This window comes from Dysgonomonas sp. ZJ709 (assembly GCF_011039195.1).
Lineage (GTDB): Bacteria > Bacteroidota > Bacteroidia > Bacteroidales > Dysgonomonadaceae > Dysgonomonas.
The window spans coordinates 115343-173013 of sequence record NZ_JAAKEM010000001.1 but is presented as its reverse complement, the minus strand read 5'-3'; the positions used below and the strand labels follow the sequence as shown (position 1 = coordinate 173013).

General features: G+C 38.0%; 47 protein-coding genes (1 of these 47 cut by a window edge). 12 read left to right on the top strand and 35 right to left on the bottom strand.

The annotated features are described in order from the left end of the window. Positions 1-143 precede the first annotated feature (143 nt). Both G7Y56_RS00740 and G7Y56_RS00735 read left to right on the top strand, forming a co-directional pair. Positions 144-2432, top strand: coding sequence for a TonB-dependent receptor (locus tag G7Y56_RS00740; RefSeq protein WP_165040269.1), 2289 nt, complete (start codon positions 144-146; stop codon positions 2430-2432). A gap of 192 nt (positions 2433-2624) precedes the next feature. Continuing rightward, a complete protein-coding gene (locus G7Y56_RS00735; protein WP_165020411.1) occupies positions 2625-3260 on the top strand; it encodes a LysE family translocator in 636 nt (211 codons plus the stop codon). Positions 3261-3270: 10 nt separating this feature from the next. Here G7Y56_RS00735 and G7Y56_RS00730 read toward each other — a convergent pair whose 3' ends face one another. The 21 genes from G7Y56_RS00730 to rimP form a co-directional block, all read right to left on the bottom strand. Next, positions 3271-4674 (bottom strand): DUF6056 family protein, encoded by a 1404-nt coding sequence (locus G7Y56_RS00730; protein ID WP_165040267.1) that lies wholly within the window; start codon positions 4672-4674, stop codon positions 3271-3273. Positions 4675-4771: 97 nt separating this feature from the next. After that, positions 4772-6175, bottom strand: a complete 1404-nt coding sequence (asnS, locus tag G7Y56_RS00725) for an asparagine--tRNA ligase (RefSeq protein WP_165040265.1) — start codon at positions 6173-6175, stop codon at positions 4772-4774. 20 nt (positions 6176-6195) lie between these two features. After that, entirely contained in the window at positions 6196-7656 is a 1461-nt protein-coding gene (locus G7Y56_RS00720; protein WP_165040263.1) for a pseudouridine synthase, read from the bottom strand. A 53-nt stretch (positions 7657-7709) separates the two neighbouring features. Beyond that, positions 7710-9053 (bottom strand): adenylosuccinate lyase, encoded by a 1344-nt coding sequence (gene purB / locus G7Y56_RS00715; protein WP_165040261.1) that lies wholly within the window; start codon positions 9051-9053, stop codon positions 7710-7712. A 177-nt stretch (positions 9054-9230) separates the two neighbouring features. After that, the gene (locus tag G7Y56_RS00710) at positions 9231-10331 is read right to left on the bottom strand and encodes a DegT/DnrJ/EryC1/StrS aminotransferase family protein (RefSeq protein ID WP_221412533.1); all 1101 of its coding nucleotides are present in this window, start codon (positions 10329-10331) and stop codon (positions 9231-9233) included. 13 nt (positions 10332-10344) lie between these two features. Continuing rightward, a complete protein-coding gene (recN, locus tag G7Y56_RS00705; RefSeq protein ID WP_165040257.1) occupies positions 10345-12006 on the bottom strand; it encodes a DNA repair protein RecN in 1662 nt (553 codons plus the stop codon). A gap of 15 nt (positions 12007-12021) precedes the next feature. Then, positions 12022-13164: a metallophosphoesterase gene (locus G7Y56_RS00700; RefSeq protein WP_165040255.1), complete on the bottom strand. Its 1143-nt coding sequence runs from the start codon at positions 13162-13164 to the stop codon at positions 12022-12024. Then, positions 13161-14303 (bottom strand): metallophosphoesterase, encoded by a 1143-nt coding sequence (locus G7Y56_RS00695; protein WP_165040252.1) that lies wholly within the window; start codon positions 14301-14303, stop codon positions 13161-13163. Before G7Y56_RS00695 ends, G7Y56_RS00700 begins: the two co-directional genes overlap by 4 nt. Positions 14304-14459: 156 nt before the next feature. After that, positions 14460-15614 (bottom strand): glycoside hydrolase family 99-like domain-containing protein, encoded by a 1155-nt coding sequence (locus tag G7Y56_RS00690; protein WP_255498597.1) that lies wholly within the window; start codon positions 15612-15614, stop codon positions 14460-14462. A gap of 258 nt (positions 15615-15872) precedes the next feature. Continuing rightward, entirely contained in the window at positions 15873-16559 is a 687-nt protein-coding gene (locus G7Y56_RS00685; RefSeq protein ID WP_165040250.1) for a zinc metallopeptidase, read from the bottom strand. A 145-nt stretch (positions 16560-16704) separates the two neighbouring features. Then, complete coding sequence (locus tag G7Y56_RS00680; RefSeq protein ID WP_165040248.1) at positions 16705-17970, bottom strand: adenylosuccinate synthase; 1266 nt, start codon at positions 17968-17970, stop codon at positions 16705-16707. Then, positions 17967-18476, bottom strand: a complete 510-nt coding sequence (locus G7Y56_RS00675) for a Fur family transcriptional regulator (RefSeq protein WP_165020400.1) — start codon at positions 18474-18476, stop codon at positions 17967-17969. Before G7Y56_RS00675 ends, G7Y56_RS00680 begins: the two co-directional genes overlap by 4 nt. A 207-nt stretch (positions 18477-18683) precedes the next feature. After that, on the bottom strand, positions 18684-19379 hold the full coding sequence (locus G7Y56_RS00670; protein ID WP_165040246.1) for a NigD-like protein: 696 nt from the start codon (positions 19377-19379) through the stop codon (positions 18684-18686). A 136-nt stretch (positions 19380-19515) separates the two neighbouring features. After that, on the bottom strand, positions 19516-19950 hold the full coding sequence (locus G7Y56_RS00665; protein WP_221412532.1) for a nucleoside deaminase: 435 nt from the start codon (positions 19948-19950) through the stop codon (positions 19516-19518). A gap of 8 nt (positions 19951-19958) precedes the next feature. Continuing rightward, on the bottom strand, positions 19959-20177 hold the full coding sequence (locus G7Y56_RS00660; RefSeq protein ID WP_165020397.1) for a hypothetical protein: 219 nt from the start codon (positions 20175-20177) through the stop codon (positions 19959-19961). A gap of 76 nt (positions 20178-20253) precedes the next feature. Continuing rightward, the gene (gene dinB / locus G7Y56_RS00655) at positions 20254-21330 is read right to left on the bottom strand and encodes a DNA polymerase IV (protein WP_165040713.1); all 1077 of its coding nucleotides are present in this window, start codon (positions 21328-21330) and stop codon (positions 20254-20256) included. An 8-nt stretch (positions 21331-21338) separates the two neighbouring features. Further along, positions 21339-22166 (bottom strand): glutamate racemase, encoded by an 828-nt coding sequence (gene murI, locus G7Y56_RS00650; RefSeq protein WP_165040243.1) that lies wholly within the window; start codon positions 22164-22166, stop codon positions 21339-21341. A 65-nt stretch (positions 22167-22231) separates the two neighbouring features. Continuing rightward, complete coding sequence (locus G7Y56_RS00645) at positions 22232-22753, bottom strand: OmpH family outer membrane protein (RefSeq protein WP_255498596.1); 522 nt, start codon at positions 22751-22753, stop codon at positions 22232-22234. A 196-nt stretch (positions 22754-22949) separates the two neighbouring features. Further along, the gene (gene infB / locus G7Y56_RS00640; RefSeq protein WP_165020394.1) at positions 22950-25820 is read right to left on the bottom strand and encodes a translation initiation factor IF-2; all 2871 of its coding nucleotides are present in this window, start codon (positions 25818-25820) and stop codon (positions 22950-22952) included. Between the two features lie 132 nt (positions 25821-25952). Next, positions 25953-27209: a transcription termination factor NusA gene (gene nusA, locus G7Y56_RS00635; protein WP_165020393.1), complete on the bottom strand. Its 1257-nt coding sequence runs from the start codon at positions 27207-27209 to the stop codon at positions 25953-25955. 1 nt (position 27210) lies between these two features. Then, a complete protein-coding gene (gene rimP / locus G7Y56_RS00630) occupies positions 27211-27678 on the bottom strand; it encodes a ribosome assembly cofactor RimP (RefSeq protein WP_165020392.1) in 468 nt (155 codons plus the stop codon). Positions 27679-27853: 175 nt separating this feature from the next. Here rimP and G7Y56_RS00625 point away from each other — a divergent pair, with 175 nt between their 5' ends. Further along, entirely contained in the window at positions 27854-30760 is a 2907-nt protein-coding gene (locus G7Y56_RS00625) for a glycoside hydrolase family 2 protein (protein ID WP_165040242.1), read from the top strand. Positions 30761-30834: 74 nt separating this feature from the next. On the opposite strand, the gene G7Y56_RS00620 is transcribed toward G7Y56_RS00625, so the two are convergent. The 11 genes from G7Y56_RS00620 to G7Y56_RS00570 form a co-directional block, all read right to left on the bottom strand. Beyond that, complete coding sequence (locus G7Y56_RS00620) at positions 30835-33099, bottom strand: bifunctional (p)ppGpp synthetase/guanosine-3',5'-bis(diphosphate) 3'-pyrophosphohydrolase (RefSeq protein WP_165040241.1); 2265 nt, start codon at positions 33097-33099, stop codon at positions 30835-30837. A gap of 93 nt (positions 33100-33192) precedes the next feature. Beyond that, a complete protein-coding gene (locus tag G7Y56_RS00615; protein ID WP_165040240.1) occupies positions 33193-35109 on the bottom strand; it encodes a LysM peptidoglycan-binding domain-containing protein in 1917 nt (638 codons plus the stop codon). Between the two features lie 50 nt (positions 35110-35159). Beyond that, complete coding sequence (locus G7Y56_RS00610) at positions 35160-35873, bottom strand: DUF5683 domain-containing protein (protein WP_165040239.1); 714 nt, start codon at positions 35871-35873, stop codon at positions 35160-35162. 116 nt (positions 35874-35989) lie between these two features. Further along, entirely contained in the window at positions 35990-36898 is a 909-nt protein-coding gene (locus G7Y56_RS00605) for a ParB/RepB/Spo0J family partition protein (protein WP_165040238.1), read from the bottom strand. A 37-nt stretch (positions 36899-36935) separates the two neighbouring features. Further along, positions 36936-37700 carry a ParA family protein gene (locus G7Y56_RS00600; protein WP_165020386.1) on the bottom strand — a complete coding sequence of 255 codons (765 nt, stop codon included), beginning with the start codon at positions 37698-37700 and terminating at the stop codon, positions 36936-36938. Positions 37701-37823: 123 nt separating this feature from the next. Then, positions 37824-38984 (bottom strand): glycosyltransferase, encoded by a 1161-nt coding sequence (locus G7Y56_RS00595; protein WP_165040237.1) that lies wholly within the window; start codon positions 38982-38984, stop codon positions 37824-37826. A 3-nt stretch (positions 38985-38987) separates the two neighbouring features. Next, complete coding sequence (gene hemH, locus G7Y56_RS00590) at positions 38988-39947, bottom strand: ferrochelatase (protein ID WP_165040236.1); 960 nt, start codon at positions 39945-39947, stop codon at positions 38988-38990. A gap of 86 nt (positions 39948-40033) precedes the next feature. After that, positions 40034-41008 (bottom strand): type I phosphomannose isomerase catalytic subunit, encoded by a 975-nt coding sequence (locus G7Y56_RS00585; RefSeq protein ID WP_165040235.1) that lies wholly within the window; start codon positions 41006-41008, stop codon positions 40034-40036. A gap of 382 nt (positions 41009-41390) precedes the next feature. After that, the gene (locus G7Y56_RS00580) at positions 41391-43397 is read right to left on the bottom strand and encodes an alpha amylase C-terminal domain-containing protein (protein ID WP_165040234.1); all 2007 of its coding nucleotides are present in this window, start codon (positions 43395-43397) and stop codon (positions 41391-41393) included. A 21-nt stretch (positions 43398-43418) separates the two neighbouring features. Beyond that, positions 43419-43865 (bottom strand): YhcH/YjgK/YiaL family protein, encoded by a 447-nt coding sequence (locus tag G7Y56_RS00575; protein WP_165040233.1) that lies wholly within the window; start codon positions 43863-43865, stop codon positions 43419-43421. A 6-nt stretch (positions 43866-43871) separates the two neighbouring features. Next, positions 43872-44282, bottom strand: a complete 411-nt coding sequence (locus tag G7Y56_RS00570; RefSeq protein ID WP_165040232.1) for a hypothetical protein — start codon at positions 44280-44282, stop codon at positions 43872-43874. Between the two features lie 187 nt (positions 44283-44469). On the opposite strand from G7Y56_RS00570, the gene G7Y56_RS00565 reads away from it, so the two are divergent. The 7 genes from G7Y56_RS00565 (at position 44470) to G7Y56_RS00535 (ending at position 50551) form a co-directional block, all read left to right on the top strand. Beyond that, on the top strand, positions 44470-46587 hold the full coding sequence (locus tag G7Y56_RS00565; protein ID WP_165040231.1) for a M3 family metallopeptidase: 2118 nt from the start codon (positions 44470-44472) through the stop codon (positions 46585-46587). Between the two features lie 55 nt (positions 46588-46642). Continuing rightward, entirely contained in the window at positions 46643-47209 is a 567-nt protein-coding gene (gene efp / locus G7Y56_RS00560) for an elongation factor P (RefSeq protein WP_165020378.1), read from the top strand. Positions 47210-47330: 121 nt separating this feature from the next. Then, a complete protein-coding gene (radC, locus tag G7Y56_RS00555) occupies positions 47331-48029 on the top strand; it encodes a DNA repair protein RadC (protein WP_165040230.1) in 699 nt (232 codons plus the stop codon). 237 nt (positions 48030-48266) lie between these two features. Next, positions 48267-48581, top strand: a complete 315-nt coding sequence (locus G7Y56_RS00550; protein WP_165020376.1) for a metal-sulfur cluster assembly factor — start codon at positions 48267-48269, stop codon at positions 48579-48581. 10 nt (positions 48582-48591) lie between these two features. Continuing rightward, the gene (locus G7Y56_RS00545) at positions 48592-49398 is read left to right on the top strand and encodes a UDP-2,3-diacylglucosamine diphosphatase (RefSeq protein ID WP_165040229.1); all 807 of its coding nucleotides are present in this window, start codon (positions 48592-48594) and stop codon (positions 49396-49398) included. A 119-nt stretch (positions 49399-49517) separates the two neighbouring features. After that, positions 49518-49865 (top strand): CidA/LrgA family protein, encoded by a 348-nt coding sequence (locus tag G7Y56_RS00540; RefSeq protein ID WP_165040228.1) that lies wholly within the window; start codon positions 49518-49520, stop codon positions 49863-49865. Next, positions 49862-50551 (top strand): LrgB family protein, encoded by a 690-nt coding sequence (locus G7Y56_RS00535; RefSeq protein WP_165020373.1) that lies wholly within the window; start codon positions 49862-49864, stop codon positions 50549-50551. The genes G7Y56_RS00540 and G7Y56_RS00535 overlap by 4 nt, the downstream gene beginning before the upstream one ends. Here G7Y56_RS00535 and G7Y56_RS00530 read toward each other — a convergent pair. Continuing rightward, on the bottom strand, positions 50548-51327 hold the full coding sequence (locus G7Y56_RS00530) for a hypothetical protein (protein WP_165040226.1): 780 nt from the start codon (positions 51325-51327) through the stop codon (positions 50548-50550). The two genes, G7Y56_RS00535 and G7Y56_RS00530, sit on opposite strands and share 4 nt — an antisense overlap. Before the next feature lie 184 nt (positions 51328-51511). Next, a complete protein-coding gene (locus G7Y56_RS00525) occupies positions 51512-53416 on the bottom strand; it encodes a PQQ-binding-like beta-propeller repeat protein (RefSeq protein ID WP_165040224.1) in 1905 nt (634 codons plus the stop codon). Positions 53417-53699: 283 nt separating this feature from the next. Between G7Y56_RS00525 and G7Y56_RS00520 the strand changes: the two genes are divergently transcribed. Together G7Y56_RS00520 and G7Y56_RS00515 are read left to right on the top strand one after the other, a co-directional pair. Further along, complete coding sequence (locus G7Y56_RS00520; RefSeq protein WP_165040221.1) at positions 53700-55580, top strand: ABC-F family ATP-binding cassette domain-containing protein; 1881 nt, start codon at positions 53700-53702, stop codon at positions 55578-55580. 36 nt (positions 55581-55616) lie between these two features. Beyond that, complete coding sequence (locus G7Y56_RS00515; RefSeq protein ID WP_165020369.1) at positions 55617-56792, top strand: MFS transporter; 1176 nt, start codon at positions 55617-55619, stop codon at positions 56790-56792. Positions 56793-56859: 67 nt separating this feature from the next. Here the strand turns inward: G7Y56_RS00515 and G7Y56_RS00510 are convergent, their stop codons facing one another. Continuing rightward, positions 56860-57671, bottom strand: the end of a protein-coding gene (locus G7Y56_RS00510) for a TonB-dependent receptor (protein WP_185153965.1). The gene runs 976 nt beyond the window's last position; 812 of the gene's 1788 nt are visible here — the last part of the coding sequence; the start codon falls outside the window, past its right edge; it ends in the stop codon at positions 56860-56862.

Sequence of the window (57671 nt, the reverse complement as noted above, 5' to 3'; positions counted from 1 at the left end):
TTGATCGAGATAAACCTATCCGATCTTAATTCATTACATTTTATTTATTCATAGTCTGAAATAATAATTTATTGCAGGCGATGATTTGGCGTATAAACTAGTTCTAACCCATCTGTTTATAGCCATATAACATATATACTGACATGAAAAAGATTATACCTTTATCATTTTATATAATGTGCTTCCTCAGCATATCGGCTCAACAGCCAAGAGCTTCAGCAATAAAAGGGCATGTTCTCGACAGCCAAACCGAAGAACACCTACCAGGAGTTATCGTAAAAATAGAAAATACCGAGCGTGCAGTTATGTCGGACGAGACAGGTCATTTCTCTCTGAATAATATACCGGCAGGCACATATATACTAACCACACAATATTTAGGTTATTCAAGTTCGAGATTGGAGGTGAATATCGCTAATAACGAAACAAAAAATGTAAGTTTATACATAGAATCCGAAAGCCAGCTCCTAAATGAAGTCTCTGTTGAGGCCTCAGCCAGAGCTTTAAACAGAAAGCTATCACCGGTCGTAGTAAACCAGTTGACGACAAAAACATTTGAAGGAACCAACTCCGTATCTCTTTCTCAGGGATTAAATTATATGCCAGGACTTAGAGTCGAAACGAACTGCCAGAACTGCGGAACGCAAGAAGTCAGAATCAACGGGCTGGAGGGACAGTATTCTCAAATGCTGATGGACGGTCAGCCCATCTTCAGTTCGTTAACGCAAATGTACGGCTTAGAGCAATTGCCAACCAATATGATCGAACAAGTAGAAGTTATTCGTGGAGGAGGTTCCGTTTTATATGGATCGAATGCCATCGGGGGTGTCATGAATATAATAACGAAAGAACCGGAAAAAAATTCATATCAGGTCAGATATAACCTATCTATGATAGATGGAAAATCTGCAGACAATACCGTGTTCCTCAATTCATCATTTGTAGACAGATCCAAAACATCGGGAATTTCGCTTTTTGCCAATATGCGTAGTCGTGATCCTTGGGATGCTAATGGTGACGGTTTCTCGGAAATTGGAAAAAACAGAGCTTCATCTATTGGGTTAAGATCGTTTGCAAAACCAACTCTTCGCGATAAAATAACTTTCGAATACCATTATATATCTGAATACCGAAGAGGGGGAGACAATATGGATAAACCTCCTCATCAAGCTATGATTGCAGAAACTACAGATTATTATATCCATTCGGGAGGTGCGGGATACACTCACCTTAGCGAAGACAATAAGAAAAAACTATCTATACATGCATCCCTCCAAGACACAAGAAGAACGGGATACTACGGAGCAGGTTTTGATCCGAACGGATATGGAAAAACATCTGAGATAGCTGCGACCGGAACTGCTTTGTACGAAATCAACATGGATAAATTATTATTTATGCCTGCTAAATTCACTGTCGGATATACACAAGAATATACGAATCTGAATGACTCTATCCATAGCAGGGATATCAAACAAATAGTAAATATCGGTAGCCTATTTGCTCAGAATGAATGGAAAGATGATAACCTGACACTTATCCTAGGAATAAGAGCCGACAAACACAATATGCTTCACAACATCAATATCATTCCTCGTGGTAGCCTACGTTACAAATTGACAGAGAAGATAAATTTAAGAGCCGCCTATTCGATGGGATATCGCGCACCTCAGATAACAGCGTCAGATCTTGATGTACCTATTATAGGAGGCAGTGCTACCATTACAGTTTTAGATAAAGATCTCAAACGCGAATATTCGAGTTCAATAAACGGTGGGGCTGATTTCACTTTTTATAATGATAAAATCTATTCGTACTTTTTAGTCGAAGGCTTTTACACAAAAATAAACAGAGTATTCATTACTGAAGAAACAGGCAGCGACGAACAAGGTAATACAATTATGACCCGCAAAAATGGAGACGGAGCTTATGTATATGGCGTAAATATGGAAGCTACAATACAGCCTGTCAACTGGCTAGAAGTCCAAGGAGGATTTACTCTGCAAAGAAGTAGATACACCGTTCCTATAAGCTGGTCTAGCGAACCGACACTTCCTCCTGTGAAAGAAATGCTCCGTTCTCCCGACACTTATGGATTTTTCACGGCAACTGCCACCCCTAAAAAGAGCTATTCCGCATCACTATCAGGTGTCTATACAGGCCCGATGCTTACCCCTCATTTTGCAGGAGCAGAAGGAATAACGGTAGATAGAACAGTAAGAACGCCGAGTTTTATGGATATGACTATTAAACTATCCTATTTTTTCAATCTGAATGCAACAAACAATCTAGAAATAAATGGTGGAATCCAGAATATGTTTGATCAGAGACAAAAAGATTTTGATAAAGGACCTAATAGGGATTCAGAATATATTTATGGACCATCACTACCCAGAACATTCTTTATAGGACTGAAATTAAGTTCCTTATAACAAAAATGAAGTACTGTCAGAATAACATAATATGGCAGTACTTTACTATTTTAAATAAATATAACACGGGTTATTAAGTTTTTGATAGTATCTTTGCCTTGATGAGCGGGCAATATTTCGCATATGTATTAGTTATTCAACCAATTTACGGAATAGAAATATGACGGAATACTTACCAGAAAAAGGTAATTGATGTTAGAAATCATTATAAAAGGATTATTCATTGGCTTCCTATCCTCTGCCCCTATGGGCCCTGTAGGAATGCTTTGTGTACAACGCACTTTGAATGATGGAAAAAAATACGGACTAGCTACTGGATTCGGAGCTGTCGGCGGAGATATGATTATCGCTTTTTTCGCCATAATAGCAGCACTAGGGCTTGGCTTTAGTACCGAATTTATTCAGCAGCACGAAGGTCCTCTAAAAATCATCGGTAGCCTTGTTCTCATAGTCTTCGGTTATGTCATTTTCAGAAAAAATCCGTCTAAAAGTTTAGCTAAACTTAGCGAAAATAAAAAATCATACTGGAAAGTTTTCGCATCCTCTCTTATCCTCACCATTTCAAATATAGCAACCCTCTTTCTTTATATAGCCCTTTTTGCACGCTTCAATGTTATTGACGCTAACAAGTCGTTCCTTTTCGATCTGGTAACTGTGCTTTTCATCGGCGTAGGAGCATTTTTGTGGTGGTTGCTAATTACATATCTCGTAAACAAATTACGCAGGAGATTTAACCCCAGAGGACTTCAGATTTTCAATCGGATAATCGGAACTATTTTAATTTTGGTCGGAATAGTCGGAATCTTCTCAGGCTTAACTATTATATAACGTTATGTAACTATTCTTGCAGTGATTCTTTAAATATGATCTCTATACCATAATAGCCATGCATCATGTGCCTCGAAAGAACCTCTTCGGTATGCACAAACTTTGTATCGGCAATGTATCTTTCAAATTCGCAAGTCGTAGCACCTTCCCTTTTAGCTTTTTCAACTAATAATTGTCTCTCTTTATAAACAGAATAGAATCTGCTTACATCTTTTGCTGCCAAATAAAACGAGAAAGCGAAAGCAATGAGTCCGACCGTGAGCATAGAGACTCTTATCTGACGCAGGAACTTGTTTTTATAATCAAAATTATAAAACAAAATACCAATAGCTATTATGAAAAATGTCAGAATACCAAACCATGCCCGAGGAGGAAACGATGGGGAGAATATCATTGCATAGATAGCAGCTAAAGCTCCAACTAAAAAGATTAGAGACAACTGCAGGCTATCTTTCGATTCTTCTCTAGAGAAACGTCCAGAGAGTACCAAAATAACTAAATAAGATAGAATAAGTATTCCATAATCAGTAAACAGCGTCAATGTATGCATCAAAAGACGGTAGCATATAATGAACATACCTAGCTGCCCTGCCTCTCCTGCCCTGACAGCATTACCAGGCGCAAAAATCATAATAATATATCCGATCAATGCCCCTATCAGACCTACTATAGCCCATACCGGAATATTCCATTTTCGGGAACGGTAATAGATCAAGAATAAGATTGCCATAAGCAACATTGCACCTGCCGTATTCTCATTTGTCCATCCCGCAATAAAGGCGAAGATAAAAAAAGCGACAGAATAGATTATCATAGAAATCCTATCCTGTTTATGTCCACTATAAAGTCTGAAAGGAAGAAGAAATAGAAGAATAAGGGTTGTTCCCCATAGATAATTAGCACTGCCTGTGATCCAGAGAATTGTATCACCAAATGCAGGCTGAACAAACCAAATTGCCAAATTGACTAATATAAATAATAATATGCTGCCTGCTTTTCGCCCCTTTATAAACCAATAAATAAGAAAAACATAAGCCATATATGCCAGCGTATTCAACAAATCGATAACAAACGGAGGTAATAACAATAGTGCTTGTGCTATAAAATGAACTACACTGCGCCCACCCCACAGATAATAATGATTGTATTGAGACTGAAAGATATCACCTATTGAGGTAACCCGCGCACCATCCTCGGCATGAATATAAAGATAGCCGAAATCATCGGCTGTCATTGGCGTAAAAATATTGAGAATAAGAAGAATACTAAAGCAGATTAGTATTACCAAAATCCATGATATATTTCCCGACAACTTACTATGACTGATAGACGCAAACTTCGATTCTAATTTATCATATAAATTGCTCACAAATGCAACACTACGGTTGAATATATCCGGTTGTACGAAATTCATTTTCTTCCTTGTAAAGTAACATTAGCAAAAGTAATATAAAAAACAAAAGCAGCAAGAATTAAATCCTGCTGCTTTTACATATCATATTATTCAAATATCAAAATTCTGCATTGTTAGGAGTACGAGGGAAAGGTATTACATCACGGATATTTGCCATACCTGTAATAAATAATATCAAACGCTCAAATCCTAATCCAAATCCCGAGTGAGGAGCTGTTCCAAATTTACGGATCTCGGTGTACCACCAGATAGAATCTACATTCATATCCAACTCTTTCACACGAGCCATTAATTTATCATAGTCTGCTTCACGTTCCGATCCGCCAATGATTTCACCAATCTTAGGGAAAAGTACATCCATTCCGCGAACAGTTTTCCCATCCTCATTTTGTTTCATATAGAAAGATTTAATCTCTTTCGGATAATCGGTCAAAATAACAGGGCGTTTAAAGTGTTTCTCTACCAGATAACGCTCATGTTCTGATTGAAGATCGGCACCCCAATAAACAGGGAACTCGAATTTCTGTCCTGATTTCTCAAGAATATCGACACCCTCGGTATAAGTTAAACGCACAAAGTCGTTTTCAACAACAAACTTCAATCTGTCTATAAGTTCCGCATCGTATTTTTCAGATAAGAAAGCGATATCGTCAGCACAGTTTTCGAGAGCGTAACTAATCAGATACTTCATAAAATCCTCAGCCAAATCCATGTTATCATGAATGTCGTTGAATGCAACCTCAGGTTCAATCATCCAAAATTCGGCTAAGTGGCGAGGTGTATTTGAATTCTCGGCACGAAATGTCGGTCCGAATGTATAAATACCACCTAGTGCCATTGCTCCAAGCTCTCCTTCAAGTTGACCCGAAACCGTAAGGTTTGTTTGCCCTCCGAAGAAATCCTCTTTATAATCAATCGCTCCCTCTTTCGTACGGGGAGGATTATTTACATCGAGTGTAGTTACCTGAAACATGGAGCCTGCACCCTCTGCATCAGAACCTGTTACAATTGGTGTGTGAAAATAGAAGAATCCATTATCATTGAAATACTTATGTATTGCATAAGACATATGATGGCGTATACGAAAAATAGCTCCGAAAGTATTCGTACGAGGACGCAAATAAGCAATCTCCCTTAAAAATTCTAATGACGGACCATTTTTTTGTTTTTGCAAAGGATATTCTTCCGGATTAGCTTCTCCGTAAATCTCGATTGTTTTCGCCTGAATTTCGCAATTTTGTCCCTGACCTTGAGATTCAACCAAAAGACCCACAACATGAAGGCATGCGCCGGTGCTTATTCTTTTGAAGAATTCTTCGCCAAAAGTTTCTACATCTGCTACAACCTGAATATTATTTATTGTGGAACCGTCATTCATGTGAATAAATTTCACAAATTTATTACCACGCATAGTACGGACCCAACCTTTTATGCTTACTGCTGCGCCTAAATCAGGCTTACGAAATATGTCTACAATCTTTGTTCTACGAATAGTTTCCATGTATCTTTAATTTTTATTTCTCACTCAAAAGCTCCCATACGAAGCATATTCACTTCTTTTTCCGACAGGTAACGCCATTTTCCACGTTGTACATTTTTCTTCGTTAATCCGGCAAAATAAACACGATCCAGTTTTACAACCTGATAGTTCAGTTTTTCGAATATACGACGTACAACACGATTACGACCAGAGTGAATTTCAATACCAACCACATTTAATATATCTTCTGCTTGATAAGCGATTGAATCTGCATGGATTTCTCCATCGTCAAGCTCAACTCCATCAGCAATAGTTTGCATATCTTCTATTGTAACATCACGATCAAGAGTTACCTGATATATTTTTTTCTTTTTGAATTTCGGATGCATTAGCTTCGATGCCAAATCACCATCATTCGTCAGAAGAAGTACACCTGTTGTGTTCCTATCAAGACGACCTACAGGATAAATACGCTCAGGACATGCACCTTTTACCAGATCCATTACCGTAGTACGGTTTTGAGGATCATCCGATGTTGTCACACAGTTTTTAGGCTTGTTAAGCAATACATATACTTTGCTTTCGAGACGTATCGGTTGATCGTTGAAAGTAACCATATCTGCACGTGTCACTTTAGCTCCTAATTCATTTACAACTTCTCCATTTACCTTGATTACTCCCGATGTGATAAGAGCATCAGCCTCACGACGAGAACAAACTCCGGCATTAGCCAAATATTTATTCAAACGTAAAGGAGTACTTGGATCTACATTTTCTTTATACTTAACAGGCTTCATCAGTTTCTTTGGACCGCTTGGTTCCGGACCGTTGAAACCTCTTGAACCACTTGCATTATTGTATGATGAACGACCATCATTCGTTCTGAACGAAGGACGACCGCCTCTATCCTGATTGCTTGGACGACCACCACCGCGATTGTCATTACCACCACGATTATTAGAATAGCCTCCGCCGCCACGGTTGTTCGAGTAGCCACTACCGCCGCGATTGTCAGAGTAACCTCCGCTTCTGCGATCGTTAGAATAGCCACCACCACGATTATTATCTGAATAACCGCCGCGATTATCATTTCCTCCGCGATTGTTAGAGTAACCACCACGATTGTCAGAATAGCCTCCGCTGCGATTATCTGAGTAACCGCCACCACGGTTGTCCGAGTAGCCTCCACCACGATTGTCTGAATAGCCACCGCCTCCGCGATTATCTGAATATCCTTGATTACTACTATAAGGACGTCGTTCGCTATTATCTCTTCTTTCGTAAGATGGTCTTGATTGACTATCTGATGAGCCATAAGATGAGCGAGATGGTCCTTCCGAATTCGATCTGTAAGGATTTCTGTCCCTATCAGAAGCCGGAGCATCATAGTTTTGCTTGCGCAGATCACCTACGCGTGTGCGTTTTTTCTTTACTGAATCTGATCCATTTGATGAAGAGTCACCATCGCGGCTTTCTCTTTCATTACCATTGTCTGTTACCATTTCTTTTCTGTTTAAATAAATTGTTATTAAAATAACCTCACGGTTACGTTTCTTTATATACCTGTATAGGTATGAGGTGTTATTTTTCTTAATTCGTCTTTCACGGAATCACTCACGTTCAATCCATTGATAAAATCGGCAATAGACTTTCCTGTTATAGCTTCATTCGTACGGGTAAGCTCTTTCAATGCTTCATAAGGCTTTGGATAACCTTCGCGGCGAAGAATTGTTTGAATACCTTCGGCTACGACAGGCCAGCAGTTTTCCAAGTCTCTGTATAACGCATCCTTGTTCAACAATAATTTATCCAAACCTTTCAACGTGCTTTGTAGCGCTATCACAATATGCCCCATAGGCACTCCGATGTTACGCAATACTGTCGAGTCTGTCAAATCTCTTTGCAAACGGGATATAGGCAATTTAGCAGATAGGTGTTCCAAAATAGCATTTGCTATTCCGAGGTTTCCTTCTGCATTTTCGAAATCAATAGGATTTACTTTATGAGGCATCGCCGATGATCCTATTTCACCTTCTTTGATCTTTTGTTTGAAGTATTCCATAGAGATATATTGCCAGAAGTCTCTATTTAAGTCGATCATAATAGTATCGATACGTTTCATTGCATCAAATACCGCAGCCAGATTATCATAGTTAGAAATTTGAGTTGTCCACTCTTCTCTTACTAAACCTAACTTTTCCGAAACAAATTTATTACCAAAAGCTTTCCAGTCATAAGACGGATAAGCAACATTATGAGCATTATAATTCCCAGTAGCCCCACCAAATTTAGCAGACAATGGTACCGATTTTAATATTGCCAATTGTCCTTCGAGACGACTGACAAAAACCATTATCTCTTTTCCTAAACGAGTCGGAGAAGCCGGCTGACCATGTGTTTTTGCCAACATAGAAATATCAGCCCAGTCGTTCGATTTATTCTTAAGCTTGGTAATCAATTCTTCTACCATTGGGTAATATACTTCATTCAAAGCATCTTTCAACGAGAGAGGAATAGACGTATTATTTATATCCTGCGATGTTAACCCAAAGTGAATAAACTCTTTATTATCATTCAGGTTTAAAATATCAAATTTTTCTTTAATGAAATATTCAACAGCCTTTACATCATGATTTGTAGTTTTTTCTATTTCTTTTATATTCAAAGCATCTGCTTCTGTAAAATCAGATACGATTGATCTCAATTGAGGAAAAACATTTTTATCTACATTTTTCAATTGAGGAAGAGGTAATTCGCATAATGCGATGAAATATTCAACCTCAACTAATACCCGATATTTGATTAGTGCATATTCGGAAAAATAAGAAGCCAGATTATCGGTTTTACTACGATAACGGCCATCGATCGGAGATATGGCTGTCAGAGGACTTAGTTTCATTCTATTATAAGGAATTTTGTGTTTTTTAAAAACAGTATATATTATTCTTTTTCATTCGATATCACTACCTACTATGTATGTACTGCAAAGATATAATAAAAAACATTCTCCGCTTTTTTAATAATGGAAAAAAACATTAAAGAAGTGCATAAAATGCGAGAAAACAAGTCTGATAATTTATTTCAGATCATTTATACACGAGACAATCTTATCCATCTCTTCATTTGTCAAGCTTGGATAGATGGGAAGGCTTAATATTTCATCCTGCAATTTTTCAGAAACAGGTAAACTAGTTCCCCCCAATTCTTTATATGCAGGTTGCTTATGAATAACTATCGGATAATGAATTTGAGTCTGAATACCACTTTGTAAAAGAGCTGTTTGCACTTTCGTTCTTTGCTGACAACGGATTGCATAAATATGGAAAACATGACTGTCATAATCCGATATTACCGGCAAAATAACCGCCTCGTTTTTTATATTCTCAGAATAATATCTGGCTATCTCTTTTCTTCGATTGTTATCATCATCCAGATATTTCAATTTAACCGATAAAACCGCAGCTTGCATTTCGTCCAAGCGAGAATTCAATCCTTTATATTCGTGAAGATATTTTTTACTCGACCCATAATTCGACAGGCTGGCAACAATCCCTGCCAATACACTGTCATTTGTTGTAACTGCCCCTGCATCACCCAATGCCCCCAGATTCTTCACCGGATAGAAACTAAAAGCTGCTGCATCTGCCAAATTACCTGCTTTCTTACCTCTATAAACTGCACCATGTGCCTGAGCTGCATCTTCTAGAAGTTTAAGATTATACTTTTCAGCTAGTTGTGCCAATTCTTCCATCGGCGCAATCTGTCCATAAAGGTGAACAGCGATAATAGCTTTAGTCCGGTCTGTTATTTTTTTCTCTACCGAAATAGGGTCTATATTATATGTTGTTATATCACAGTCGGCTAATACTGGTATAAGTCCGCTCTGTGAAACGGCCAACGCTGTTGCAATAAATACGTTCGCTGGTAGAATAATTTCATCACCATCTTTGAAGATATCCATTTCTTTGTATGCCAGCAACGTCAATCGGATTGCATCCAAACCATTCCCTACCCCTACGCTGTAATCCACGCCACAGTATGAAGCAAACTCTTGCTCAAATTTCTTCTTCTCTTCGCCTAAAATATACCAGCCAGAGTCTAACACCCGCAATGTAGCCTGCCGTAATTCAACAGCAAATCGCTCATATTCTCTTTTCAGATCAAGAAAGGGGATTATACTCATTTTCGTTTTATTTGTGACCTAGCATTACTTTGGCATTTTGTACAGCAGCATCTGTGAGAGTAGCGCCACTAAGCATACGCGCCACTTCTTCGAGACGTTCCTCATTAGACAGTTTGATAAGATTAGTTGTAGTTGTTTCTGCATTATCCGACTTGTAAACTCGATAATGGATATTACCTTTTGCGGCAATCTGCGGCAGATGAGTAATAGCAATTACCTGCATATTCTGTCCGAATTCCTGCATGATCTGCCCCATCTTGTCAGCTATTTCACCTGATACACCTGTATCTATTTCATCAAAAATAATTGTAGGTAAAGCTGTTGCTCCTGCAATCATCGATTTCAGACAAAGCATAAGACGTGAGATTTCACCACCCGATGCAATGTCAGATACGGGTTGCAACGGTATATTCTTATTTGCAGAGAATAGAAACTGAAGATGGTCTATCCCAGTAATATCGGGTTGTGCTTTGGTTGTCAATTTACATTCGAAACGAACGTTAGGCATTCCCAACACAGCTATTTTATCCACTAAATCCTTTTCTATCGATTCGGTTGCCTTTGCTCTTTCTTCGCTTAGGCTTGCGGCTAAACTAAGCATCTTTACTCTATTTTCAGCGACCTCTTTTTCCAACTTTTCTATCTGTAAATCAAACGAATCAATATTTTCTATCTTTAGTTCCAATTCATGATAAAGTTGAATCAAGTCTGCGACAGATGACAATCGATGTTTCTGTTGTAGGCTATAAATAAGATCTAAGCGATTGCTTATTTCGAGTAATCTATTCGGATTAAATTCCACATCGCCAGCCAATCGCTCCAATTCGGAACTTAGATCTTTCAGATCAATATATGCAGTCTGTATACGCTGCGATATTTCTTCGGCTTTTGTATAGACTTTTAGTAATGTTTGAGAAACCGACAGACTTTCTTTTAGTTCGGGGACAATACCTCTTTCATCATCCGACAATAAGATGTGGCACTTATACAAAGCCGATTTTATTTCCTCGGCATGATTTAAAGTTTCCTGTTCCAATTCAAGTTCTTCCTGCTCTCCTTCAACTAAAGATGCCTCGTGCAAGGACTCATATTGAAAACGTAAATAATCCTCTTCTTCTTTGCTCTTTCTTACAGAATCGTTAAGCACTTCAAGTGCTTTTTCCGATTGTTTATATAGCTTAAAAGCTTGTTGATATTCTTTTAACAGCTTTTTATTTCCAGCCAGAACATCGACTACCTGCATTTGAAAATGATCTTCAGCTAGCAGCAAGTTTTGATGCTGCGAGTGAACATCTATCAGCTGACTACCCAACTCTTTCAGATCAGTTAATGCAACCGGGGTGTCATTGATAAAAGCACGCGATTTTCCCGACGAAAGAATCTCCCGACGAAGAATATAGTTATCTGCATCATATTCTATATCTTTTTCTTCGCAAAATTCGCGGAGATCATAAGCTGACACATCAAACACACCTTCTATAATGCATTTATTTTCTCCTTGCTTTATGGCTTTTATATCGGCACGCTGACCTAAGATAAGAGCCAAAGCTCCTAAAATAATTGATTTTCCGGCTCCTGTTTCTCCTGTTATCACAGAGAACCCTGCCTCAAAATCTATTTCGAGACTATCAATCAGTGCGTAATTTTTTATGTATAGAGATTTTAGCATTGCTAAATATAATGATCATTTATCAAACTTCACATTCAAAACCATAATTTCAGAGACTGTACCAATTCGGTACTGCGGACCAGCCAGTCCTAATCCCGATGTCACATAAATATGTGTGTTATCTTTCTTCTTATATCCGTAACTCAACTCATAAAGCCTTTTCACAAGGAAATTGTTAGGAAATACCTGCCCGTCGTGTGTATGCCCATACAAAGCAATGTCTGCTCCGGCAGCAACTTCTTCCTGCAAACGATGCGGCTCATGATTTATTACAATAATCGGATACTGCCTGTCCACTCTTTGCATTATCTGAGACAATGGTTTACGTGTTAAACATTTGTCATCTTCACGCCCTACAACGTAAAAAGAGTTAGCTATAAAAACAGCTGTATCCTGAAGCAAAGTTAATCCACTTTCGTCCCTCAGCCACTTTATTTTCTCATTCTCTTCCTCTTCGGCCAACTGAATATAATCATGATTACCCGTAGAAGCAAACACGCCATAAGGAGCGGATAATCGTTTAAATTCTCCCTCCATTTTTTGCTCTCTCACCGACTTGAGATCATAATCGATTATGTCTCCGACAAGCAGAATCATATCAGGCTTTTGCTCCATTATCTTATCGACATACATTTTTAAAATATCTCGGTCGATCAGATAGCCAACATGAATATCGGCAGCAACTACTATTTTTAGTTCTTTGACTTCAGGGGAATATTTATTAATAGTCAGATCTAGCTCTTTAACAACTGGATGGCGAAATTTATAATTACCATACGCCATCGAACTTAAGACTACGAGCAACGACATACAAAAATAACTAAGCCTCAATTTCTTATTTTGCAGATCGACAGATGGGGGAAATATTTTTTTCTTTTTATTAATAAAGCGAAATAAATCATAGATAAGTAACAACGAACCGGTATAAATAATAAAAATCATCCACGAGGTACCAATCCACGTCAGATCGTGTAAATACTCGAAAGGAAGACGGTGAGAACCAAAGTATCCTACAAAATAAACTAATAATTCGAATATAAATATCAGAGCAAAAGGTATCTGTATAAATTTACGGTTCGGCAAAGCCTGCCGTCCACGCCAATAAATATAGGCATTAAGCAGAATCTGTATAACTATTGCATTGAAAAAAACTCTCATAGCTTCTTATTTATATCGATAACTACATATTCGGACTGTGTACCAATACGGAATTTTCCACCCCAGAGACCGATACCCGAACTAACATATATATTTGTATTTCCTTTCTTCAAATATCCATGATCTATCTCATAGAGTGCATTTGTAATCATAGAGATGGGCCACACCTGCCCTTGATGCGTATGTCCCGAAATCTGCAAATCAACATCTGCTGCTTCTGTTTTTTCGAGATTATAAGGCTGGTGATCTAATACAATAATAGGTTTAGATTTATCAAGATTGGCTACAAGATCGGTTAGCGGTTTACGACGTAGATTCGATCGGTCTTCGCGACCAACGATATAAAAGCAACTGTCGATCTCGGCTACCGAATCGCGAAGTAAGTGTATACCTGCCCGATTGATAAAATCCATACTTTCCTTAGCCCCACTGATATATTCATGATTACCCATACAGGCATAAATACCCATCGGTGCTTTTATTTTCTTAAAGCTCTCAGCAAAATTACCTTCATTGAGCGGACGGATACTATTATCTATAATATCCCCTGCTATCAGCACAATATCGGGCTCCTCGGCATTAATCAGATCAATCCAACCTTCCAGTTCTTTTTTGTTTATTCCATAGCCTAAATGTAAATCACTTATGGCAACGATTCGCAATGGTCGGAATAAGCTAGAGTCTGCCATCGTTTTTTCGATTGTCAGCGAAAGTGGCACACGAACCTTCCATTGATACTTAAGGTAACCACAAATCATTAGCATCGCAATAAATCCAACCATAAGCCCCAATCCCATCCAGTTATCTTTCGTATAGCGGGTGAGTGCATCGCTAGGCATAAAATGAAGAACACGATTGGTCAGCCCAAATAGATCTTTGAAAAAGATTACAATAAAAGCATAAATCAATATAAAAACCCAAGAAGTCCCTATCCGATAGAAGAATGAAGCCATACCGACCGGCATAGCATCGCCAGCTAAGAAAGAGATAAATAGTGATAATATCGCAATACTAGCAAATGAAATAAGACATATCCGACCAATCAGATTAGGAGGCATAGCCACCCACAGACGGTGAAAAACGTAAAAGTTTGCGGCAAAGTATAAAAGTATTATAGGAATAAAGATTATAGCTTTCATCGATAATTTGATATATTGTATTTGGACGAGCAAAGATAAAGAATCCGATGCACAATAATTTACTAAAAGTAAAAAAAGAAAGAGTCAACCTTAATAACATAAGAGGCCGGAAGATTGTTTTCTTCCGGCCTCTCTTAGGCTATTAGCCTAAGTGAATTATTCACCTTTAAAGACTTTCTTTACTGCTTCAAGATATCCGTAGCCAAAAATATTACATGGTTGGAGGTAGCTGGTTTCTGTCCATTCATTCCAACTATTTATAGTAATAAGAGGTGCCTGATCGGGATGACTATCTACATATTCTTTTGCCATCTGAAGTGCTTTCTGAAAGTTCTCCGGTGTATTATTTTTCACAACGGCACTAGACCCTAAACGCGGGCTATTATCCCATCCAACACTTACATGGGGATAATATTTAAAATCAAAGTTCGCATCAATTCGTGCCCATTCTTTTTTCACAGCTTCCATTATTGCCAAGTAATCCTGATCTACATTTGTAAAATGAACAAACTGATAATGAGTAGCACTCGTAAAGCCGAGCTTTTTCACAAACTCTCTTTCCGGATTTTCGGTTTTGCTTCCATCGAATCCACTATGATTAAGATTTATAGACCACATTGTAAGCTGTAGATCTACTCCCGGAAATCCTGCTTTTTTAGTTTCGTCGTTAAACCATTTCAGAGCACTTACAGTTTCTTCTACTCCTCCAAGCCCCGAAATCAATTGCGGTATATCATAGATCATAAATACGGGTTTGCCATCAATTTTATAGTATTGAGGATGCTTAAAATATTTCTCAATATTACGCTTGCATATTTTTTCGAATTCCTGCCTATCTACTTTTCCTTCCCAAATAATATTAGGTTCGTGCGAAATACGTGTATCCCATGTATTCCCAACATCATGATTAGCCCACATAAGATAGAATTTCATTTTTCCTACATTATCGGCCTTCAGAAACCCATTATTGAGTGTTGTTTCCATAAAAGGACGATTATCGTACCAATACCAGTCAAAAATAAAAACATCCACACCATGTTTGGTCGCAGCTTCTATCTCCATAGACATTACCGACGGATCGGCTTCGTTGATATACCCCCAGAGAGGTTTCCTGTTCCAATAATGCCCCGGATTACGCTCCTGCATATTAGCCACTGTTTCCCACTCTCCTATTCCTTTAGGCCAAAACGGAAGTAAACGGGGATCATCCGACGCATAAGCAGGATAGAGAAATGCAGCAACATCGTATTCCTTCTGCACTGTCTTTACGTTTTTCTGTGCAGAAATATCGATACTACTGATAAGTTGCATAAAAACAAGCATTAAAAAACTTACCACTAATCGGTTATTAACATGTACCATTTTGAATGTGATTTATATTTAGCGAGTATTAGCTTCAATTATCAAATAAAGGGTTATAGATATTTACAAATATAAAATATTGATTTACAATAGAGTTGTTATATCTGATTCTATAATTTTAATTAATGATACAATAAAACATAAGTACAAAAAAAGAGTAACCAATATTAGTTACTCTTTTCCTGTTTATTTATAAAGAATCAGTTATTATGAACGCCTGCTACCGCTTAATGCTATTGTTACATAGTAAACTAATGTAGCGATAGAACCAAGAGCAGCGACAACATAAGTATATGCAGCCCATTTCAATGCATCTTTGGCCATATCATGGTTATTCACGTTGGTTATACCAGCCGTATTAAGCCATGTCAAAGCTCTGCTACTTGCATTTATTTCAACGGGTAAAGTTACAACACTGAATATAGTTGTTAAGGCAAACAAGCCAATACCAACCCAGATGAGTGTAGGAAACGAGTTTATTAATAAGACTCCGGCTAAAATTACCCACATCACCCATTTAGACGAAAAGCTGACAATAGGAACAAGCGACGAACGCATTTTCAAAGGCCCGTACGCACGTGCATGTTGCACTGCGTGTCCGCATTCATGGGCAGCAACCGCTGCGGCAGCCACACTATTGCTGGAGTAGACCCCTTCACTCAGGTTAACAGTCTTATCACCCGGATTGTAGTGATCTGTCAACATCCCTCGTGTCGAAACGACTTTCACATCGTAAATGCCGTTATCATGTAGCATTTTTTCTGCGACATCACGTCCTGTCAAACCTCGATCGATAGGAACATTAGAATATTTTTTGAATTTGCTTTGTAACATTGCCGATACAGCATAACTGACAAGAGCAATGATTCCGAATAGTATCCAATTTAAATACATAGTTTGTTCTTTTATTTTTTATAGTCAATAACCTATTATTTTATTATTTCTCGCATCGTTTTTACGTTGCTTCCCTAAAAGTTAAAACACAAAAAATGTGCCAATAGTTCATATTGGCACATTCTTAATTATCTAAAAATACCTTTTATTTCCTAATGATTGTTTGTTCTCTGTCGGGACCTAGGGATATAACACGAATCGGAACATTCAATTCTTTTTCTAAAAATGCCACATAATCACTAAACGCCTTAGGAAACTCACTTTCTTTCTGCATCTTAGTCATATCTGTTTTCCATCCTGCCATTTCCACAAATACAGATTTCACATCGTCTCCGATCTCAAATGGAAAATCAGCTATTTGTTGTCCTTCGATTTCATATGCTACACACACTTTGATTGTATCGAACGTATCGAGAACATCACTCTTTGTCATTATCAGTTGAGTAACGCCATCAATCATAATAGCATAGCGAAGTGCAACTAAGTCTATCCATCCGCAACGGCGTGGACGTCCTGTTACTGATCCGAACTCGAATCCCAGTTTACGAAGCTCATCTCCTGTCTCATCAAACAGTTCTGTTGGAAAAGGACCGCTACCGACACGCGTGCAATAGGCTTTAAATATGCCATATACCTCGCCTATAGCCTGAGGTGCAATACCTAATCCGATGGATGAACCGGCTGTTATTGTATTAGACGACGTAACGAAAGGATAAGAACCGAAGTCAATATCGAGCATTGTACCTTGCGCACCTTCTGCCAATATCTTCTTACCTTCTTTTATTGCCTTATTGATATAATGTTCGCTATCTATAAATGTAAATTCACGCAACTTCGCTAAGCCTTCGAACCATTCTTTTTCCAATTGAGGTAAAGCACTGGTATCGAATCCATATTGAGCTAATGTTTTCAGATGTTTTGTTTTAGCTGCATTATATTTCTCTTCGAAATTATGTAACACATCACCGACACGTAGTCCGTTACGACCTACCTTATCCGTATACGTAGGACCAATTCCCTTGCCTGTGGTACCTATTTTAGAGTCGCCTTTCGATTCTTCGAAACAAGCATCTAAGAGACGGTGAGTAGGCAAAATAAGATGGGCTTTTTTTGAAATCAAAAGACGCTTTGTCAATTGATGACCGGATGATTCGAGTGATTCTATCTCACTTTTAAACAAAGCAGGATCAATAACAACACCGTTACCGATTACATTTATCTTTGCTCCTTGAAATATTCCGGACGGAACCGAACGAAGTACATATTTTTTTCCTTCAAATTCGAGTGTATGACCTGCATTAGGGCCTCCTTGGAAACGGGCAATTATTTCATACTCGGGAGTAAGAACATCTACGATCTTACCTTTTCCTTCATCACCCCATTGCAAACCTAACAATACATCTACTTTCATTTCTTTTTTATACGAGTATTTTTGTTTTCTACAGTTTTAACTTTCTTTTCTTCTGCCTTTTTGGCACGCATGCACTTATTGCATATACCATAGATATACATGCTATAATAGCTCACTTTGAAGCGCTGCAATTTTTTCTGCTGAGCCGGAGTAAACAGATTGCCGTTTTTATGCTCCTTTACTTCTCCACAACCCAAACAGATCAAATGGTCATGGTTTTCATTACCATAAGCCCGCTCATATTGCGACACATTAGCCCCAAACTGATGTTTAACAACCAGCCCGCAATCAAGCAACAATTCGATTGTATTATAAAGTGTAGCGCGACTCACTCTAAAATGAGACTGAGTCATCGAATTATAAAGTGAATCCATGTCAAAATGCCCTTTTGTAGAGTAAATATGCTCCAATATAGCATACCGCTCCGGGGTCTTCCGATGTTTATGCAGACTAAGATAATCTGTAAATTCGTTTTTGACCTGCTCTTTTATTTTTATATTATCCATTTAGTTCTGAAAAAAATCCGGCATGAACAAAAATACATCTTTTTTGAATGAATACCTTATAAACCAAGGAAGAAAAAGCATAAGAATACAAAAAAAGAGAACTCTCTCAAGTTCTCTTTTCAAAATGAAATAAAAAAGAATATTATTAATATTCTAAGAAATCGTTTTTTTATTCCCTAAATCTGCATCTGATAAGCAAACACGAAATCAGGGCTTACCATATTTATACTCTATATCGTATATCTTAGTTTCTGTATCCGATAGTTTTACTTTTATTTTAAAAGCAACCGTATCACGCCCTTCTTTACGATATGGAGCTAAATCGAAACTAACAAGTCCCTCTGTCATATAATTCTGAGGATCTCCTTCTCGATTATGTCTGAATTCTAATTCTACAACATCATCAGTCACAGATTTATCAGGTTTTGTAGAAATCAAATTAACAAGATGTGGATTTTGATTCGCTGTTAAATAAGCGAACTTAATATTCAAATATCCGCCACCTTCCCAGATGCCTTTTATCTCGATCGGGTCATTGCCTATACTATCTTGCTGTGCCTGATCATTCGGATCTAAATAGATAACATTCTTGGTAAGAACATCTGCAACATAACCATTCAGTTTTATCAAATGATCATAACCGTTATATTGATCCGACAGGATTGTAAAATTAATTACTACCCGCTTGTTTTTAGGCTGATAGTTCGTGCTGGTTGCTGATACAAATAATGTTGTACTATCTTTATCGTCCAGCATAAAGGTTCTACCTTCGTCATTCGTTGTTGCCCACGATAGATAAAAATCACCCAAAGAATGTCCATCATCATTCGAGCATGATGAGATACCCAGAGCCAATACTCCACAAAAAAACAATACTGAAAATAATTTTACTAATTTTTTCATAACCTTTCAAATCTCTCTTTTTAGTTAATCTTATTTTTCTCTCTATAATCCATTAAGGGGTTGCAAGATATAAAATATGCTGCGCAGATCGATTTTAATAAAGGTTAAAGTATATTATTGAATTTAAAAGAGAACACTATCTATTGCGTTGGAAGAACTCAGTCAGCAGTGATGCACACTCTTCTTGCATAACACCTGTAACTACTTGCGTTTTAGGATGCAATATATTCGGAGAAAACAAACTATACCCCTTTTTCTCATCTCTAGCTCCGCAAACTATTTTAGTTATCTGCGACCAGAGAAGCCCTCCGGCACACATAGGACAAGGTTCTAGTGTAACATAGAGCGTGCAGTCTTTTAGGTATTTACCGCCCAACACATTAGCTGCCGCAGTAATAGCCTGCATCTCTGCATGGGCTGTTACATCATTCAAGGTTTCGGTAAGATTATGAGCACGGGCAATAATACGACCCTGACAAACGACAACAGCTCCCACGGGAACTTCATTTCTTTCGAATGCTGTTTTAGCTTCATTTAAAGCCTGACGCATAAAATATTCATCGTTGAGTATATTAGTCGTCATCGGCGCATTTCGTTTTCGTCAAATAGTGTAGGATAATCCTGATCGAGGTTTTTCAGTATATTAGATATGATAGTCTCTCTAAGCCAACGCGAACGATTTTCTATCTTATATTTTTTGATATAAGCACAGATAAAAGCATATTCCTTCTCGTTGAGTGAAAAGTTGACATGCTTAGTGCGATTTGCCTCTACGTTAGCTTTCTTTTTAGACTTCATTTCTGCAAAAGTAAATACTTATCCCATAATGTGAAAGTATTTAATAGAGAATATTCACTAAAATACCAGCTACAAGCTAATCTTCATCAAATTTGATTCGAAGTTGAATCGCTTCCGACCAGATTTCTTCATCGTTATTTTTTATTGTGAGTCCTATCAGTCTCACTTTAGGGGTAATATCTACATTTTTCAATAGGTCTACTCCCGTTTTGTATAAAGTATCGAAATCAGTAACAAAGTCAAGTTGAGTCTTGCTTCGCGATATGGTTTTAAAGTCAGCGAATTTTATTTTAAGTGTTACAGTACGCCCTTTGAAACCACGTTTACTGATTCTTTCTATCACATCTTTTGCTACTTCATCTAGTTCCAAACACAATTCGTCAAAATCATCGATATCCCCTTCGAAAGTTATCTCTGCACCGATTGATTTACGAACCCGATGCGATTCTACCGGACGGTCATCTTCACCTCTTGCATTCTGATAATAAATGTGTCCCGCTTTGCCAAAGTAAGATACCAATTCCTGCTCCGAGTGCTGTTTCAAATCCATACCGGTTTTTATCCCCAGCTGATGCATACGTTCGGCAGTAACTTTACCCACACCGAAAAATTGCTCTATTGCCAATGATTCAACAAAACGCTCTGCAATTTTAGGTTTTATTACAAAAAGCCCATTCGGTTTGTTGTAATCCGATGCTATTTTTGCCAGAAACTTATTGAAAGAGACACCAGCGGAAGCTGTCAACTGAGTCGCCTCATGTATCCTGTCTTTTATTTCCTGTGCAATTTGTGTAGCAGAAGATATATTTTTATGATTTTCGGTTACGTCAAGAAAGGCCTCGTCGAGAGATAGTGGCTCAACCAAGTCTGTATATTCGTGGAATATTTCCATTATCTGCCTAGAAACCGATTTATAGACATCAAAACGGGCAGGAACAAAGATTAGATGAGGGCATTTACGTAACGCTACTTTCGATGCCATTGCCGACCTCACACCATAGCGACGAGCCTCGTAACTGGCAGCAGCCACAACACCTCTATTTCCGGAATATCCGACAGCTAATGGCTTACCTCTATAATCCACATTGTCGCGCTGCTCGATAGAAGCGTAAAAAGCGTCCATATCTATATGAATTATTTTTCGCATATTGATTGGGTTCCTTATTCGAGGCTGAGACGATCGACAACGATATCTTTATTCAGAAAAACAGTTGCTGCTTCTGAAAATTTTTGAGGTGATTCGGTAGTAAAATAATGAGTATTGGCCGTTTTTGTACACACAGCATCCATTTCAGGGTGACGATTCAGATAATCTTTTAAGCTACGTGCAATATATTCGCCTTGCGAAACGAGCTGTATATTTTCGGGTAAAAATGATTTGATCTTATTCAACAATAAGGGGTAATGTGTACATCCCAATATCAAAGTATCTATCAGAGGGTCTTTTGCTAAAATACTATCCAAATTTTCTTTTATAAAATAGTCTGCTCCCTCTTTATCATACTCCCGATTCTCTACGAGCGGTACCCACATAGGACAAGCTTCACCTGTTACTTGTATATCGGGATGAAGTTTATGTATTTCGATCGGATAAGATTCTGATTGAATAGTACCTATTGTCCCCAATATACCAACATGTCTGCTTTTAGTTACAGAACCAATGATCTCTGCCGTAGGGCGGATAATACCGAGTACCCGTTTTTCGGGATTGAGGCTAGGCAGATCATTCTGCTGAATAGTACGTAATGCTTTTGCCGAAGCGGTATTACAAGCTAGTATAACGAGATTGCACCCCATATCGAACAAAGTCTCGACTGCTTGTCGTGTAAATTCATATACTACATCGAACGAACGAGAGCCATAAGGAGCACGCGAATTATCACCGAGATAGCAATAATCATATTCGGGCATCAGAGATTGTATTTCTGACAAAATAGTCAGCCCTCCGTAACCCGAATCAAAAACACCTATAGGCCCTGGTTTTAGCATTTATCCTACGTTTTTATTACATACAAAAAATGCTTCCATAAAATAGAAGCATTTCCTTTATAAAGTTATTTCCTTATGCCCAACTTCTGCTTCACAAGCGGTGTAACATCTACTGCCGTGGGAGTAACAAAAGCTATTGCCGGATTGGCCAAATCGTAAATACAAATAAGTCCCTGTTCTACCCCTACTTGATATATCGTATCCTTGAGGCGTTGGCGAAGAGGTTCTATCAATTGCTTCTCTTGATTTTGAATATCCTCTTGTGCAACTTTCATAAAATCATTAATCTGACGTTCCAGTTCATATAACTCCTGCATACGTCGTAAACGAATATTATCAGCCATTGTGTTCTGATACGAGATAAAGTCAGAATACTTCTTATTGTAGTCATTCTGCATTACCTTCAATTCAGTTTTATATTTTTGATTTAAATCATTTATCGTTTTCGAAGCCTCTATCTTCTGAGGCATAACATCCAATATCTCATTCGAATTTAGAAAAGCTATTTGCTGTACTGTTTGTGCAACAATATTCCCAGCGAAAAGGAATGAGAAAATAAAGAAAGATATTAGAATTAATTTTTTCATCATGATAATTGCTTAATTGTAGTGGTAGCAAATATATTAAATCTCACGAAGAAATCAAATAACCCATACCAGATTAATAGTTGTGTTTTCGGTGGCAGGTTAATACCACCGACTTTCAAGGCATTATAGCTTGTCAACAACTATCAATTGGTTTTTTAGGTTAATTTGTACATACAAAGATATTAATATTTTCGTATTATAAGGTTTTCTTCACCTCTATTTCTTCAAAAGGTTCAATTATATCCCCTATTTTTATATCATTAAAGTTATGGATATTCAATCCGCATTCGTATCCTGAAGCAACTTCTTTCACATCATCCTTGAAGCGTTTCAATGAACCCAGTTCTCCCGAATAGATAACAATACCATCACGGATAAGTCGGATTTTATTAGCTCGTTTAAGCTTACCTTCTTTCACCATACATCCGGCAACTGTTCCTACCTTAGTTATCTTGAACACTTCGCGAACCTCTACATATCCGGTAATCTCTTCCTTAATCTCAGGAGAAAGCATACCTTCCATTGCCGAAGTAACTTCTTCTATAGCATCATAGATAATTGAGTACAGACGAATTTCAACTCCACCCTTGTCTGCAGCTTTACGCGCAGCTTGAGAAGGACGAACCTGGAAGCCGATAACAATTGCATCAGATGCTGCTGCTAACGTTATATCCGATTCGGAAATTTGCCCTACCGCTTTATGAATAACATTCACTTGTATTTCTTCTGTCGACAGACGGATCAACGAGTCAGCCAATGCTTCTACCGAACCATCCACGTCACCTTTCACAATAACATTCAATTGTTGGAAGTTTCCGATAGCAATACGGCGACCTATATCGTCTAATGTTAGTATTTTTTGTGTACGCAGACCTTGCTCACGCTGCAATTGCTCACGTTTGTTTGCAATCTCACGAGCTTCCTGCTCTGACTCTAACACATGGAATAAATCTCCTGCCTGTGGCGCGCCATTCAACCCAAGGATTAATGCCGGTGCCGATGGTGATGCCGTATCTACGCTTTGGTTACGCTCATTAAACATCGCTTTCACACGACCATAATAAGTTCCTGCCAAAACAATGTCTCCCTTTTTAAGAGTACCATTTTCCACAAGTACAGTAGAAAGGTAACCTCTTCCTTTATCAAGAGACGACTCAATTACCGAACCGCTTGCTCTCCTATTCGGATTAGCTTTCAGATCCAGCAATTCAGCTTCAAGCAATACTTTCTCTAATAATTCATCAACTCCTAACCCTTGTTTTGCCGAGATATCCTGAGACTGGTATTTACCACCCCATGATTCGACCAGATAATTCATATTGGCTAGAGTTTCTTTTATCTTTTCAGGATTAGCTCCCGGTTTATCTATTTTATTGATTGCAAAAACAATAGGTACACCTGCTGCAGAAGCATGATTTATGGCTTCCACTGTTTGAGGCATGACATTATCGTCGGCAGCAACTATAATAATCGCAATATCCGTTACCTTCGCTCCACGAGCACGCATGGCTGTAAATGCCTCATGACCCGGTGTATCGAGGAAAGTAATACGACGACCCGATTTCAACTTAACATTATAAGCTCCGATATGCTGAGTTATACCCCCTGCTTCTCCGGCAATAACATTTGTCTGACGAATAGTATCAAGCAACGAAGTCTTACCATGGTCTACGTGTCCCATCACAGTAACGATAGGTGCGCGGTGTTCCAAATCCTCTTCATTATCTATCTCTTCGGCAATCGCTTCAATTACTTCAGCACTTACATATTCTGTTTTGAAACCAAACTCGTCTGCTACGATATTGATTGTCTCTGCATCCAATCGCTGATTGATGGATACCATCATACCGATGCTCATACATGTTGATATAATTTTTATCACAGGTATGTTCATCATATTAGCCAAGTCGTTGGCTGTAACGAACTCTGTTATTTTCAGTGTTCTGTTTTCTTCCTCTTGTTGCTCGATCTCCTCTTGTTGTCTTTGAGAGAAGAGTTCACGTTTTTCTTTTCTATATTTAGCACCTCTGTTTTTGCCACCTTTTCCGGTTAAGCGTGCCAGAGTTTCTTTTATTTGTTTTTGAACATCTTCGTCACTTACTGCCGATTTTACAAGCGGTTTGCGTATAGCAATTTTCGCTCTATGATCGCCGCTTGGCGGTCCTGATACGGCAGGAGTAGTTCCTTTTTCGATGTCTACTTTACCTTTTTTGATACGATTACGCTTTTTCTTTTTAGCGTCTTCGCTTTCTTCTTCTTTATTTTTCGCTTTTTTCTCTTCGTCAGTCTCTTTCTTCAACAAGCGAACAGTATTTTCTTTTACCTTTTTCTGGTCTTGTTGCTCTTTATCCAGACGTTCTTTTTTCTTTTCAGCCTTTGTTTTCTTCGCCGGACGAGTTTTATCATTTATTGCACTCAAGTCTATAGTTCCTTTTAGTACAATATTCGATTTAATCGTCGGATTGTTGAGTCTGAAAACACCTGTATCACCGTCTTCTTCTGCCAATTGCGGCTCTGACTCCTCTGCCGGAGCAGGTTCTACAATAACTTCAGCTACCGGTTCTTCCACTGGCGCTACGGGTTCAGGAGCAATTACCTCTTCGATAATTGGCTCTGCAACCTTCTCTTCAACTATTATTTCTTCTTTGGGAATTTCTTTTTCTATTTTCTCTACTTCCACTTTTTCGTCTTTATGGTCTACGACTGTCACCTTCTTGACTCTATTCAGAGAGTCTAAATCTATTTTATCGACAATTTGTACATGAGGCTTGTAATCCTCAGGCACTTCAGTCTTAATTTCATTCGGACCAGATTGTTCTTCTTTTTCAGATTCGTCTACTTTCGCAGCCTCTACCTCAGCCTCTTTCGCTGCTGCTTTCTTACGATTAAGTAAGGACTCGATATCCGAATCTTTTCCAAATTCACGAACAAGCAATTCATATTGCGCGCCATCAATTTTTGTATTTGGATTAGACTCTACATCAAAACCTTTCTTTTGCAGAAATTCAACTAAACTGTTGATTCCTACGTTTAAATCTTTGGATATTTTTATTAACCTTATAGACATATATTCTTTTTAAATCTAAAAATTGAACAGCAATCGGAAGTCCTTTTGACTGTTTATATCTTGACAAATCACCTAGACTTCTCAAAATCACACAAATGTACTAAGAAATTGGCGAACGACCAAATAATTGAATTACGCCTCTTCCTCAAACTCAGCACGGAAAATCGCTAACACTTCATCCACAGTGCTCTCCTCCAGATCGGCTTCTTGTATTAGCTTATCTCTATCTGTAGCTAAAACGTTTTTAGCGGTAACACAACCAATTTTCTTCAACTGATCGATAACCCATCCATCTATTTCATCACGGAATTCATCCAAGTAAATATCTTCTTCGTCGAAGTCATCGATATCACGATAAACATCTATTGTATATCCCGTTAACATACTCGCCAACTTGATATTCAAACCACCTTTACCGATGGCTAGTGAAACCTCTTCAGGACGAAGCAAAACCTCTGCACGACGCTCAGTTTCGTTCAATTTTACCGATGTGATCTTAGCCGGACTAAGTGCACGTTGAATATAAAGACCCATATTCGACGTATAATTGATAATATCGATATTTTCGTTACGTAATTCGCGGACAATACCATGAATACGTGAACCTTTCATACCCACACAAGCTCCAACAGGATCAATACGATCATCGTACGATTCTACTGCAACTTTAGCTCTTTCACCGGGTATACGAGCTATATTTTTAATAGTTATCAAACCGTCATTTATTTCGGGAACCTCAAGTTCCAAAAGTCTCTCCAAAAACGCAGGAGATGTACGCGATAAGATAATCTTAGGATTATTATTTTTATTGTCTACACGCTCTACAACTGCACGAACATGCTCTCCTTTACGGAAGAAATCGCTAGGAATCTGCTCTGTTTTAGGCAATAAAAGCTCTTCTTTTTCATCATCCAGAAGCAAAATCTCTTTTTTCCAGATTTGGTAAACCTCACCAGAAACAATCTCTCCGATTTTTTCGCTATATCGGTTAAACAATCCTTCTTTTTGAAGTTCTAAAATCTTAGAAGTAAGCGTTTGACGTAAATTCAGAATTGCACGACGACCAAAGTCTTCGAAAAACACTTCATCTGTTACCTCTTCACCAACTTCGAAATCTTCGTCTATTTTTTTAGCTTCGGAAAGAGATATCTGAATATTTCCATCTTCAAGCTCGTCATCGTTTACAATAGTACGATTTCTCCAGATTTCCAAGTCTCCTTTGTCCGGGTTAATAATAACATCGTAATTATCGTTAGTTCCAAATAATTTCGCAATCACATTACGAAACGAATCTTCAAGAACACTGATCATTGTCATTCTGTCGATATTCTTCAGTTCTTTGAATTCTGAGAACGTATCAATCAGGCTGATAACTTCTTTCTTAGCCATATTATTTAAATCTTATTAAGTATTTTGTATGTTTCACTTCATTATAGCCAAAAGAAAAATCTTCATCTACAGCGATTTTCTTTTTAGCCCCTTCCGGTTTCACCAATTTGGTTATGGTTATAGTAAAACCATTATCATCAGACGATTTAAGCACACCCGAAAGCTTTTGTCCTTTCAGAGTTAATACTTCAACCTCATTACCTTCATTCTTCTTATACTGACGAGGAATTTTCAAAGGTGATGTTACTCCAGCCGAACCCACTTCCAATTCGAAATCTTCGATTTCCCTATCCAGTTGCGATTCAATATGGCGGCTCAAAGTAATGCAATCATCAATACTTACCCCCTCATCACTATCCACCTCAACAATTATGAGATTGCCCGGACGGACAAGCACATCTACCAAAAACATCGAAGTGTTTTCGAGAAATGGTTCTGCAATACCTTTTATTAAGTCTTTATCTATCATTGTATACCAAAATGAAGAAAAAAGAGGAAGCCCTAGCCTCCTCTCCCTCTTTGTAATGAATGCAAAAATACATTTTTTTATGGCTCATTCCAAAAAAATCAAAAAAAATATCATCTTTATTTATTATATTTGTCAAACTTATAAATTATTAAATTATTTTAATTAACATAATTCCATGAATTTAAGAACACACTCCAAGAAATTGTGCATTGGAGCCTTACTACTTTCAAGTATTATAGGTCCAAACATTGCAAATGCCCAAGATATGATGGGCAAAACAGGGACAGCTACTCTATGGCAAGGTATTCGTCAAAGACAACCCGAATCTGAAATGCCAAAAGGAAAAGCCCCTTATCAAATTGCTCAACGAGTAGCAAAACAAAACATCCCTACTAAACTTGTTCCTGCCCAACATAACGAGTGGATTATATCTGATGGCTGGGAACTGGCAGAGTTCAGTCAGGTTATCGAGGCAAAAGAATCTATATTCAGTCTTAATTTCGATACAAAAGACTGGTATAACGCCACTGTTCCGGGAACGATATTGACTACACTTGTCAATCAAGGAGTATACCCCGAACCGACCTACGGATTAAACAACATGGCTATACCCGAAGATCTTGCACATAAGCAATGGTGGTATCGCACAACGTTCGATCTGCCCGCTAATACCGATAACAAACGTGTAAGACTGTTATTCAATGGTATCAATTATCGCGCACAAGTATATCTGAATGGAAAGAAGATTGGCAATATAGACGGCGCCTTTATAAGGGGTGACTTCGATGTGACCTCTCTTGTAAAACAAGGAACAAAAAATGTATTGGCTGTATTAATTTCGCCGCCAAACAATCCGGGTATTGCTCACGAACAAACAATGAAAGCCGGACAAGGACTAAATGGTGGTCAGCTAAGTCTTGACGGACCAACATTCATTGCATCGATGGGTTGGGACTGGATACCGGGCATCAGAGACCGCAACAGTGGTTTGTGGCAAGATGTTCGCCTGCAAGTTGGAGGCGAGGTAGCAATAGGTGACCCGAATGTAATAACTAATCTTCCTTTACCTGACACGACTCAAGCAAAAGTTACAATCTTAATGCCTATTAAGAATCTTACAAATGCACCTGTATCGGGAAAAGCTACAGCTAAATTTGAAGGTGTAACTGTTGAAAAATCATATACGCTTGCTGCAAATGCAGAAAGTACGCTAACATTCGCACCAGAAGAATTCTCAAAACTAAATATTAAGAATCCTAAATTGTGGTGGCCTAACGGTTATGGAGCACCTGCTTTATATAATCTTGAATTAGAAACCTCTGTAAATGGAACTTCTTCAGATATAAAGAAAACTCGCTTTGGTATTCGCGAACTATCGTATGAGTTGATGGTTAACAGCCCAAGCAAAGGAAACCATAGAATTGCTTACACCCCTGTGGATGCAGAAAGCAATGGAAAACCTGTATTTAATTACGAAAAAGTAATGCTTGTAGGCAATCCAAAATCGAACCAAACAATACCAACTATTCAAGAAGGTATCGACGAATCGAAAGTATTTGAGCAATTATCGAACGAAGACCCTGTCGGTCATTTCTTCGTATTCCGTGTAAACGGTAAACGCATCTTTATAAAAGGCGGTACATCGGGAATGGACGAAATGATGAAAAGAGTTTCACGTGAGAAAATGGAACCTTATTTCCAACTACATAAAGATGCGAACTTCAATCTTATCCGTAACTGGACAGGAGAAAACACCGAAGAATTATTCTATGAATTGGCTGATGAATACGGTTTATTAGTTTGGAATGACTTCTGGATTACAACTGATGATACTATCGACCCTAATGATCATGCATTATTCATGAAAAATGCAACAGATGTGGTTCGCCGATTCAGAATGCATCCGTCTATTGCAATATGGTGTCCTCGTAATGAGGGTTATGCACCCGAAGGTTTAGAGCCTCAACTGAATGAGATGATAGCAAAAGAAGACCCGACAAGACATTACCACGGCAATTCACGCTTCTTAAACAGTGTGAATAGTGGACCTTACGGATTCTTCAAAGATCAGTCACGTTACTATACACAGGTAGCTAACGGATTCAATACCGAGTTTGGAGCACAAGCAATCCCTACGGCTAATACTATCCGCAAATTTATTGCACCGGAAGACCAATGGCCGATAAATGATGTATGGGCTTATCATGATTTGCATCATACTACCCATTTCTTCCAAGATTTTATGGCTGCTGTAAATAGCTACGGTGAGGCAAAAGGCATGGAAGAATTTTCTAAAAAAGCTCAAATGGTAACATACGACACATGGAGAGCTATGATAGAATCGTGGAACAGCAAAATGTGGGATAACACTACTGGTTTGATCCTGTGGATGAGCCATCCGGCTTGGCCTAGCATGACTTGGCAAACATATACGTATGACTACGAAACTCCGGGTTCGTACTTTGGAGCGAAGAAAGCACAAGAAGCACTTCACATTCAAATGAACTTACCGGATAATAAAGTTATCATACTGAACAACACTCGTGAAGATAAAAAAGGACTGACCGCTACGGTTACCTATTATCATATCGATGGCAAAGAATATTTCAAGAAATCAGGAAAGTTCGATGCTCCGGCTAATCAAAAAACAGAGTGTTTTATACCTCAACTTCTGACAAGAGATATACCTCGCTATACACTAGCTCGTCTTGAATTGAAAGACAGTAAAGGCAAAGTTGTTTCGACCAATGACTATTGGAAGAACTGGGGTAATCTTGAAGCCAATCAAGCGATGAATGAATTAGCATCGGTAAAACTTAATATTGCTGTTAAAAATCTAAGAATTGCAGGCAATAAGAGTATCATTGAGGTTTCGAACCCTTCCAGCTCTATCGCCGCTGCAATAAAACTAAATGCAGTAAATAAAGCTAATGGTGAAATTATTCTCCCTGCTTATTTCTCCGAAGGTTATTTCAACTTATTACCGGGCGAAAAACGCTTTGTAGAGTTAAACCTACCTGAAGGAACAGGAGCATTCTCTATTGCTACAGACGGATACAATATTGAGCAAAGTACTTATTAAGCATTTGATATAACTAAAATACAGAGAGCCGACTTGTGATAAGTCGGCTCTCTGTATTTTATACAAATTAATATTTATGCTTTATCGGAGGGATTATAAATATTCTGAATTCTATTCACTGTTTTCACTCCATCTATTTTGGATAATTGGGAAGAAAGCACCTGTATATCGTCTACATCGTGCACATATACAACAATGCGCCCCTCGAATATACCATCGTTCGATTCTATATTAAGACTTTTGATATTCAATAAGCTACCTGAAATAATCCTCGTAATGTCGCTCAACATGCCTACCCTATCTATTCCTGTTATAATAATGGTTGTTAATGAGGCTAGCTGGGCACTATCGTCCCACTCCAAGTTTACAATTTTATTACCATGACTAGCCTTTAATTTCAGACCAACAGGGCAATTTATGCTGTGCACTTCTACTTCATTATTATCTGTAAGATAGCCAAATACTGTATCTCCCGGAATAGGATTACAACAAGGCGACAATTTAAAGTTCTTATGAAACATACCCTCGTTAAGTAGATAAGTCTTCTTGGGGTCAATTGGCTCATTATCCAATGCCAGCCCACCCTTCTCTGTTTTACGAACGGCACGATAAGCCTGCTTCATATATTTAAGCAATACATTATTCGTGTTTTGCTTACGTATAGTCAGTAGCTTTTCTATCTTTTGAGGAAGATCTATATCATGGTTTCCTATAGCATAAAACAAATCCTCTCTGTTGTTCATCTTATAATAGTCCTGAATCTTATCCAATATCGCAGGAGTTAGTTCAATAGGGCTACCTGCCATACTTTCTCTTAGCAGCTCTTCGCCCTGTTTGGCCAATTCCCTGCGTATCTTGCGCAAAGCATATTCTATTTTAGTACGGGCTTTAGCCGTAGTAACAAGACTTAGCCATTCCGATTTTGGTTGCTGCGATTTAGAAGTCAGTACTTCAACCTGATCTCCACTATTTAGCTTTTGGCTTAACGGCACTAATTTATGATTTACTTTAGCTCCGATACAATGGTCTCCTATATCGGAATGTAGTTCGTATGCAAAATCGAGGGCTGTTGCACCCTGTGCTAAGGTTCTGATCTCTCCTTTAGGCGTAAAAACAAATATTTCCTGAGAGAAAAGGTTTAATTTTATTGTATCAAGGAAATCCAGTGCATTGGGGCTAGGATTCTCCAATATTTCTTTAATGGTTTTCAACCACTTATCCAACTCGGTGTCTTCTTCTATTTTCCCTTCTTTATATTTCCAATGGGCGGCAAAACCTTTTTCGGCGATCTCATCCATTCGGCGGCTACGAATCTGGATTTCTATCCATTGCCCATCGGGTCCCATTACTGTAAGATGGAGAGCCTGATATCCATTCGCTTTGGGACGGCTAACCCAGTCTCTGATTCTGTCGGGTCGAAGTTTATATATATCGGTTATAGCAGAATATATATCCCAACATCGTTTCTTTTCGTCTACATCGGGCTCACACTCGAATATTATCCGAACTGCGAATATATCGTATATCTCTTCAAATGGAATGTTCTTGGACTGCATTTTATTCCAGACGGAATAAACAGATTTTTCGCGAGCTTTTATTTCGTATTTAAAACCCAATGTATTGAGTTTTTCGATTACCGGTTCTGCAAAGCGATCGTAAACATTCGCTCTCTGCTTATGTGTTTTTTCGAGCTTAGAGACAATATCTTTATATACCTCGGGATTTTCCCATTTGAAACTAAGTTCTTCTAGTTCGGTCTTGATAGCAAACAAGCCCAAGCGATGCGCCAGAGGTGCATATATATACATTGTTTCGCCGGATATCTTATATTGCTTGGCAGGAGCCATGGAACCAAGAGTACGCATATTATGCAAACGATCGGCTATCTTAACGAGAATAACCCGAATATCATCTGACATGGTAAGCAATAATTTGCGGAAATTCTCAGCTTGAGCTGAAACATTATCACCAAACATACCACTCGATATCTTGGTCAGTCCATCCACAATCATGGCTATCTTCTCACCAAAAAGGCCTTTCAGATCATCCACCGTATATTCGGTATCTTCAACTACATCGTGAAGCAAAGCCGCACATATAGAAGTAGACCCCAGACCTATTTCGCCGCAGACTACTCGCGCCACAGCAATAGGATGAAGGATGTAAGGTTCTCCGGAACGACGACGCGCTCCTTTATGAGCCTCCTTTGCAAAAAGAAATGCTTTGTTTATTATATCGACTTTACGCCTGTGGTTTGTGTTCAGGTAATCGTTGATAAGAGCATTATACTCTTTCTCTATCAGTAAATCGTCTTGAATATGTTTGTCTTCTTTAGCCATATATTCTTAGTTAGTAAACAAAATTAATAAATTCAATCCTAATAAGAGAATATATGTCAGTTTATATTCAAGCCAAGACACTCATTTATGCGTTTATCTATCTGACACCAAGGAGCCACTGCTTTCTGTACCTTTTTCCGCCTTATTTACAGCATCGCTTTGATCCGCTTCAGGTAAACGAATAAGTAGACGCTGTCCGACTTTTGCCACATTAGATGAAAGCCTGTTCCAAGAAACGATATCTTTCTTTGAAACATTATAACGAGTAGCAATTTGAGTGATCGTCTCTCCTATTCTCACTTTATGATAAATAATTTTAGTGTCATCTCCTGTTTTTCGTTCAGGTGTATCTGACAATGATGCTATTCTTATCAGAGGAAGAGAAGACTCATCTCTTTCAATCCTCTTCATGTAATCATCGACCAGACTTACAATGTAGACCGAATCTAAAGCAACTACCGACAATTTAGGTTCTGGTAATTTGACAGTTTCCTCTACCACAACCTCAACTTCTTTCACTTGCTGTATCTTCAATTGTTTACCAGCAATAAGGGAATTTGATTTTATATTATTCCACTTCTTTATTTCGGCAATTGTAACACCATTTTTCTTGGCTATTCCGCTCCATGTATCACCTTTCTTCACCTTATAATAAGAAGTGGTAGTGACAGATTGCGTGGTGGTATTTCCCGAAACAGGCGAATCGTTCGAAGCGAGTTGCACTTCAGTTGATTCTTTTTCTTTAGTCGGTACTGCTTGATATATAGTTAAGCGGCGACCAACAGGAACACTATTGGTTCTGAGATTATTCCATTTTTTCACTTGCGCCAATGTCACACCATACGAACTTGCAATTTTGCTTAGTGTATCTCCCTTTTTCACGCGGTGAGTAACACTGCCAGATGCTCCTTTTATACCACTAACTGCATCTATTCCTGCAACTTTACGATGAGTCAACAACTCTGCTGAGCGATGAGCATAAATTGTATCTTTATTGTCTATAAATGCTCCTATTTTTTTAATCGGCAGATTTATTGCATAGCCCTTATAATTGCCGGGTACAACATCGCTTTTGAATTGAGGGTTATATTTTCGAATATCCTCGACAGGTATATCTATTATATCTGCAATTTGTTGGAAATGGACAGTTTTGTCGATAACCAATGTATCGAGTGATGCAGGATTACTACATTCTACCGGACAGATGTTATGCTCTCCGTAATAGTTCATTATATAAGTTGCAGCAATAAAAGCCGGCACATATCCTCTTGTTTCTTTAGGCAGATAAGGATAAATTGCCCAATAATCGGTAAGTCCGCCACTACGGCGTATTGCTTTATTCACATTACCCGGACCACAATTATAAGCTGCAATCACAAGATTCCAATCGCCATAAATAGAATATAGATCTTTCAAATATTTCGCTGCGGCATCAGTCGATTTTTGCGGATCGCTCCGTTCGTCAACCAAACTATTGATTTCCAGATTGTACATTTTGCCTGTTCCTGCCATAAACTGCCACAAGCCTGTAGCCCCAACGCGTGATCGGGCAATCGGATTAAGTGCAGATTCTATAACAGGCAGATATTTCAGTTCTAGAGGAATCCCTTCTTTATCCAATGCTTCTTCAAACATCGGAAAATAATATTTCCCTTCACCAAGCATATAGCTAACCTGATTACGTCTACGTCCGGCATACATTTCTATATAAGTACGAACAACCGGATTGAATACAAGCTCCATTTTGGTTGGTAGCGAATATAAACGATTGATATAAGTAGAGTCTGGTGCTATTGTTGTTTCATCAATAGAATTGGTACAATCGTCTGCGTACTTCACATCCTTACTCCATGTCGATAAAAGCTGATCGTAGTTACGCTCCATATCGGCAGGATATACTATAGACGAATCTGTCACTTTTTCGCGATCAGACAATTCTCTTTGAGACTGTGCTGAAACTGCGAATGTAACACATAGGAGTAATCCGGTAAATATTATTTTCTTCAACATATGCGTTTTTAATGGTATCTTCCAAACGATTACAGATGTAATCTCCAGAATCAAAAATTTATACTACACTGCAAGCCGAATGTTCTCTTGGTAAACATTGTGGGCTGATACATTATTGGCTCGACTCTCATCGATAAGTCGGGCGATATATCAAAATCATATAACTGGGCATCGACATAGGCATCAAGCATAACGAGCCCATAAAATGCAACTGTACAAATAATCGCCAAGTCCCTGTTCCTTCTAAAATAATCCTTTTGCCGTTTAAACTTGGGAATTAGCCCCTGTATTTCAGATTCGCTGAGATTTGGATTTGGCACAAAGTCTTTCCAACTAGTCCCATTACCTGTTACTAAATCCTGATATGCTTGTGCATAATCTCTATACATCCCACCATTCCAAGATATGGCATACGAAAGACCTACAAAACCACCATATACTAAAGGCAGTTTCCAGTACTTTCTATTATATATTTGTCCTAATCCCGGAAATATAGCAGAATATATGACTGCCTTAGTTGGATTAGGTTTAAATTCAGATTTGTTAAAAATGACAGAATCTTCTAAAACTGCCACTTTTTCTTTTTCAGCAGGCATTAATGAATCGGTAGACAAAGCCACTTTTACATTAGGATTCCTACTATTCGATAAAGAAGATTCTTTTATCTGTTTTACCGAATCCGACTTATTATCAGTCTGCGCTCTCAGAGAAAAGATGAATCCTCCCAACAAAAGCAACAAACAAACGACTGATTCTTTTCTCATATTTTATTGTCCAGATCTTATTTTTTACTTTGACTATTAAAATAACCAAAGTCGATCATAGCTGGAGATACATCATTAAAAAGTTACGATACTTATAATACGGAGAAAACTGTTTTTTATTTCTTTATCTGATCAAATAACGTAATTATGCGTTCAAGTTCTTCTTCCGATTTAAACGGGATACTTATTTTCCCTTTTCCTGCATCGTTGCAGGTTAATTGTATTTTAGTCTGAAAAAATTTAGACAAGTGAGTTTTCAACAACTCAAATTCCTCTGGTGTAGCTTGTTTAACGCCTGTTTTTTTAACAGTGTCAATAGCTTTTTCTTCTTTCAATAAATCTTCTAATTTCTCACCCTTCGTTATAGCTCTTACATATTCCTCTACCTTACGTACAGACAAACCTTCCTCTAGTATCAGTTCGTAAACTTCCAATTGCGCTGCTGCATCATCAAGAGTTATTATTGTGCGGGCATGCGCCATATCTATCTTCTTATCTTTTATACCCATCTGTATTTCGGCAGGCAATTTCAATAAACGAAGATAATTCGCGATGGTCGTTCTTTTCTTTCCAATACGTTCGCTCAATCTTTCCTGAGTAAGATTATAAGATTCTATAAGATTCTGATAAGCCAAAGCTATTTCGATAGAATTCAAGTCTTCACGCTGTATATTTTCTATCAGCGCCATTTCCATCATTGTCTCATCTTCGGCTGTTTTCACATATGCCGGAATGGATGTCAAACCTGCTAACAAAGAGGCTCTGTATCGGCGCTCCCCTGCTATTATCTGATATGTTTCATCATCTATCTGACGCAATGTTATCGGCTGAATTACACCCAACTGAGAAATAGACACAGCAAGTTCCTGCAAAGCCTCTTCGTCGAATGCACGACGGGGCTGATCCGGATTTGCATTTATTCGGGATAACTCTATTTCGTTGATAGAAGAAGAACCTTGCGTCTTTACTTCATCCATAGTAATAAGAGCATCGAGCCCTCTTCCTAAAACTGGTCTTTTAGCCATAACAGTTTAAAAAAAATATAAAGTAAGATTGACAAAGTTAAGAATTTTTCTCAATTAGCTCTTTTGCCAGCTGCATATGATTGATCGAACCACGCGAAGTCGCATCGTAAACCAAAACAGGCTGAGCAAAACTTTGTGATTCGCTTAATTTCACATTTCGCTGAATAACAGTTGTAAAAACCAATTCCTGGAAGTGATTTTTCACTTCTTCATATATCTGATTTGCCAAGCGTAAACGAGCATCATACATTGTCAATAAGAAACCTTCTATTTCAAGATTAGGATTTAATTTCGACTTTATGATACGGATCGTATTCAAAAGCTTACTGATTCCTTCGAGTGCAAAATATTCACATTGCACGGGAATTATTATAGAATCGGCAGCAGTCAATGCGTTCACAGTTATCAACCCTAATGACGGAGAACAATCGACTAAAATAAAGTCATAATCATCTTTGAGTGGCTGAAGAACGGCTGACAAAAGTTTTTCCCTATTTTCAACATTCAGTATTTCCAATTCGGCGCCCACCAGATTAATATGGGAAGGCAGAACGTCTAAACGCTCTATTTCGGTTTTCACAATTGCTTCTTTGGCAGGCGTCTCCCCGATCAAACATTCATAGATAGTTTTATTCACTTTTCGAATATCAACTCCCAAGCCAGACGATGCATTTGCCTGCGGATCGGCATCGACTACCAAAACCGTTTTTTCAAGAGCTGCTAGGGATGCGGCAAGGTTTATTGTTGTAGTGGTTTTACCAACTCCTCCTTTTTGGTTGGCCAGAGCTATTATTTTACCCATAAAAGTTGTACAATTAGTTTCTGAGAACAAATTAAATAATAAAAAACAGGAGTTTAGCGTTAATTTTGTGAAACATTGTTATTGTTGTTGAAAAGTCCACTTTATTGTTAATAAGTACGATGCTTATATCAATCCCAATATAGTATCTATTTTTTCGAGCCATCCTTTATAGCTAAAACGAATTAAGGCCTTATCCAAATGAGCACTATACTGAACCGAAAGAGTAGAATCGTCGAGAACCCTTTTCATACCCTCATATACACCTTCGGTACTATTATCTACTAGAATGCCGTATTTACCTCCATCTACAATATCAGCTGGTCCCCCACAGTTGGTTGTAATGACAGGTGTACCGAGAGCCATTGCCTCCAGCAAAACGAGCGAAAAGCTTTCCCGTTCCGACACGCACAACAACCAATTGCTCTGTAAAATATATGGATAAGGATTATCTACGCGTCCCATCAAGGTTATCTTATCTTTCAATCCTAATGATGCAAGATTTGCTATCATATCTTCGTTATCAAGACCTTCGCCTAAAATATACACATGAAAACTATAGCCATCCCGATTCAATCTATTAGCAGCATTCACTAATCGATCTGTCCGTTTTTCGGGTGAACTGCGTGTTACTAAAACAAAATTGGTTACCCCCTGCGGCAAGTCTTCGATTTTTTGCTTAGATTTTTCAACAACCTTACTTAAATCGATTGCATTATACAACACTTCGATGTCCTGCTGAGGATGAACACCATCGTGCAACACATTAATGTAAGCATTTTTGCAGGCATCTGACACACAAATCACTTTATCAAACCGGTTATAAGAGCGTTGTGTTGTTTTCAACTGCTTTTTATTCAGCCAAACGGATACTTTTTCACGAAAAGAGCGAATCTCATAAGTACGCTTATATAGAATATTATGTATCCACAATAGTTTAGGGATACCCATTTTAGTAAACATCTTTGCAAAAAAAGAATCTTTAAAACAAATTACCTCATCGTAATCCGAATCCTTCAACCCTTTTAATTTTAAGAAAACTGAAGGAAAGAAAATCATTATATTCTCACCTATTTTCTTTTCCAGATGCGATGTTCCTTTATCATATAGGTATTTTATATTTATTCTTGACGATACTTGCTCCAATAAAACATCTTTATCCGATTGTTCGGGCAAAAGAAGAGTGACAACACATCCTTCTTTGGCAAGATGGTTAACCAAATCGACAAGAAGCACTTCTGTACCTCCCTGTGCCAGGCTATCGTTAAAAATAAGAATACGTTTCATCACCTAAGATATTATTTTCTGCACTGCATCGACCCAGCAGTCCCGACTATTCAAGCATGGTACAAAGTCTAACCGAGTGCCTCCATGTTTAATAAATAAGTCTTTAGCGCGAACACCCACATCATACAATGTTTCAAGATTATCAACCGAAAATCCGGGAGATATAACAATTATGTTCTTTGCTCCTCCTTCGGCTAACGATTGTATAGTCTCGTCTAGTCCGGGCTTTAACCATTTACGCCCCATAGCCGACGAATACACCTGCCTTGTTTTTCTTACATCTACATTTAGCTGATTTAGTACCAAACGAACTGTCTCTTTTGTTTGATACACATAATCGAATTCTTTCCCTTTTTTCCATGCTTCTTCTACATGTGTAAGGGGCAGACTATGGAAACTAAAGACCAATTTATCGAAATCCTGCTCGATGTAAGGCTTTAATGACTCGACCAAAGCATTGATATATGCAGGATGATTAAAATAAGGCTCTATAATTTTCAGACGAAACGGATAGGGGCGCTGAAAGAAAATTTGCCCAATCCAATCTACCACTGTTTTGTAAGACGATTCGGCATATTGAGGAAACATTGGTAAAACAATCACTTCGTGCAATCTGTCATTTTTTTCCATCAATCGTTCGAGAGCTAAGGCAACACTGGGTTCGCCATACCTCATCGCCACTTCTACCGGCATTTCGGATTGTTCTTCGAGTTTTGCAGCCAATTGCTGCATATTATAAAGCAAAGGTGATATATTACGCTTATGATCCCAGATAAGCGAGTAATGAGCCGTAGAGCTGAATTGCCGCAACGGCAAAATAATTCCTTTAACAAGAATAGGACGGAACCAATCGGGAACAGTCATCACTTTGGGGTCAGACAGCATCGCTCCCACAAAGAACTTTACATCAGTTCTTGTACACGCTTTGGGACTGCCTGTATTTACTAATAATACTCCTTTCATCCAACAATTTTATATAAAAAACGAACACCACAGATTCCCTTTAGTCGAAAATTTGTGGTGATCATTTTTATGATTATAATTTACGGTTATACGTATGTTTCTAAAAGAAGAACGTTTCCTTCGGGCTTAATGTTCATACTTGTAGTATCAGCAGGGATAAGAATTGTCTCTCCTTGCTTAACACTCAATTCATTCCCTTTATTATCTTTTATTGTACAAGCACCACCCATACAGATATATGCTATAAATGAATCTATTTTAGAATAATCCCTGTCGACCGATTGGGTCAATTCCAAAAGATTAGTTGTAAAATATTTACACGATTCAAGTTCTACCGCTTCATTTTCTTTTCTTGCATATGAATTTTGATAGTTATCGTATACTTTGAAATCAATTGCATCTTTCGCTAATTCGGTATGCAATTCACGACCATTACCGTTTGCATCTTTGCGGTTATAATCGTAGATACGATAAGTAATATTAGATGTTTGCTGAATTTCTGCTATAAACGTACCTGCACCGATAGCATGCACACGGCCTGCCGGAAGGAAAAACACATCTCCTGCTTTCACATCATGTTTTTCTAATGCATCTACGAATGTATTATCTTCTATACTTTGCACATATTGATCGGGAGTCATCTCTTTTGCAAATCCCGAATAAAGAAATGCGCCCGGAGCAGCGTTGATCACGTACCACATTTCGGTTTTACCGAACGAATTGTGTCTCACTTTAGCCAGAGCATCGTCAGGATGTACTTGTATAGAAAGATTGTCACGAGCATCAATAAATTTGATAAGTAGAGGGAAAGTTGTACCAAATGTTGCGAAATTTTGTTTTCCAACCAATTGCTCTTTGTAAGTAGCAATTACTTCATCCAGACTTTTATTCTCCAGTTCACCATTGGCAACAACAGAAACGTTACCTTCGACACTCGATATTTCCCAGCTTTCGCCAATACCATCCTGCTCAGGAGTTATACCTTTAAATTTACATATTTCATCGCCACCCCAGATAATAGACTTAAGGATAGATTTAAATTTTAACGGATACAAATTCATATTTTATTTCTTTATTGGTTATTTAAAATGATTCCACAAAAATAACTAAAGTTATTGGCAATTCGATGTATTTCGATATAAGAAAAAACAGCTCTTACTTAACGTGAGTTCAATATAATGAAAAGAACAATAAAATCTTCATTCGAATTTGTCATCCCGATACGCAGTGAGGGATCTCGAATCCTACTTGTTGTAAGAGAGCAGATCCCTCACTGCGTATCGGGATGACAGAATGGACGAAAGATAAATATCGGAACTCATTATTATAAGATGTTTATACCGAACTCACGTTATTTATTGAACTTCTAACTACAGATAATGAATCATATAAGCAAAGAAGACCCGATTACTCAGGTCTTTCTTTAATATATCATATACACTCTCAATCTACTTTTCTCAGCACAAAAGCAGTCCGTGCCGGAATATACAATTTCAGCCAGCCTTTCCCATCTTTTTGATAAAGCGCATCGGCAACTGTATAATGAGGGATACTAGCATCTGTAAGTCCATTACCACCGAAGTCGCGATTATCTGTGTCCAATACAACTTCATATTTACCGGTAGGAGCTAAAAATCCATAATCTGTAAAAGATTGACTCGGATTGAAATTGTAAACAAAAATCAAATCTTTGCGTTGGTATGCCAACACCTGATCATCATCTTTGTCCCAAAGCCTCAATATTTCGCTTTTCTCAAATTGCTTCACCGATTTTATCAGTTCCAGCATAGCTTTATCAAAGTCACCTAAATAGTGATATCTTAAATCATAATTATCAGCAAGACTCCATTGGCGATGGGCATATTTATACGACCAGCCGTTACCTTCACGCGGAAAATCAACCCATTCGGGATGACCGAATTCATTCCCCATAAAGTTGAGATACCCCCCGTTGATCGTCGAAGCCGTAGCTAAACGAATCATTTTATGTAAGGCGATACCCCTATCGGTAATAAACGAACTTTCTTTGAGCTTCGACATATACCAGTACATGTCCGCATCTATCAACCGGAATATGATTGTCTTATCTCCTACCAATGCCTGATCGTGACTTTCGGCATACGAGATTGTTTTCTCATCTTCCCGCCTGTTTGTCAATTCCCAGAATATACCTGTCGGATGCCAGTCTTCGTCTCTTCTTTCCTTAATTATCTTTATCCAGTAATCGGGAATATTCATCGCCATGCGATAATCGAAACCGTAGCCTCCATCTTTATTTTTAGCAGCTAAACCCGGCATACCACTAACTTCTTCGGCTATTGTTATAGCTTTGGGATTTACTTCGTGGATCAACTTATTAGCCAAAGTCAGATAGCAAATAGCATCGCCATCCTGATGCCCATTATAATAATCGGCATAACCCGAAAATGATTCTTCAAGCCCATGACTGTAATAAAGCATCGAAGTCACACCGTCGAAACGGAAACCGTCGAATTTATATTCTTCGAGCCAGAATTTACAATTAGAAAGCAAAAAATGAACAACCTCGTTCTTACCATAATTAAAGCACAGTGAATCCCAAGCAGGATGCTCCCTTCTGTAATCGGCATAGAAATACTGATCATACGACCCATCGAAACGACCTAAGCCCTCCACTTCATTTTTTACGGCATGCGAATGTACCAAATCCATGATTACTGCTATACCCAATGCATGTGCATCGTCTATCAGATGTTTCAATTCGTCGGGTGTACCAAAACGCGATGATGCAGCAAAGAAACTGGATACATGATAACCGAACGATCCATAGTAAGGATGTTCCTGAATAGCCATTATCTGAATAGTATTGTAACCATCTTCTTTTATACGAGGTAATATATTTCTTCTGAATTCGTCGTATGTGCCAACCTTTTCCTCTTCCGACGACATGCCAATATGGCATTCGTAGATTAATAAAGGGCTTGTATCGGGTTTAAATGTTTTTTGCTTGAATTTATACGGAGTTTTAGGACTCCAAACCTGTGCAGAGAATATCTTGGTATGGTTATCCTGTACTACACGATTAGCCCATGCAGGAATACGCTCGCCTTCGCCGCTATCCCAACAAACAATCAGCTTGAATAAATCTTCATGTTGGACCTTATCGAGAGGAAGTTCCAGCTCCCATTCGCCATTATCTTTACGTTGCAATTTAAAATCATCTTGCTTCTGCCATCCGTTGAATGTACCGACCATATATATGGCAGTAGCATTAGGAGCCCATTCTCTAAGAACCCACGAGCTCTTTGTTTTATGTAATCCGAAATACATATACCCTGAAGCAAAATCAGACAATGAGATTGACCCATTATTTGTCAATGCAGCCTCTTTTTCGAGTGTGTATTTATAACGTCCCTCGATAGCTTCGGAATAGGGCTTTAGCCACGTATCATTTTTTATTAGCTTTAGCATAAGGCAACAATGTTTATTAATTTAGATTTTTATCTTCACGACTACTTTTCTTATTTTTCCTTCACCAATACATGGAGCATGTCCATCTTCGGGAAAGAATATTACAAAATCACCGGGAGAAACCGAAAAGTAAGTTTCAACTTTATCTTCGAAAAACTGAATATCCCGTTCATCATTAAACGGCTCGCATTCTTCATTCAAATCCAATCGATATTTCCATCCGAATGTTTCAGCCTTACTGATTGGCAACTGTATATCAAGGTATCTATTATGTGCTTCCGGTTTAGCAAGTTCTTTATTTCTCAGATCACTATCGCTTATAATAGCGAAAGCATCTTTTCCTTGCAATTCTATCGTGCCGACCTCCGATTTTAAGAAATCGGTATTCCTTAAAAAATCAAATACCGTTTTAAATAACGGATGAATATCTTCGTATCTCTCTGTATCTTTTAAACTTCCTACAATCATTGTCTGTTATTTGTAATCTTCCGATGGTATATCTATTCTAAAAACAGGGCTATTAGCGGCGTCATTATATTGATACTGAAACGTCACATTATTATTACGAAGAAAAGCTGAACCCGGTTCTGTTTTTATCGAGTGTATAAGCTTTTCTTTCAATGCTTTTTTCAGTACAACAGTATCGAGCATGGCGCTTTCGACCTGTATTGTATAATTATATCGTAATGTATTCGAAGGCAGAGCCTCACAGCCTTCAAGCCGTGTGAAATCATCTATTATTTTAGGATAATTCTTATTTTCACGCTCGACATATTTTTCCAGCTCATGCTGTACCTTATTAGCATTCGAACATTGTACAAATATTAAGGATAAAATAACTGCAAAAGAGAAAATGAAAATCTTTTTTAAGCAAACTCGTTCCATTTAATTTCAATATAATTAATCACAAACAAATTCATGTTCTTAATTATTACAAGTTTACTAAATTTAATCCGATTTTTTGATAAAATAGTGCGTTTTTTAAACCTAAGATTCTAATATCTTTCGACTTGTTCTGTTTTTTTGATTACTTTTGCAGCTAAAATCATTTCAATCATACAATTAGAACTATATGAAAAAGTTTCTATTAATCTTTAGTTTGTTAACTATGCTTTATTCATGTAATAGCACAGGCGATCAGAAAAAAAGTGACAACCCGTTTTTCACTGAGTTTGACACCCCTAACGGAGTCCCTCCGTTCGATAAAATAAAAGCGGAGCATTTCCTTCCGGCTTTTGAAGAAGCAATATTAAGAAATGCAGCCGAAGTAGATTCGATTGCGAACAACGCCGAACCGGCAACTTTCGAAAACACATTTATAGCTCTCGACGAATCGGGTCAGATGTTACGCGGAGTATCCTCTGTATTTGGTGCACTAACCGGAGCTCAGACGGATTCTGTTTTACAAAAAATAGATGAGGAGATAAATCCTAAACTATCTGAACATAGTGACAATATTTATCTTAACGAAAAATTATTTGCCCGCATTAAATCGGTATACGATAATGCTGACCGTACAAAATTGACGACAGAGCAAAATCAACTAATCGACAAATATTATAAAAGATTCGTTCGTTCAGGAATTTTATTAGATGGATCGAAACAAGCACGCCTACGCGAAATAAACAAAGAATTAGGTATGCTCAGCCTTAATTTCGCCAATAATACATTGGCCGAAACCGCTGCTTTCAAACTAACGATAGATAAAAAAGAAGATCTGGCCGGTCTGCCTGACGATATAATAGCTGCCGCTGCTCAAACCGCAAAAAGCAATGGAGAAGAAGGTAAATGGATGTTTACCCTTAGCAAACCGAGCTGGGTACCATTTTTGCAATATGCAGACAATCGCGATCTTAGAGCGAAATTGTATAAAGCAATGTATAACCGTGGTGATAACGATAATGCAAACGACAACAAAGCAATCATCAACAAGATCGTAAACCTTCGACTAGAAAAAGCAAATATGCTTGGCTATGCAACTCATGCAGACTTCTCGCTTGACGAAACAATGGCTAAAACTCCAGCGGCCGCAATGGAACTACTGAATAATGTATGGAATTATGCATTACCTCAAGCCCAAAAAGAATCGGCAGAACTTCAGGCTTTAGCTAAAAAAGAAGGAAAGGATATAACACTGGAATCATGGGATTGGTGGTATTATGCTGAAAAACTTCGTAAAGAAAAATATGCCCTTGACGAAGAAGCATTAAAACCATATTTCAAAGCTGATAATGTACGTGATGGTGTATTCATGGTTGCAAATAAACTATATGGCATCAATTTCAAACAAGTAACAGACATTCCTGTTTATCAAGAAGATGTTCAAGTATTTGAGGTTACAGACGCAGACAGTACACTTATCGGTATCATATACCTTGACTACTACGCCCGTGACGGCAGAAAACGTAACGGTGCATGGATGGGTAGCTTCCGTAAACAAGAAATATATAAAGGAAAATTTGTTCATCCTATTATCTACAATGTAGGAAATTTCAATCCTCCTATTGGTGACAAACCATCTCTGTTGACTCTGGAACAAGTAGAGACACTTTTCCACGAATTCGGACATGGTCTGCACGGCTTACTATCTAAGTGCACATATTATACACTATCCGGCACATCGGTTCCTCGTGACTTCGTCGAATTACCATCGCAAGTAATGGAACATTGGGCATTCGAACCGGAAGTGCTAAAAATGTATGCTAAGCATTATGAAACAGGAGCTGTTATACCAAATGAACTAATTAAAAAGATACAAAACGCATCATATTTCAACCAAGGATTTGCAACTACAGAATTCCTTGCAGCATCTATCTTGGATATGAAATGGCATACAATAGACAAAGCGCAAGACTTCGATGTGCGTAAATTCGAAGCTGATGCAATGAACGAAATAGGATTACCTTCGGATATTATACCTAGATACAGAAGCACATACTTCTCTCACATATTCAGTGGTGGTTATTCTGCGGGATATTATAGCTATATGTGGTCTGAAGTGTTGGATGCCGATGCTTTCCAAGCATTTGTAGCTACAGGTAATATTTTCGATCAGGCAACAGCAAAATCATTCAGAGAAAATGTATTATCGAAAGGTGGTACAGACGACCCGATGGTATTGTACAAAAAATTCAGAGGTGCAGAACCAAATCCAATCTATTTATTGAAAAATAGAGGTTTTGTAAAATAATATTATCTTTGCAACTCGAAAAAAGAAACATAACAATAAATTAATAATATAATTAATGGCAACTACATCAGATATAAGAAACGGAATGTGCCTCGATATCGAAGGACAATACTATGTAATCATTGAGTTCCTGCATGTTAAACCGGGTAAAGGTGCTGCATTCGTCCGTACTAAAATGAGAAACGTAGCTACAGGTCGCGTTCTGGACAGAACATTCAATGCCGGTATAAAACTTGACGAAGTGCGTATCGAAAGACGTCCTTATCAATTCCTTTATCAGGATGATATGGGGTACAACTTTATGAACACCGAGACTTATGAACAAATATCACTGCAAGGGAGCCAAATAGAAGGTGTGGCATTTCTTAAAGAAGGCGATATGGTAGAGGTTCAGGTACATGCAGAAAGCGAAACTGTTCTTACAGTAGAGCTTCCTCAAACAGTAGTACTCCAAATCACATATACCGAGCCGGGTCTGAAAGGTGATACTGCAACAAATGCAACAAAACCTGCAACTGTAGAAACCGGTGCTGAAATACGTGTTCCTCTATTCATCAACGAAGGAGAGAAAATCAAAATCAACACAAAAGACGGTTCGTACGTAGAAAGAGTAAAAGGATAATTCTTTTTATATAAAATACTGAAAGGCTCATAACTTCATAAAAGTTTATGAGCCTTTTTATTTCAAAACAAATTAAGTTTCCACAAAAGAGATATATCTTTGATCTATATTTTTACTGTACATGAATAACATTACAAAACTCAACATAAAAGATTGGGCAGAGGAAGATCGCCCACGAGAGAAAATGCTACTTAAAGGTATGGTTGCTCTCTCTGATGCCGAACTACTGGCTATACTTATTGGTTCGGGCAATAAAAATGAAACAGCAGTCGAATTATCCCAACGCATTCTACACAATGTATCCAATAATCTCAACACCCTTGGTAAGCTTGAAATAAAAGACCTTATCAAAAACTTTAAAGGGATAGGTGAAGCAAAAGCTATTACGATTGTAGCCGCGTTGGAATTAGGCAAACGACGAAAATTATCTGAAGTTATCACACAAACACAGATAACATCAAGTGAAGATGTATATCAAATTTTCCATCCCGTGCTAGCCGATCTGAGACACGAAGAGGTTTGGGTACTATTACTCAACAGGGCAAATAAAGTATTGAAGAAGGTACAAGTCAGCAAGGGCGGCGTAGCAGGAACTGTGGTCGACATACGCATGATAATGAAAGAAGCAATAGAGACCCTAGCCTCGGGCATGGTACTATGCCATAACCATCCATCTGGTAGCGCAAATCCAAGCGGAGAAGACGATACAATTACCCAGAAGTTGAAAGAAGCAGGACGAATAATGGATATCCAACTATTCGATCATATTATTGTATGCGATCATTCGTATTACAGTTATCTGGATAAAGGAAGATTGTAAGGTTTATATCCGTTTTTTGATTATTTTTGTCGATAGAATTTAGAAGTATTATAAACTATCTATTATTCTGTGCGTTTATATGAGACGGTAATAACCGTATATCGATAGATATGTTAGGTCCTGATTTATCTATATAATACACGGTAATATTGTCCGAAAGTAAACAAGAAAAGTTACAATCAAAAACAGCGTAAAAAGTGTCACCTTTGTCACTTTTTAACATAATAACAAAAGAGAATGAGCGAATTACTGAAATTAGAAGAAGATATCGTATACATGCTAAAAACAGTTTACGACCCCGAAATACCTGTGAATGTTTATGACCTTGGACTTATATATAATGTAGAGATCGACGATGACAAGAATGTGACAATCACAATGACATTGACTGCACCTAATTGTCCGGCTGCCGATTTCATATTAGAAGATGTAAGAATGAAAGTACAATCGGTAAAAGAGGTTAACAATGTTCTTGTTAATCTTACTTTCGAACCGGAATGGAACAGAGATATGCTAAGTGAAGAAGCTAAACTGGAACTAGGATTCCTCTAAACAGAACAGTGTGAAGAAAAAAATCTACTTCTTGTCAGATGTACATTTAGGTTCGGCTTATCACAGAAAACACGTGAATAAAGACGAATCGGTATCACTGGCATCTAAAGGGATAGACATCGACCATTATGCCGAACTCAAAGTAGAGCAAAAACTCTGCCGATGGCTCGACATGGTGAAACAGGATGCAAAAGCAATCTATTTGTTGGGGGATATATTTGATTACTGGTTCGAATACAAGAATGTTGTTCCTCGAGGCTATACACGCTTTTTAGGAAAAATAGCAGAAATAACTGATTCCAGTATAGAAGTACATTTTTTTATTGGTAATCACGACATTTGGCTTACCGATTATCTTCAAAATGAATGTGGAATGATTATCCACAGAGAGGCATTAACAACAGAGCTTTTGGGTAAGAAGTTCTTCCTCGCACATGGCGACGGATTAGGAGATGACTCCCGATCATTTAAATTACTACGTAAACTATTCCATAGCAGTATATGCCGAATACCTTTTGCCGCAATACACCCCCGTTGGACAGTAGGCTTTGCCCATTGGTGGTCTAATCATAACAGAAGTACAGGCGAGATGCCCGACTATATGGGTGAAGACAAAGAACACCTTGTGCTTTATGCTAAGGAAGAATTAAAGACGAAGACGGATATTAATTTCTTCATCTTCGGACATCGTCACATTATGCTCGATCTGATGCTTTCACAGTCAGGCCGGATTGTTATACTCGGCGACTGGCTTCGTTATTTCTCCTATGGAGTATGGGATGGTGAGAATTTCGTTTTGGACGTTTACGAAGAATAACATTCCAGCTATTTTTTTAACTCTGCCGCCTTATCTCCGGTTCAAATTTGTAGTACCTTTGCGGCAGTTTAGAGTCACAGACTTTTTTATTACTCTATTTAATTTAGAAGGTTTTCATTATGAAAATGGTAAAGGGTATCTTCATCGTTTTGCTGTTCTATTTTGTAGGACAATGCCTGAGTTATCTTATAAGCGGCTTTGTTCCGGGTAGCATAATCGGAATGATATTATTATTCCTAAGTCTTTATTTCAAAGCGATCTCACCCGACAGCGTTCGCGATATAGCCAATGCATTCACAAGAAATATGGCTATATTTTTCATACCTGCCGGAGCCGGATTATTAGGTTCTTATGGCATAATCAGTCAATTCTGGATGTCTATCCTTATTGTATGCTCTATAAGCACAATACTGGTGATTGCCGTGGTTGGTATTGTTCAACAAAAAATGGAGAAACAAAAAAAATGAGAGCACTATTTGAATCTACAGAATTTTGTCTTATCCTCGTTTTCGGCACATATCTGTTTGGACAATGGGTATTTAAAAAAACCAGATTTGCACTTTTCCATCCATTAATTATATCTATCGCACTTGTTATAGCCTTTCTCAAGATTGCAGATATTGACTATGCAAAATTTGAACAAGGCAGCCAGTTTGTTAGTTTCATGCTCGGACCATCTATTGTAGCCTTGGGCTATGTATTATATGAACAGTTAGACTATCTGCGAGGCAATGTTATATCTATACTTACATCTGTATTTATTGGCAGTATCGTAGGGATCACCAGCGTTATAATACTGGCTAACCTGACAGGAGCTGATCAGATATTGATACATTCGCTCGAACCAAAATCGGTAACGACACCTATTGCCATGAGTATCGCCGAACAATCAGGCGGTAACGTATCACTAACTGCCATAATTGTTGTTTTCTGCGGTATATTCGGCAGTATTATCGGACCACCCGTTCTACGACTACTTCGCATCAAAAGCAGTATTGCTAAAGGACTGGCCATGGGAGCATCGGCGCACAGTGTGGGTACAGCACGAGCAATGGAAATGGGAGCACTCGAAGGTGCTATAAGCGGTCTTGCAATCGGGCTGATGGGTGTTATTACAGCACTGCTTATTCCGATTATACATCAGATACTTTAAGCAGTTATATGCGGAGGGAAAGGTGGAGGAGACAACCGTTTCTTTTCTAATCGATTGGCGATAACAATTTCTGTTACGGGAATCAGAATACCAACTAATAACAGCAATATTGCTTGTAGTTTAAGACCACCGAAAAATTGTCTAATCTGATCTTCAACTATTATATTCAATGCACCATCTACCAACAAATCTTCGATTCTAACACGTGCCAATCTTTCTGATAGATCTTTATCTATTATTATAAAAGGGGCAATCTTTTGTTCCACATAAGCCCTTGCTTTCTCTTGTAAAAAATCGGCTTCGTCGGGATTAGATTCAATGTATTCAACAGCTTTAGCTCTCAAATCATTCTCATTCATGCCTAACCCTTTTGCCAATGAAGCAACAGATACACCATTCATGGATGCGGCAAACTCTGGGTATTTCTGTGCCACCACTTCCTGTATCTCATCGTTCAGATATGTATTGAACAATGTTTTGGTATCCCCTAAGTACTTCGGCATATTTTCAACCAATTGAGTTTCACAATTATGGAATGCAAACCATTGTGTAAAACAGAATCCGGCATAAATAGGTAAAAAGAACATATAAACATATGATAAAATTGTCAAACTCCAATGACGACGTTTAACCATAATCTTCTTACGAAGAAGAAGCTCAACAAGAAGAGTTATTGTAAAACCAATTAAGCCACCGACTATGCCCCAAAACAAAACATGTGCAGGATTTAAATAATCGGCCAGCAAAGCCTTATAACCAAAAAGAATATCTATCATATCGTATGTCGTAATAATTGTACAATTAGTTTTTAAATCGACCCAAAGATAGTATTTTCAGCAAAACGGAATATCTATATTTATATCTATTTCACCAATTATAAAAAGAATACGCTCAACAGAATTTGCTTGCACAAGTCTCTGCTGAGCGTATAATTATACTCTTAATTAGTTTACCGTACCTTTATTTCTGGCTGTAAACTCTCATTTCGTTGTCGTATATATAATACACATTGTTTGTTACATGATCGATCTCATAGATTGGCTTTTCACTTTCGACTGATATTCTATCGACTTCTTTGCCATCCGATTTACGAACTTTCACCAATTCTGCGCCACCGCTTTCTGCTTTATTTATAAGGAAGGCATATTCGCTGTTGTGCTTAAGAGCATTGAAACGAGATTCCATTCTTGCAGTAAACAAAGGATCTGTATTGCTAAAATCAGGCCTGCCATTTTCGTCCTCGGCACCACTAAAGCTCATACCGAAACCGCCTTTTCCCGAATCTGTTGCAAACGAAGCCTGCCCTGTTGTAGCAAATGAATACAACGCTCTTCCGCCTTTAAGCCATCCTCGTTTATTACCACCCGGCTCTTTGTACGTATTGTGATATTTTACTTCGCCATCGAAACCAACTCCAATTGCATCGCTTTGACCAATCAAAGATACTCCCCAATCAAACAATTCGATATCGGCCATTGTATGATCGCTTTTTACATCTTTCAGTTTAGCAAAAGGTTCGTTCTTTTTTTCATCAACACTGTTAGGATCAAACTTATATAGCTTCTTGTCATTGTATACAAGATAAACTTTCTGGCCTTCATCATATTTATATAGAACGGGACGATTCTTATCGAAGTTAATATCTTTTTTCCAGACCTTCTTACCTGTCGTATAATCTACCATATTCCCATAGCTATCAGTCAAATAGAAAACACGATTATTATCTACTTTACCTAAATTATAAATCTCATCTTCCTCATTGTCACAAATCTCAATAAATTTCTTCCATTTGCTTATACCATCTTTACCAATCAGGTTCATTTCTTTATCGGCAACATAGAGATAGTCATTTCCAACAGAGATTACTTTTTTTATCTTATTACCCTTAGCATCTTTCTTCCACACTTTTTTGCCATCTGCGTATGAGTAGAAATTAAACCCGTTGGCATGGGCAATCAGTATTTTGTCTCCGGCATCTTCTATATATGTAATATACTTAGTCGTAATATCATCTTTCCAAAGTTTGTCTCCGGTTTTAACATCCAATAGATTCAATGCTATTTTGGATGATAAGATATTACCGGTTGTACGTATCATGACTAAGTTCTTTTGACTTTCCGACAGGAAAAAATTACTCATCTTAAAATCGGTCTGCCATGCAATTTTACCATCTGCCTTATTCATCTTATACAATGATCCATTTATTGAAACATATAAATCCGAATCGGTAGTAAGAACTTTATCCTCCGAAAGATTCTCGGATTTGAAGCTAAGCAAAGACTTTAACGACTTCAAAAACGAATCGACCGAAGCAAGTTCAGTTATCCATTTCTGAGTTCCTTTTTCCAAATCGTAATATACACAGCTATATGTTTTATTGTTAATCACCATCAGAAGCAAAGCATTTTCTGCCGGCATAAATTCGGATTGCAACACACGATACCCAAATTCTCCGGAATTATAGACAACTTTACCATCTGCAGAATTAATAATAACATCCTTGTTATCAATAGCCAATGAGATGAAGGGCGAATTATCGATAAAGTTAATTTCGTCTTTTTTAGCTTCCAGCAATTTCAGGAAATCGCCACTTTCGACATTATCTATAACAGCCTGAGCATTATTGAGAGCATTACCATTCGATATCTCCTTATCATTTATCTTCCACTCTATAGTATTAGTTTCAGGGTTGTAGCTCTGAAGAGCATCCCGATCCTTAACGATAACACTTCCTGTGTAGTGGTTAATTAAGATTGATTCGACTTTCGCTCCGAAAGGAACGATTACATTAGCCTTTTGCTGCGCAAAAAGCAAGCCACTTTGTATCAAAATACAAAGCAGTAATAGCGTGTTTTTTTTGTTCATGAATAGGTTAATTTAGTAATATGTTGTAAAAGTATTTCGTGATAAGCGCAAATGTATTTATTAAAGGTGTGTCAGATGTCCCTTTTCATAAAGAATGTTTATTATTGCAAAAATAATAAAATAAACGATGTATTCAACTTTTATGATTTTTTTCTTACTGTGTTCAAGAGTATTACAAGAAGGTATGTAACTCTTTTGTTATATTTAATTTAGATTATATAGCTATTACAGATTAGAACAATCTTAATTACTTACCTTTGTAGAAAATATACAGTACTTATATATGGCATCCTATTTACAAGTTGAAGGATTAACAAAGAGCTTTGGTGATCTGATTCTATTCGAAAATATTTCTTTTGGTATAGCCGAAGGACAACGCATCGGACTAATTGCAAAAAATGGTTCAGGTAAAACAACTCTACTAAATATTCTTACAGGAAAAGAGTCGTACGAAAAAGGTACTATAAGCTTTCGTCGCGATTTACGTGTAGCTTATCTCGAACAAGATCCCGGTTACCCCGAAGATATTACAGTTTTACAAGCCTGCTTCTTATCGGGCAACGAAGTAACCGATCTTATTGCTGAATACGAGCGGGTTATTAATTCGACAGAACATTCTACTCTTGACGATATACTTCAACGCATGGATATGCTTCAAGCATGGGATTATGAACACAGAGCGAAACAAATATTAGCCCAGCTGAAAATTACAGATTTCAATCAGAAGATATCGGAATTATCAGGAGGACAACTCAAACGAGTTGCACTCGCTAATGTACTTATTACCGAACCCGATCTTATCATTCTGGATGAGCCGACGAATCACCTCGATCTGGATATGGTGGAATGGCTCGAAGGATATTTGCAACGCTCACGTCTCAGCCTGCTAATGGTAACGCATGACCGTTATTTTCTAGATCGTGTATGTTCTGAGATTATCGAAATAGATCAAAAACAGATCTATCAATACAAAGGTAACTACTCCTACTTTTTGGAAAAGAGGGACGAACGTGTCAGCACACAAAATGTAGTATTAGACAAAGCGAATAACCTTTTACGCAAAGAATTGGAATGGATGCGCCGTCAGCCGCAAGCTCGTGCAACAAAAGCAAAATCACGTATAGAGGCTTTCTACGATTTGGAAAAGAAAGCACAACAAACACGTGATGCGGGTAATGTGAAACTCGAAATGAAAGGCTCTTATATAGGAAACAAAATATTCGAAGCACAGCACGTATATAAAGCGTTCGGTGATATCAAAATCCTCGAAGATTTCAACTATGTATTCTCACGCTATGAGAAATTAGGCATCGTTGGAAACAACGGAACAGGTAAATCGACTTTCATCAAAATGCTGATGGGTGAAGTTGCTCCCGACAAAGGATTATTCGATATTGGCGAAACAGTCAAATTTGGCTATTATAGTCAGGATGGATTGAAGTTTGACGAGCAAATGAAGGTTATCGATGTTATTCAGGACATTGCCGAAGTTATTGACTTGGGTAATGGAAATAAATTGACTGCATCGCAATTCTTACAACACTTCCTATTCGCACCTGAGAAACAACACAGTTTCGTTTACAAGTTATCGGGAGGCGAAAAAAGACGCTTATATCTTTGTACTGTTCTTATTAAGAATCCGAACTTCCTTGTACTCGATGAGCCGACAAACGATCTGGATATAATGACTCTGAATATTCTGGAAGAATATCTGCAAACATTCAAAGGCTGTGTTATTGTTGTATCTCATGACCGTTATTTCATGGATAAGGTTGTAGATCATTTACTGGCTTTCAGCGGAAATGCTGCTATTAAAGATTTTCCGGGAAACTATACTGATTACCGCGAATGGAAAGAAGTCAGCGAACTAATAGAAAAAGAAAAAGTATCTGCATCTGTCGCACCTAAAGAAATAAAACCACAGGCTGAAGCCCCAAAGAAAGAAGAAAAAAAGAAACTCACATTCAACGAAAAACGTGAATTTGAACAACTCGATGCTCTGATACCCAAACTTGAAGAGGAGAAAGCTAAAATAGAAAATGAACTATCCACTGGTTCTCTCTCGAACGAGGAACTCCTAGCTAAATCGAGCCGTATCAGTGAACTTATTAATGAAATTGACGAAAAAACAATGCGCTGGATAGAACTCAGTGAACATATATAAATAAGAAGTGTTTTCTTTTCAATAAGCAATCAAAAAATGGAAGTATTATCTAAACCCAAACTCTGGTCGTTAAGCTACCTGAATGTATGTATAGCTAACTTTCTGATGGCATGTTCATTTAACCTGTTAATGCCTGCCATCCCCTTATATATTACAGAGCAAATGGGCGTTGCTCAATCTAAAACCGGTATCGTACTGGCTTCGTATGCTATTGCATTGCTCATTGTCCGCCCATTTTCGGGATATATGGTCGACATCTTCCCCCGAAAAAAAGTACTACTCCTTGCATTTACATGCTATGTACTTATTTTTTTCGGATACTTCTTTGCTACTACTGTATTATTATTTATACTCGTTCGATTTATACATGGAATCACATGGGGATTATCTACCGTATCATCCAGCACATTGGCAATTGACGTAGTTCCATCCGAAAGACGAGCCGAAGGGATTGGTTATTACGGTACATTTATGAATGTCGCCATGGCTATCGCACCATTTGTCGCTCTGCATATCTACAATCACTACAGTTTCCAAATACTATTGTGGGGAGCTGTAGGTATGGGAATGCTCGGAATCGTAGCCGTTTCATTAATAAAAGCACCTGTAAGACCTAAAGTGGAACGGGAAAAGCTCTCGTTAGACCGCTTCTTCCTATTCAAAGGCTGGCCTATATTCTTAAATCAATTACTTCCATGTTTTGCATGGGGTACGATCGGGCCTTTCGTTGCCCAGTATGCCAAACAAGTAAATATATCGAATGCCGGTATATTCTTTATTTTCTGGGCTGGAGGTATTATTGCTTCACGTGTCTTTTCAGGTAAATTAGTCGACAGAGGTAAAATACATATCGTAAATGTATCGGCAATGGTCATTGTTGCGCTCTCATTTTTCGCCTTCGCAACTGTCCATAATATTTATGCATTCTGTGCCTCCGGATTATTTATCGGTATTGGATTCGGTATGATGGCACCCGCTTTGCAAACGCTTTATATCAATCTCGCCCCGAACAACCAACGTGGTACAGCCAACTCTACCTACCTGCTGGGATTCGATTTAGGTCTGGCATTAGGTATGCTCATTGGCGGATATATTACAGGTATCAAAACATTTGAATTCTTATTTTTGATATGCTCTGCTCTCTGTGTCGTAAGCATATTTGTATACTGGTTCTGGGCTAGAATTGTTTTTGAAAAGAAGAGATTAAGATAGTAGTCATAAAATAAAAGCACCTGTAATATCAAATTACAGGTGCTTTTATTTTATCTGATAAGATGACTTAGAATTTCAAGCTTACTCCGCCTAAGATATTAAATCCTTGCAAAGTATAACCTTTCACTATTTCATATTTCCCATATAGTATATTGTTCAGTCTGGCATTGACCGATACCCAATCGTTAATCTGATACTCGCCTCTAAGATTTAATTCAGTGATATCATTCATACTTGTTGGCGGTCTTCTATCAATGCCTGCAATATCATCGAAATATCCTTTTCGCCCTCCTGCAAACAGAAAAGTTGCCGACATGGTCAGTTGATCCATCGGCTTCACATCAGCATTCAATTCAGCTGTAAAAGTCGGAAGCCCCCATGCTTTTTGCTCCGTAGGATAAGTATCCATTATCGGATTTTCCCTGTCATAAACAAAAGGTTTCGTATATTTCACATTGTAGAAATAAGCAATAGCCTTTGCAGACAAAGTTGTATAAGGAATCAGATTTGTCTTAAGCAAACCACCAATATGACCAGTCGATATATTCGCATAAACAGGTACACTCATATTTCCCCATTCAAACATTGGACGTGCAATAAACAAGTGATCTTTTTTCGTATGTTTATAACCACCAAATATATCGAATTCAAAACCCGGAACAACTCCCGATTTAAATCCTATTTTAGCATCATAAACAGTTTTGGAATACTCGACACGAGCCATTGGCGATGTATATCTGTTTTCTTGAAGAATGTCTAAGAATGTATTATTATTCACTCCTCCGGTAATCTCACCGTAAAGCGTACTTGTTTCATCGACATGAACATTAGCGATAACATTAGGACTCAAGAATATTGCATTATCAGAGTCGAACAAAG

Bases quoted from the DNA above. Each gene is read 5' to 3' on its own strand.
- G7Y56_RS00515 (WP_165020369.1), top strand. From the start codon at position 55,617: ATGGAAGTATTATCTAAACCCAAACTCTGGTCGTTAAGCTACCTGAAT.
- G7Y56_RS00735 (WP_165020411.1), top strand. From the start codon at position 2,625: ATGTTAGAAATCATTATAAAAGGATTATTCATTGGCTTCCTATCCTCT.
- G7Y56_RS00525 (WP_165040224.1), bottom strand. From the start codon at position 53,416: ATGAACAAAAAAAACACGCTATTACTGCTTTGTATTTTGATACAAAGT.
- G7Y56_RS00585 (WP_165040235.1), bottom strand. From the start codon at position 41,008: ATGAATTTGTATCCGTTAAAATTTAAATCTATCCTTAAGTCTATTATC.
- G7Y56_RS00740 (WP_165040269.1), top strand. From the start codon at position 144: ATGAAAAAGATTATACCTTTATCATTTTATATAATGTGCTTCCTCAGC.
- rimP (WP_165020392.1), bottom strand. From the start codon at position 27,678: ATGATAGATAAAGACTTAATAAAAGGTATTGCAGAACCATTTCTCGAA.
- G7Y56_RS00605 (WP_165040238.1), bottom strand. From the start codon at position 36,898: ATGGCTAAAAGACCAGTTTTAGGAAGAGGGCTCGATGCTCTTATTACT.
- G7Y56_RS00535 (WP_165020373.1), top strand. From the start codon at position 49,862: ATGAGAGCACTATTTGAATCTACAGAATTTTGTCTTATCCTCGTTTTC.
- G7Y56_RS00575 (WP_165040233.1), bottom strand. From the start codon at position 43,865: ATGATTGTAGGAAGTTTAAAAGATACAGAGAGATACGAAGATATTCAT.
- G7Y56_RS00690 (WP_255498597.1), bottom strand. From the start codon at position 15,614: ATGCAACTTATCAGTAGTATCGATATTTCTGCACAGAAAAACGTAAAG.
- G7Y56_RS00685 (WP_165040250.1), bottom strand. From the start codon at position 16,559: ATGTATTTAAATTGGATACTATTCGGAATCATTGCTCTTGTCAGTTAT.
- infB (WP_165020394.1), bottom strand. From the start codon at position 25,820: ATGTCTATAAGGTTAATAAAAATATCCAAAGATTTAAACGTAGGAATC.
- G7Y56_RS00530 (WP_165040226.1), bottom strand. From the start codon at position 51,327: ATGATAGATATTCTTTTTGGTTATAAGGCTTTGCTGGCCGATTATTTA.
- G7Y56_RS00550 (WP_165020376.1), top strand. From the start codon at position 48,267: ATGAGCGAATTACTGAAATTAGAAGAAGATATCGTATACATGCTAAAA.
- G7Y56_RS00615 (WP_165040240.1), bottom strand. From the start codon at position 35,109: ATGTTGAAGAAAATAATATTTACCGGATTACTCCTATGTGTTACATTC.
- efp (WP_165020378.1), top strand. From the start codon at position 46,643: ATGGCAACTACATCAGATATAAGAAACGGAATGTGCCTCGATATCGAA.
- G7Y56_RS00700 (WP_165040255.1), bottom strand. From the start codon at position 13,164: ATGAGAGTTTTTTTCAATGCAATAGTTATACAGATTCTGCTTAATGCC.
- radC (WP_165040230.1), top strand. From the start codon at position 47,331: ATGAATAACATTACAAAACTCAACATAAAAGATTGGGCAGAGGAAGAT.
- G7Y56_RS00565 (WP_165040231.1), top strand. From the start codon at position 44,470: ATGAAAAAGTTTCTATTAATCTTTAGTTTGTTAACTATGCTTTATTCA.
- G7Y56_RS00625 (WP_165040242.1), top strand. From the start codon at position 27,854: ATGAATTTAAGAACACACTCCAAGAAATTGTGCATTGGAGCCTTACTA.
- G7Y56_RS00570 (WP_165040232.1), bottom strand. From the start codon at position 44,282: ATGGAACGAGTTTGCTTAAAAAAGATTTTCATTTTCTCTTTTGCAGTT.
- purB (WP_165040261.1), bottom strand. From the start codon at position 9,053: ATGAAACTAAGTCCTCTGACAGCCATATCTCCGATCGATGGCCGTTAT.
- nusA (WP_165020393.1), bottom strand. From the start codon at position 27,209: ATGGCTAAGAAAGAAGTTATCAGCCTGATTGATACGTTCTCAGAATTC.
- G7Y56_RS00730 (WP_165040267.1), bottom strand. From the start codon at position 4,674: ATGAATTTCGTACAACCGGATATATTCAACCGTAGTGTTGCATTTGTG.
- G7Y56_RS00645 (WP_255498596.1), bottom strand. From the start codon at position 22,753: ATGAAAAAATTAATTCTAATATCTTTCTTTATTTTCTCATTCCTTTTC.
- G7Y56_RS00600 (WP_165020386.1), bottom strand. From the start codon at position 37,700: ATGGGTAAAATAATAGCTCTGGCCAACCAAAAAGGAGGAGTTGGTAAA.
- G7Y56_RS00520 (WP_165040221.1), top strand. From the start codon at position 53,700: ATGGCATCCTATTTACAAGTTGAAGGATTAACAAAGAGCTTTGGTGAT.
- G7Y56_RS00595 (WP_165040237.1), bottom strand. From the start codon at position 38,984: ATGAAACGTATTCTTATTTTTAACGATAGCCTGGCACAGGGAGGTACA.
- hemH (WP_165040236.1), bottom strand. From the start codon at position 39,947: ATGAAAGGAGTATTATTAGTAAATACAGGCAGTCCCAAAGCGTGTACA.
- recN (WP_165040257.1), bottom strand. From the start codon at position 12,006: ATGCTAAAATCTCTATACATAAAAAATTACGCACTGATTGATAGTCTC.
- murI (WP_165040243.1), bottom strand. From the start codon at position 22,166: ATGCTAAAACCAGGGCCTATAGGTGTTTTTGATTCGGGTTACGGAGGG.
- G7Y56_RS00680 (WP_165040248.1), bottom strand. From the start codon at position 17,970: ATGAAAGTAGATGTATTGTTAGGTTTGCAATGGGGTGATGAAGGAAAA.
- G7Y56_RS00610 (WP_165040239.1), bottom strand. From the start codon at position 35,873: ATGAGAAAAGAATCAGTCGTTTGTTTGTTGCTTTTGTTGGGAGGATTC.
- G7Y56_RS00675 (WP_165020400.1), bottom strand. From the start codon at position 18,476: ATGGATAATATAAAAATAAAAGAGCAGGTCAAAAACGAATTTACAGAT.
- G7Y56_RS00695 (WP_165040252.1), bottom strand. From the start codon at position 14,303: ATGAAAGCTATAATCTTTATTCCTATAATACTTTTATACTTTGCCGCA.
- asnS (WP_165040265.1), bottom strand. From the start codon at position 6,175: ATGGAAACTATTCGTAGAACAAAGATTGTAGACATATTTCGTAAGCCT.
- G7Y56_RS00620 (WP_165040241.1), bottom strand. From the start codon at position 33,099: ATGGCTAAAGAAGACAAACATATTCAAGACGATTTACTGATAGAGAAA.
- G7Y56_RS00660 (WP_165020397.1), bottom strand. From the start codon at position 20,177: ATGAAGTCTAAAAAGAAAGCTAACGTAGAGGCAAATCGCACTAAGCAT.
- G7Y56_RS00720 (WP_165040263.1), bottom strand. From the start codon at position 7,656: ATGGTAACAGACAATGGTAATGAAAGAGAAAGCCGCGATGGTGACTCT.
- G7Y56_RS00670 (WP_165040246.1), bottom strand. From the start codon at position 19,379: ATGAAAAAATTAGTAAAATTATTTTCAGTATTGTTTTTTTGTGGAGTA.
- G7Y56_RS00540 (WP_165040228.1), top strand. From the start codon at position 49,518: ATGAAAATGGTAAAGGGTATCTTCATCGTTTTGCTGTTCTATTTTGTA.
- G7Y56_RS00580 (WP_165040234.1), bottom strand. From the start codon at position 43,397: ATGCTAAAGCTAATAAAAAATGATACGTGGCTAAAGCCCTATTCCGAA.